This window comes from Rufibacter sp. LB8, assembly GCF_014876185.1.
Taxonomy (GTDB): Bacteria; Bacteroidota; Bacteroidia; order Cytophagales; family Hymenobacteraceae; genus Nibribacter.
The window spans coordinates 3902672-3960342 of record NZ_JADALJ010000001.1 but is presented as its reverse complement, the minus strand read 5'-3'; the positions used below and the strand labels follow the sequence as shown (position 1 = coordinate 3960342).

Sequence of the window (57671 nt, the reverse complement as noted above, 5' to 3'; positions counted from 1 at the left end):
TCTCAGTTATGGTGCCAGTTCCAAGTTCCCTGGAGTATCAAAACGCTACTCCATCTGTGGGCACCTATGATTTCAACACCGGAATCTGGACCATTGGTACCTTAGCAGGAAATCAAACCGCCGCCTTGGAGTTCTCATTGGTAGCTAAAGAAGTGGGCAATACTTTAGTAACCGCTTCTATCTCTACCATTACCTTTGATGCCTTTGAGGAAAATAATGCAGCTACTGCCTTTATCACTGTTATTGATAACCCTGCTTTCTATACAATAGCTGTGGCGCAGCACTTCTACAACTATAGGAATGCGGATGAGATGGCGACAGTTACGGACCCTGATGGCGCTATTGTCAGCGCAACTCTTACAGATGGCACTTTGCCTGCAGGAACACGTTTGACCGCACAAGGTACCATAGTAGTAGAAGACTTCAGATTATTGCGCCCAGGGGTGTATAACTTGACAATATCTACCACAGACATCAATGGAAATGTTACAGAGAATCAATTGGTAGCTCTAAACATCTTGGGGGATTGGGACGGCGACGGAATCAGCTACCTGGAAGACATTGATGACAACAACGACGGAATCACAGATGTTATTTCTGGTGCTGGTGTTGATCCGTTTGGCACCACAGATGGTAGTCCATTCTTAAACTACACCAATCCAAGTTTTGTGCATCCGGTGTATGGAGCCTTCAGAGACAAAAACGAAGATGGCATCAATGACTGGTTTGATTTAGACCTAGACGGTATCATCAACAGTTTAGACCTTGACATGGACGGTGATGGCATTGCCAACGTAACAGAGGCCAATGGTGGTGTAAGCCCTAGCAATGATATCTACAATGCCCTGACTGCAACCATGCGTGGCATTATCAACGCACAAGGTATGCCGCTCAGCGCCTTGTCAGTATCAGGTGAAGCTTCTATCTTCTCAATGCCAGACACAGACCAAGATGGCCGTAAAGACTTCTTAGACTTAGATGCCGACAATGACGGAATCAAGGACTTAATAGAGGCACAAACTGCTTCAGTGGGCAAAACAGGCTACAGGGCTCCTTCTGGTTTTGATGTTAACAGAAACGGAATAGATGATGCCTTTGATGCTACCCAAGGAGGCGGATTTACCTTGGAGCCAGTAAATAGAGATGCTGAGTTTGCCTTATCTGACGCTATTCCTGACTATCTGGATTTGGACACAGACAATGACTTTGGCCAAGATTATTTTGAAGGTCATGACTTTAACTTTAATGGAAGAGCCATTGATGACCTAATCTTAGCCGGATCTATTTACAATACCCAAGCCGGTAATGGGTTTAACCTTTATGGAAACACAGACGCTAACAGGAACGGTATACCAGACTGGCTGGACAATAGCAACAGAGGCATTCCTAACTTTCTGGATTCAAACACCACTTTCTACTTAGATACTGACCAAGATGGCCTGGTGAACTTGTTTGATGCTGATAACTTTGGAGTGGAAACTGTACCAGCTCAACCAGAGGGAGCACTGTTACCGCTCTTCAGAGACAACGCAGTAAGCACGCCGCTACCTGTAACCATGATCAGCTTTACCGGCAAGTTGCAAACCAATGGAGTATTGCTGAACTGGAAAACAGCCTCTGAGAAAGACAATGACTTCTTTGAGGTGGAACGCAGCACAGACGGCAAGAACTTCCAAATGATTGGCAAGGTGAAAGGAAACGGCACCACCACCATTGAGATGGACTACAGTTTCTTAGATGCAGCTTCGGTCAACGGCACGGTGTACTACAGATTGCGCCAGGTGGACTTTGATGGTAAGTTTGAGTACACCAAGATCATCTCTGTCAAGTCAAAAGCGGTGGCCATTCAAGTGGAAGCCAAAGTATACCCTAACCCAGCTACCGATGTGTTGAACCTAACCATTACTGGCACTACCGGTAAAGCAACTGTTCAAATCTATGGGGCAGACGGCAAGTTGGCTTCTACCCAAGAGGTTGAGATTTCAACCGGACAGGTGTTAGATATCAGCACGCTGCCAGTAGGGATGTATATCCTGAAGGTGAAAGGCGAGCAGTTTGAAAAGACCTTGCGCTTTATCAAACAATAACTACTAAAGTACATCTCATCAAAGAGGCACAGCACCTAACAAGGCGCTGTGCCTCTTTCTTTTACAAGAGCTTTCCGACCAGCCTAAAATATTTATTCAGATGAATCCAATTGCACTGGAATTACTTTTTATACCCTTATAACCGAGTTTTATAAATTCCTAATTATTAAAAAGCGACGCATTCATTGCGAAATATATTTTAGCTATTAAATCTTACGAAATCCTGTTTGAGAGGGAGGTAACCCACAGACGCCCCAAGCTTTATAAGCACAACTTGATTAATATATTTATATATATTTATTATATGAACTTAAGTAAGTATAAATACGTATTCCTGTCGAGTTGAACGGGCGCTTGCAAGAGGACTTCGCTTTTAGGTCAACCTTTACTTGCTTGCTGTTCCTCCCCAATATGATTCCACGGTTACTCTTATTGCTCTTAGCTTTCTTTTCTCTTTCTACCGCTAGTCAGGCAAACAAAAGCAGCTCTACCATGGCTCCTGAAAAGGGAGCACACTCCACTATACCTTTAGCTCCATCAGGTGTGTTTACAAAGGGTTCCCTATTCGGTGGAACGGATATCACCATTACCAACACAGCGACTGATCTGGCGCACTACAACAACACGAACACTACGTTTACCATTCTCATAACTAACCAGAATACAGGAAGCACGGCTATGGGGTTTGCTGTGGACATAGCAATTTCAGCTGGTCTCCAGTTTGTAAAAGCTACTCCTTCTAGCGGCACATATGATCCCTTGACTAACAGATGGTCACCTGACGATTTGGGTCCCCAAGCTACAGCAACCTTAATTTTAGAAGTAAAACCCATAGCCACCGGCGAGCAATTCACTACCTCAACCGTCATCAACACAGAATCTAACCCAGGGACAACAGGGAATTCAGCCACTGAGACAATTACAATAGAAGAAGCGGCTGATATTGAGCTTACCAGCCAAATATTGCCTAATGCTGGGCCATATTATTTAGGAGACGTTGTCTCCTTAACCGTAAATGCGGCTAACGTTGGTCCAAACAATGCCACTGATGTGGTGATACTGGAGTCTTTACCAGCTGGGGCAACGCTAATCAGCGCTACACCTTCATTGGGTACTACCTATGTCAACGGCATCTGGACCATTGGCGCGTTGGCCTCTAATACAAGCGCCTCTTTGGTGCTTACGGTGAGACTTACCTCATTTGGTGACCAAACCAATGTAGCCTCTAAAACTAATTCGGCTCCTTTTGACCCTAACGGTGCAAACACCGCAGGCGGCAACAACACCACTACCCTTACCTTCACTGTAGAAGACCGTGAGGCGGAGTATACCATTGAAATCCCCAGCCAACATTTCTATAAATTCAATAACAATGATATTATAGGCCAAGCCATAGACGGAGACGGCACCATTGTATCTGCATCTTTAGTCAACGGCGACGTTTTACCGGCGGGCACCAGTTTGCAAGCCAATGGTAACTTGGTGGTGAGCAATAAATTCCTGCTTCGCCCCGAGACGTATGCCATTGATATTCAAACCACTGACAATGCAGGTGGCACTACTACCTCCACATTAGAGTTCGCCATCACTAGAGACTGGGATAATGATGGGGTGGTAGATTATACAGATGAAAACGACCCTGAGGGTGCAATAGCTGACTTGGATGATAATAATGACGGCATCACAGATTTCATTGCTAATCTTGGAGCGGCAGATGCTTTCTCAACTCAACCCGGCAGTAGCAATTTCACTTATGCTGACCAAACTTATACCCATCCAAGCTACGGTGCCTTCAGAGATAATAACAATGACGGCATCAATGACTGGTATGATATTGACCTAGACGGCATTGTCAACAGCTTAGACGTAGACATGGACGGCGACGGCATTACCAATGTTACCGAAGCCAATGGCGGCAAAAATCCTGATGCTACGCTCTATACGCATGCTTCAGGCACCATGGTAGTCTCCAATGATTACCCTGTGACAGACGATGGAATCCCAACCAGTGCCCTGAAAGCAGGTGCTACCCCAGAAGATGACCTGATTTCTATCTTCGCCATTATTACAACATCTGGAACTGGTCCGACTCAAACCCAGACCCAGACCAGTGGCTTAGAATACGTCCATTATATAAACACAGACAAAGACAAGTTCGCTGATTTCCATGACCTAGACACCGACAATGACGGTCTGCTAGACTTAATTGAAGCGCAGGCACCTTCGGTAAATACCGCTGGGTACAGGCCTGTGCTATTAACGGAAGAGGGCGAGAATGTTGACGCCGACCAGAACGGGTTGAATGATGAATTTGACACCGAAGAAGGGGGCGGACTTCCTTTGATCCCGGTGAACACAGACGCGGCCTATCTGAACCCAGATGCCATTCCAGATTACCTGGAACTTGACTCAGACGGTGACCTGGCACCAGATTATTACGAAGGCTTTGACTACAACCACAACGGCACGGCCATAGCTGAACTGATTGCTTTAGGTCAGGCTTTCAATGACCGTACTGGCACCACTTATTATGGCAGCTCAGATTTAGGTGGCCAAGTGACTACGACTGACGGAGTGACTACAAACAACCCAAATACTATTCCTGACTGGTTAGATCAGAGCGCCAATGGCTTACCCAACTTCCTTGACCCTGTATTCGGGGGCCAATATTACCGTGACACTGACCAAGACGGCTTGGTGGACTTATATGACACTGATAACGGCGGTATTACACCTATTCCTGCACAGATAATAGACGCTCCTTTACCAGACTTCAGAGACCAGACCGTGAACAACGGAACAGGCCCAGGCGGAGTGACATTGCCGGTAACCCTGAAAAGCTTTACAGGCCAGGCACAACCCAACGGCGTATTGCTCACATGGGTAACCGCCTCAGAGAAAGACAATGACTTCTTTGAAGTGCAACGCAGCGTAGACGGCAAGACCTTCCAGGTGATTGGGAACGTGAAAGGCAGCGGCACTACTACTATTGAAGCTCGTTACAGTCTATTAGATGTAAACCAAGCCGCTGGCACGGTGTATTACCGCCTGCGCCAGGTAGACTTTGATGGCAAAGACGAACTCAGCAAGATAGTAGTGGTGAAAGGCACTCAACTGCCGGTGACGGCCAACGCCTACCCTAACCCCACCACCGGCTTGGTGCAGCTCACCTTTACCGGAACTTCCGGCAGTAAGGCTACGGCAACCATACAAGGCATCACTGGGAAAGTATACGCCGCCCAGGCAGTCACCCTTGGGTCAGGTCAGACACTGGATTTAAGCAATCTGCCTGCCGGAACGTATATCGTGAAAATCACTGGCGAAGGTTTCTCCACAGTTCTGAGAATCATTAAGCAGTAACTGATTTATTTACGGGCAAAAAGAAAGGCACCCAAATGGGTGCCTTTCTTTTTGCCAACTGCTCAAGCTTACATTCCATTTTGTAAAGAGACATTAAACTACCACACGGCAATTACCTTTAAAAAAAATTTCCGTTTTCGGGCTCATTTCTGGAAATGAGCCCGAAAACGGAAATTTTGGTTTTACCTTCCTCTATGGCATCCACCTTTTTGGCAATACCAGGAAGCACAAAGGTGAGATTGTTAAAGCTCGTCTTCCAGATAATAGTCACCCACGTGGCCTTCTGCTTTCTCATCACTGAAACGGGCAATGTCTTTCATGAAGTTGTCATGGATCTCCTTTACTTTGGGTGATGCGCTGACGTGCTTCTTAAGGACTTTGGCAATGAGGCTGGCTTCTTCCAGGTAGAAAATCTCATCTACCGCGCCCTGTTTGTCTGAGTCTATCTGCAGCAGCTCGGCCTGCAGGTCCATCAAGGTGGGGTCATCTTCGCCGTACATGATCAGGGTACCGTGCAGTTTGCTCAGCATCTCATTGAAGAGCTCGCCTTCATACGGCAGGTTCACTTCCTCGTCATCATCTGGCCCAAAACCTCCTTTCCCGCCACCTAGCAGGTCATCGTCATCATCGTCCAGAGAAAATTCGTCGTCTAGGTGGTTGCTGTTGAAGTCGTCTTCATCATAGCCATACTCATCATCATAATTGCTGCGTGGTGCCATGTCTGTTCTGTTTAATTCACGGTAGATAAATGCTTTCCTCCTTACCAAAAATAGTTTCCTTCTTACGCAAATGCCCTTAAGGGAGGTAGTCAAATCTGCGTAAACTTCGCGGTTTTTTTCAGGCTTCTGGTAGGTTCAGCAAAAATAGACTAAAAACAATTTGCTTCCCCGTTTGGGGCAAAAAAACAAAAAATGTCCCCTAACCCTTCTGCATAGTGATCTGCCTGGCTTTCGGCTGCGTACAGGATACTATCTTGCCTATCAACAATTATCCATTATGACAAATCAGGTTGATCTTACCACGCTGGTCATGCGGCAGAAGACCTTTTTTCGGCAGGGCTACACCCGTACCTACGCCTTCAGAAAAGAGATGCTACTGCGGCTGCAGCAGGCCATACAAACTGAAGAAAAGAACATCATCTCTGCCTTGGCGGAGGACTTCGGCAAGCCTGCCTTTGAAACTTACGCCACTGAGATTGCCATACTGCTGGCCGAAATCAAATTCACTCTTAAGCATCTCCATAAATGGATGAAGCCCAAACGAGTGCGCCCTAGCCTTCTCAATTTCCCTTCAAAAGATGCGGTCTACTCAGAACCTTTGGGCGTTTCCTTGATCATTGGTGCCTGGAACTACCCTTTTCAGCTTACCCTGGCCCCGGTGATAGGTGCTATTGCCGCCGGCTGCTGCTCAATTTTGAAACCATCAGAACTCACCCCTGCCACCAGCGCAGTGACCGCTGCCTTGCTGCAATCCCACTTTCCGGCAGAGTATATCACGGTGGTGGAAGGTGGGGCCGAAACAAGCCAAGCTTTATTGCAACTACCTTTTGACAAAATATTTTTCACCGGAAGCGTACCAGTAGGCAAGCTGGTGGCCCAGGCCGCAGCGCAACAGCTTATACCCGTAACGTTGGAACTGGGTGGCAAAAGCCCTTGCCTCATTGATGAAACCGCTGATTTGCAGGTGGCGGCCCGCCGCATTGTCTGGGGGAAATTCATCAATGCCGGTCAAACGTGCGTAGCCCCAGATTATCTGCTTGTGCAGGAAACCGTCATGCCCTCTTTTCTAGAACAGTTAAAAAAAACAATTGCTCAATTTTACGGGCAAGACCCGGCCCAAAGCCCAGATTATGCCCGTATTATCAATGACCGGCACTTTACCCGCCTTACTGAGATCCTGAAAACCTGCGTTGTTTTTACTGGGGGAGAAACAGATGCGGCCAAACGCTACATTGCCCCTACGGTGGTAACGGAGGTGACTTGGCAACACCCTATCATGCAGGAAGAAATCTTTGGTCCAATTCTGCCGGTAATGCCTTTCCAAAACCTGACAGAAGCCATTGCCCAGGTAAACGCTCAGCCTAAACCGCTGGCGCTGTATTTCTTCTCCAATTCTACACAGGCGCAGGAACAGGTGTTGGCGCAGACATCTTCTGGTGGAGCTTGCATCAATGAGACCGTGTCTCACCTGGCTAATCCACGCCTTCCCTTTGGCGGAGTTGGTACCAGCGGGCAGGGCAGCTACCATGGCAAATACAGTTTTGATGCGTTTTCGCACCAGAAAAGTGTGCTCCACAAAACATTCTGGCCAGACGTACCTTTGCGTTACCCGCCCTACCTTAACAAAATGAATTGGATGAAAAAGGTGTTCAGGTGGCTCTAAGCTGTTTGCCCATCCTAGTATTAGGCTGTCCCTTTTTTTTTATGCTGAATGAGTAGCTTTCTTCTCTGACGGTGGTGCCACCAATTTTGCCAGGGTTTCATCATACCTGGCATGAGTGGTTCCCAGCCATTCATCCCAGCACCTGAAATATAGCCCGTAATTCCCTTTGAAGAATTTGTGGTGCATGTTGTGGTTGGTAGACGTGTTAAACCAGCGGCCCAAGCGGCTATTCACCAGCCAGGCCGGATAAATTTCATAGCCCAAGTGCCCATACACATTATACACCGTCATAAAAAACAGGAATGCCACAATGGCCAGCGGGTGCATGGGAATCAGGAACGCGACCACAAAGATAATCCCGCCCTCCACCACGGCTTCCAGCGGGCTGAAAGAAAACGCCGCCCACGGCGAAGGGTTCACTGATTGGTGGTGCGTGAGATGAAAGGCCCTGAACAGTTTAGGGTGGTGCATCAGCCGGTGTGTCCAATAAAAATAGGTGTCATGGATCACCAAGGCCAACACCACACTCAGCCCAAAATAAGCCCACCCGTATTTGGAAACCTCTGTATAGATCTGGGTGTAGGGCTGCACAGCCTCAGAGGACAGTACCACGCCATAGAAGGCAAAGACCAAAAACGTGAAGAGGGAGTGTCCCACCTCGCGCAAATAGTCTTTCTGTTTAGGGAGTAAAGGCTGAATTTTACGCCGGGCCAGTTTCTTGTGAAGGCAAACATACACTAGCAGGAACGCCCCACCTGCAATAACCAGGTATCTGATTGCCAGAACCGCATAGAAAAGCCAGAACTGCGCCTGCATGCTTTAAACTTTTAGAGTTAAATAGTACCTTCTTACCTGGCAACAGGGTCCAGATAGGGCTTGGCCAGCCATGCCTGGGCGGCCTGCAAATCTTGGAAGACTTCGGCTTTGAACGACACCAGTTTTTTGCTGAAGTCCCCTGCGGTGGTATCTGCTAAGCTTTCTGGGGCGGCCACCATGGCAAAATACCTGAGGCCCGCCTGCGCCGCTTTAGGTGCCCACTCGTTCAACACCCAGTCAATGGAATGGTCCCAAGACCCGATCACCGCTCTGGTGTCATTGAGTACCCGGTTGAAATTGGCCTGCTGCAACACCTCTACGTACGCCTTGGCGCCGGTGCGCAAATTTTCTGGGGTAAGATACCCTTTCCAACTCACCTGCACCCATTTGTTTACTGCGTCTGTTTTAATGGTTAAATATACTTTCCCAAACGAGTTGGTGAGTTCCTGAATCATAAAATGAATGCTGCTTGTGATTGTTAAATCTAAAAAATTGGAAAGCCTTTTTTGCAAGCCGATAACACAGAATTTTCGCCAGAAATTTCATCATTTGCAGATTTCCACTGGATTTTTTTCACCCATCATTGGCAATATAAACGGTCAACAAACATTAGGCAAAACAAGATCGCTAAACCATTCTGCTCGTAAGCCAAGGCCCCTCCCCAACGCCCTTTCTGGTGACACTAGCTAGAAGAAAATTCCAGAAGAAGCCTTTAGTTTTCGTTTCACTTGCTATATTTGTCATTATTTTGAATTAGTCTAAATAATCAAAGCGCCTAAGCGTTACCTTGGTAGCCCTTGGCCATGACCACAACTTCTACTACCATTATGAAAAAATTTCTGCTGCTCACGTTTCTGCTGGCCACGTTTGGGGTGAAGGCCCAACAGGCGAATACGCTGCTTGACCAGGCTTTCTGGAAAGCGAAACCAGACGTAGCCGCCGTACAGGCAGAGATAGCCAGAGGCAACAGCGCCTCCGCTTTCAACCCGGGCCTGTTTGACGCCACCGTGCTGGCCATCAACAATGACGCCCCCAACGCCACCATTAAATTCCTGCTGGCGCAACCGGGCAACCCTGTCAAGAAACTCACCCATGACGGCCGCATCTACCTGCACTGGGCCGCCAACAGAGGAAACGTGGAAATAGTGGAGCACCTGCTCTCCAAAGGCGCCGACATAAACCTGGGAGATAGTAACGGCAACACGCCCCTGGCTTTCGCGGCTAACGGGGGGCAAAGCAACCCAGCTATCTATGAAGCCTTTTTCAAGGCCGGGCTAGACGTTAAAAAGAAGTACAAAGACGGCGCTAACCTGTTACTCTTAGGCATTGCCAATGACAGTGACTTCAAACTCACCAATTACCTTGTCTCCAAAGGCTTGTCTTTAACAGATGTAGACGATGACGGCAACACCGCTTTCAACTACGCAGCCAGAACCGCTAATGTAACTTTCTTGAAGAACCTGGTGCAAAAAGGCGTAAAATATACTGATAACGCTGTAGTGATGGCGGCTCAGGGTAGTCGGCGTGGCGCTAACACGTTGCCTGTTTTCAAGTACTTGGTAGAGGACCTGAAACTGAAACCTACGTTTGCGGACAAAGACGGCGAAACTGCTTTACATGCTCTGGCGCGCAGACCCAACCAAACCGAGTTAGTCTCTTATTTTCTGACCAGGGGCGCAGATGTGAACAAACCTAACAAAGCTGGAATTACTCCATTTATGAACGCCGCGGCGGGTAAAGACTTAGCGTTAGTAGAACTTCTATTGCCCAAAGTGCAGAACATCAACGCCGTGAACGCCAAAAATGAATCTGCCTTGACCATGGCCGTAAAAAGCAGCTCACCCGAGGTTGTTTCTTTTCTGCTCAGCAAAGGCGCAGACTCCAAAGTGCAGGACAAAGACGGAAACAACCTGGCCTACTATTTGATACAGTCATACGCAGTGCCTAGAGGCGGAGCCCCGGCAGGCGCACCAGATGAATTTGGAGCCAAGATGCAGGCCCTGCAAGAGAAAGGCGTCAATTTGGTGGCCCCTCAGAAAGACGGCAGCACCTTGTACCATGCGGCCATCATTAAAAATGACCTGGCCTTGCTCAAGCGCCTGGCTCCTTTGAACATTGATGTGAACGCCAAAAACAAAGAAGGTATTACGGTGCTGCACAAAGCGGCCATGCTATCCAAAGACGACACCATTTTGAAATACCTGGTATCTATTGGCGCCAAGAAAGACATTGCCACAGAGTTTGATGAAACGGCTTATTCCCTGGCCAAGGAAAACGAGCTCCTGAGCAAAAACAACGTATCTATTGATTTTTTAAAATAACAGAATGACTTCATTTCTTAGATTTGGCTTAGTAGTGTTGCTGGCAGGCCTTTTTTCATTCCAAGCTTCGGCACAAACGTCTAAGTACAAGTGTCTGCTGCAGATGTCTAACTACGTGGGCGAAGAAGCCTATATAGTAGTGTCGCTCATCAACCCGAAGGGTCAATATGAAAAGACACTGTACGTGATGGGCCCAGACAAGCGCTGGTACAACAGCCTGAAAGAGTGGCACAAGTTCCAGACCAGGAAAAAAGCCAACATCAGTGCCATTACGGGGGCTTCCGTGGCTGGCGGTGACCGCAGCGTAACCGTGTTTGAGATTGAGACGGCCAAAATCAACAAGAATTACAAACTGCGCTTTGAGACCTCTGTGGAAGACAAGGAATACTACGTGAAAGACCTGGAGATTCCCTTGACCACTGAAGCACTTTCTGGCAAGAACGACGGCACTGGTTTTATCCGCTACGTGCGTTTCAGCGCTAATTGACCTGACCCACCCGCATGACCATTTCCATCTGGAGATACAGCCACTTAGCCCTGGCTGTATCTTCTTTTCTTTTTCTAGCCCTGGCAGCCATCACCGGCACTATTCTGGCCCTGGAGCCCGTAGCCGAGAAACTGCAGCCCTACAAGGTAGACGGCACGGAGCAACGCACCTTGGCCCAGACCCTACCGCTTCTCAAGGAAAAACACCCTGGCATTTCTAACCTGTTGGTGAACGTGCACGGATTTGTGCAGGTAAAGGGCAGCAATGAAGAGGGAGAGAACATTGAAGTCTATGTAAACCCAAGTACCGGGGCGATTTTAGGCACGCCTGAAAAACAGAGCGAGTTCTTCCAGTGGACCACCAACCTGCACCGCTCTCTGTTCTTTAAAGAGACCGGCCGGTTTATCATCGGGCTTACTTCTTTTTTGTTGTTGCTGATTACTGTATCGGGCACCATGCTCATTCTTCAGCGGCAGCGGGGCTTCAAGTGCTTTTTTACCAGAATAGTCAAAGACAGCTTCGCGCAGTACTACCACGTGGTGCTGGGCCGGTTGTCATTGATTCCCATCTTTATCATCGCGCTGAGCGGCACCTATCTTTCCCTGGCTCGGTTTGAGCTAATTCCTGCCGAGAAAACTTCTATGCAGGTGGACTATGATGCCATTAAAACCCAGCCTGCTAAATCATATTCAGACTTTCCTATCTTCCAGGAAACATCTTTGAGCGAGGTTCTGGAAGTTGAATTCCCGTTCTCTGAGGACCCGGAAGATTATTTTACGCTCAAGCTAAAAGACCGCGAAGTGGCGGTTAACCAAATCACCGGCGACATTCTCAGCGAAGCCAAGTACCCCACCGCCCAACTGCTCACCACCCTGAGCCTGGACTGGCACACCGGCCGAACCAGCATAGTATGGGCCCTTATTTTGGCGGTGGCCTGCGGCAATATACTGTTCTTTATTTACTCTGGGTTTGCCATCACGTTAAAACGAAGAGGCAACCGCGTTAAGAACAACTACACGGCAGAGGAAAGTCATTTTGTTATTTTAGTGGGCTCAGAGAACGGCAGCACCTTCCGGTTTGCGCAGGCCATTCACCAGCAATTGCTCAAACAGAGAAAGAAATCATTTATCACTGAACTGAACCAATACCAGGTATTTCCAGCCGCCCAACATTTGCTGGTGCTTACGGCCACCTATGGCCTGGGCGATGCCCCTACCAATGCGCAGAAGTTCGGGGCGCTGCTCCAGAAGTTCCCGCAGGCCAAGCCGGTCCAGTTCTCTGTGCTGGGGTTTGGGTCGCACGCATACCCAGATTTCTGCCAGTATGCTTTTGAAGTGCACCAAGCGTTGACCCAGCAAGAATGGGCCACACCGGCAGTGGACATCCATACCGTGAATGATAGGTCTCCGGAGGAATTCAAGTTGTGGGCCGAGGCCTGGTCCCAGCAGAGCGGGATTCAGCTGACCGTTCTGCCGGAGCTGCTTCAGCCGCATACCAAACGCCTGGAAACGCTTACCGTCACCAGCAACACCGGCACGCCCCAATCTGAGGGCACTTTCTTGCTCAGGCTGAAGCCAACCAGAAAACTGAAAATTACTTCCGGCGATTTGCTGGCTATTTATCCGGCCAATGACCACCGTGAGCGGCTTTACTCGCTGGGCGTGGTGGACCAGGAATTACAGATAAGCGTCAGGTTACACCCCAACGGCATCGGCTCTGAGCTCCTGCACCGTCTAAAGACCGGCGACACGCTACAGGCGCGCATTGTCCAAAACCCCCATTTCCATTTCCCTGAAAAGGCGCCACAGGTGGTCATGATTGCCAACGGCACCGGTATTGGCCCGTTTTTGGGCATGCTTCATCAGAACCGCCAGAAAACCCCAATCCATCTCTACTGCGGTTTCAGGAACAGCGCCTCCTTTGCCCTTTACCAGCCGTTCCTGCAACAATACCAGGCTAGTCAACACTTGACTACCCTACAAGTGGCCCTCTCCCGCGAAGCGGAAAAGCACTACGTGAATGATGTCTTACAGCGAGACGCCGAGAAACTTTCCCAAACCTTGGTAACGGGTGGCATAATTATGATTTGCGGTTCTTTGGCCATGCAGAAAGACGTGTTGGCTCTGCTAGAAACCATTTGCCAGGCGCAGTCCGGCGAAAGCATCAGCCACTACCAAGCCCACGGCCAAATCCTGACGGACTGCTATTAAAGCCCAATTCCCGTTTTCGGCCTCATTTCTCAAAACGAAGCCAAATACAGGAATGGAGCAAGTCAGAAGATGACATGAACGGAAAGGCATTTCTAAGGCCTTGATAAACAACCTTATGAAATCAATTTGACCTGATTGAAGCTTGTGCCGTTTTCGGGCTCATTTCTGGAAATGAAGCCGAAAACGGAAGTCCCATTTCCGCTCTTTCCGTTTTCCCCGAGATTACTACAGAAAGGTTCTCGCTGCTTTCAGTCTGTCAGCGCTCGCTTTTACCGGATAAGTTCATCGAACTTTATTCTGAATTAGATATCGCCCAGCGACTTAAACCCAACCTTTGCTTACAATTTGAACTGACTTAAATCTAGGTTTGGGGAGGTAATGACTTCTCCTTTGTCTGTTATAAGGAGGCAGCGGTAATTGGGGTATTTCTTCAGAAGTTTCAGGCCCTTCTTCTGTCCCAAGACCATGATGGACGTACTGAACCCATTGGCAATCTCGGCGCTGGGCCCAAACACCGTGACGCTGGTGAGCCCTGTCACCGGGTAACCCGTGGCCGGATTGATGATGTGGGAATAGCGCTTTCCGTTGAACTCCACAAACTTTTCGTAGCTGCCCGAGGTCACCACCGCGCCTTCCTTGAGCGGTACCACGGCCAACAGCGTGTCTCTGTCCAGGGGGTTGGTGATACCGATCATCCAGTCGGTGCCGTCTGGCTGTGTGCCCCAGGTGGTCATGTCCCCGGAGCCGTTCACAATACCTGCTTTGATGCCTTTGGCCAGCATCAGGTCACGGCAACGGTCAGTGGCATAGCCTTCGCCCAGCGCCCCGAAGCCAATTTTCATGCCCTTCTTCTTCAGGAAAATAGTAGAGTTCTTCTTGTCTAGGATGATGTTCTTGTAGCCTACTTTCTCCACTGATTTCTTCACCGCTTCTGGGCTGGGCATCGCCTCCATAGATCCATCAAACTTCCAGATAAGGTCCATGGCCGCAAAACTGATGTCAAAGCCACCCTTCGTTATTTTGGAGAGACAAAGCGCCCGTTCCGTCAAAGCGAACACTTCTGCGTCTACCTGCACCGGTGCAATGCCCGCCATTCTGTTCACTTCAGAAATCTGCGTCTCTGGAATCCAGTCAGAAATCAAGTGCTCGATTCTGGTCACCTCGGCCACCACTTCGTCAATGCTCTTTTCTGCGGTAGCCTTGTCAGCGGCCACAATGGAAATATCAAACCGGCTCCCCATGAGTTTTACCGTGCGCTTACGGAGGACTTGGGCTTGGGTGGTGAAGGTTAGGAGAAGGAAAAGCAGGAGGAGATGGGAATGTTTTGCGCGCATTACTATTAAAATTTTCTGTAAGCTTCAGAAAAATAGCTTCAACTTTACTAACGGCGCCAATTTAAAGATATTCCTCAGTTTAACTTCTTAATTGGCAAAAACAAAAGAGCCACTTCTATACTAGAAGCGGCTCTTTTGTTTTGTACCAGGAGCGGGAATCGAACCCGCACTTCCTAATGGAAACAAGATTTTAAGTCTTGCGTGTCTACCAGTTCCACCATCCCGGCGACCTCGTCTTTCTGGCGAAAAACGAAATAGGCAGATAAAGAAAAGACGTCACCGAGGCAACGTCTTTTTTCTTTGAGCGAAAGACGGGGTTCGAACCCGCGACCTCGACCTTGGCAAGGTCGCGCTCTACCAACTGAGCTACTTTCGCGTTTTACTAATCCGCTGTTTGAATTAGTGATACAAAGGTAAACACAAAATCCCTTTTGTCAAGAGCCCAGCCCAAAAAAATCTTCTAAAACCGCTAATCCCGCTGAAAATCAGGCAGAAATTTTTCTGTTCAGCCCTTGTCCGGAGAGTTTTTAGCTCCGTTTCCAGAAATGAGCCCGAAAACGCAGGAGCCCAGTTCCTTCTCCCTTTGGGAGAAGGTTAGGATGAGGGTGCAACTTTCAGGTTGGCCTGATCATGAGCCATTGCTCTTTGAAATCTCCCTCACCCTAGCCCTCTCCCAGAGGGAGAAGAGATTTCTCGGTTCCCGTTTTTGGCCTCGTTCTTAAAAATGAGCACCAAAACAGAAACCCAAAGTCACCACCTACCTTATTTACTACTCAGGACTCATTTTTTGTCCACCAGCATCTTCAGCTCATTCAGCTTCAAGAGCGCTTCCACGGGGGTGATGGTGTTGATGTCCAGCTTTTCAAACATTTCTTTAATACGGACCAACTGCGGGTCGTTGAGTTCAAACATACTGAGTTGGTACGGCTGCTTGGGAAGGCTCTTCATGACCTCCTGCGGGTCTTGGTGCGGATGGCTTATCTTCTCCTGTTCCAGGTGGTGCATGATCTCGCTGGCGCGAATGACCACGGTGTTAGGCATGCCTGCCATCTGGGCCACCTGAATCCCGAAGCTGTGCGCGCTCCCGCCTTCCACCAGCTTGCGCATGAACAGAATCTTGCCGTTGCTCTCCTTCACGCTCACGTTGAAGTTGCGTACGCGCGGGAAATCTTCGGTGAGTTGGTTCAGTTCATGGTAATGCGTAGCGAACAACGTTTTAGCTCGTCCTTTGGGTGCGTTGTGCAAGTGCTCTACAATGGCCCAGGCAATGGAAATACCGTCATAGGTGCTGGTGCCGCGGCCAATCTCGTCCATCAAGACCAGACTTCTATCTGAGATATTATTGAGAATACTGGCCGTTTCGGTCATCTCCACCATAAAGGTACTTTCGCCCCGGCTAAGGTTATCTGAAGCACCCACGCGGGTGAAAATCTTGTCAATCACGCCAATATGGGCACTCTGCGCCGGCACGAAAGAGCCAATCTGCGCCATCAAGACAATCAAGGCCGTCTGCCGAAGCAAGGCACTTTTACCCGCCATGTTGGGGCCCGTGATGATGATGATTTGCTGCTCCTCGTTGTCCAGTGAGATATCATTGGGCACATACTGCTCGCCCGGCGGCAGCTGCTTTTCTATGACCGGATGCCGACCCTGTTTGATGTTGAGCACCGTGCTTTCGTCCACTTCGGGCTTTACGTAACCATTCTGTCGGGCCAGTTGCGCGAAGTTCGCCAGGCAGTCCAGCACGGCCAGGGCGCGGGCGTTCTGCAGAATTTGAGGCACAAACTCGGCGGCGCTCAGCATTAATTCATTGAAGATGCGCTGCTCAATCACAAACAAACGGTCCTCGGCGTGCAGGATTTTCTCTTCGTAGGTTTTAAGCTCTTCGGTAATGTAGCGCTCAGCATTTACTAGGGTTTGCTTTCTAATCCAGGAACTCGGCACTTTGTCTTTGTGTGCATGCGTGACCTCCAGAAAATACCCGAACACTTTGTTATAAGCAATCTTCAGGCTGGAAATACCGGTATTCTGCACTTCGCGCTGCTGAATCTGCAATAAGTAATCTTTCCCCGAGAACGCGATGGCGCGCAGTTCATCCAGTTCGGCGTCAATGCCGTCGTTGACCATGTTTCCCTGGTGCGTGAGCACAGGCGCGTCTGGCTTCAGGATCTTTTTGATTTCCTCGCGTATGCTTTCGCAGGGCAAGAGTTGGTCGGCTAGTTTCTGCAGGGCGGGTACGCCGCTCACGGCCAGAAGTTCCTTAATGGGCAACGTGGCCTCTAGCGCGCGCGACAATTGCAGCAACTCCCTCGGATTCACCCGGCGCACCGCCACCTTGGAGATTAAGCGCTCCAGGTCATGGATTTGTTTTAAATAATGGTTGATGTCCTGCAACAACTCAGGACGGTCCTGCAGCGCCTCCACGGTATCTAACCGTCGTCTTATTTGCGCGGCATCTTTGAGCGGCAACACCAGCCATTTACGGAGTTGCCGTGCGCCCATAGGCGTGATGGTGCGGTCCAGAATGTCAATCAGCGGCACGCCCTCGGGGTGCTGCGGAAAGATCAGCTCCAAGTTGCGCACCGTGAACCGGTCCAGCCACACGTATTTGTCTTCCTCCAGGCGGCTCAGCGCCGAAATGTGCCGAAGGTCATGGTGCTGCGTCTCGGCCATGTAATGCAGAATGGCACCGGCGGCGGTAATGCCTTCGGTCAAGCCTTCCACCCCAAAACCTTTCAAAGATTTTGTGTTCAGCTGTTTGGTGAGCAGGTCATGGCCGAAATCATAGCTGTACACCCATTCATCCAGCGCAAACTGACAAAAATCCGGCCCGAAGTTTTGCGCAAACGCTTCTTTCTGACCCTTGCAAAACAAGACCTCGGCGGGGCCGAAATTCTGGAGTAGTTTGCCCACATACCCAGCATCGCCTTGCGCCAACAGAAACTCGCCCGTAGAGGCATCCAAGAACGCAATGCCCACTTCGGCCTTCCCAAAATGCACCGAGGCCAAATAGTTGTTCCGTTTCTGGTCCAGCACCTGGTCATTAAATGACACGCCAGGCGTCACCAGCTCGGTCACGCCGCGCTTCACAATGCCTTTCACGGTTTTGGGGTCCTCCAACTGGTCGCAGATGGCCACCCTTTCACCGGCCCGCACCAACTTAGGCAGATACGTGTCTAAGCTGTGGTGCGGAAAGCCCGCCAGCGCCGTTTCAGACGCACTGCCGTTGCCTCGCTTGGTGAGCATGATGCCCAGAATTTTGCTGGCCTTGATGGCATCTTCCCCGAAGGTCTCGTAAAAGTCCCCCACCCTAAACAGCAGCAGCGCGCCCGGGTGCTTGGCTTTGATGGCATTGTACTGTTTCATCAGCGGCGTGGCGCTGAACTCGGCGGCTTTACTCAAAATTTAATGTGCTAATATGGTAATGTGCTGATGTGCTACTTTTTGGAAGAAGTCGCTTCAGCAGCTAATTTCTATCTTGGTTTCTGTTTTTGGCCTCAATTCTGAAAATGGAGCCAAAAACGAAACTTCACTTTTATTCTCAAGCCTTCTATGGCGCGGAAGTTTCTTCCGTGACTAATGATATACTAAAGTCACGGAAGAAACTTCCGCGCCATAGAAGGCTTTCTGCCTGCCGCAAGTTTAGCGCAAGCGTAACTTTTGGCTAAACACGTTGTAAGTTTATAACCACAAGTTACGCTTGCGCTAAACTTGCGGCAGTTCCAGGTTATTCAACCGCCGTAGCATTCCCCTACCCCTTCAAAGGGGGACGGAATGCGTGCAGTCAAATTCTGTTTTCGGCTTCATTTTCAGAAACGAGGCCAAAAACGCTGGACTAGCTTGCTTTGTCCTATCTTTGCAGTTGATTCGGCTTCGCCGATTACTCTTTTATTCGCCGATTATTCTTTTATATATGCGCAAGTTAAGCATGGATGACCTTCAACGCGACTCGGTGGAGGACTTCAAAAATAAGCAAAAAAATCCGTTGGTGTTGGTACTGGACAATGTGCGAAGCCTGCACAATGTGGGCTCAGCGTTCAGGACCGCTGATGCGTTTGCCGTGGCCAAAATCTTCCTCTGCGGCATCACGGGCACGCCGCCCAACAAAGAGATCCACAAGACCGCGTTGGGCGCCACGGAGTCGGTGGAGTGGGAACACGTGGGCACAACCTTAGAAGCAGTAGAATGTCTTAAAACCGAAGGCTACACTGTGTGGGCCATTGAACAGACGGAGGGCAGCACCTCGTTGGCTGACTTTCAGCCGGAAGCTGGGCAAAAGCATGCGTTTGTGTTCGGGAATGAGGTGTTTGGCGTGGAGGAAGACGTGATTCAAGCCGCCGATGGCGTACTGGAGATTCCGCAGTTTGGCACCAAGCACAGCCTGAACGTGTCAGTGACGGTAGGCGTGGTGGTCTGGGATGCTTTGAGTAAAATTTTAGTGAAACAGTAAAAGATTCTCTCTGACCGGGCAAAACTGAACGTGCCGCTAAATTTCCTGTGAGGCTTAAGAAGTAATCAGTAACAATTTCCGCTTTTGGGCTCAATTCTATAATTGAGCCCAAAAACGGAAACGGGAGATTTTTCGAAATATAGAATTTGACTTCCTAAACACATATAAAGCAGAAGGGCCAGATGAAAACATCTGGCCCTTCTGCTTTATAGAGTAAGTAGTGTTGCTTAACGCTTGGCTACTTTTTTAGCTAATTGGGTTTTGGCTAACTCCAGGGTGAACAAAGCTTGCTCGTGGTTGGGGTTGCTTGCTAAGAAGGTAGTTAAGTCAGCAATGGCACCTTCGGTTTGTTGCATGTCTAACTTTACCACGGCGCGGTTGAACAGCGCTTTAGAATGGCTGGGAGCAGCGGCCAATACCTGGTTTAAGTCGGCTAGGGCACCTTCATAGTCATCTAGGTGGAACTTGGCCACGGCGCGGTCATAAATCAACTCCAAAGAAGTAGAGTTTAAAAGCGCGGTATTGAAATCAGTTAAGGCTTCTTTGAAGGCCTCTACCATTACAAAGGCATTGCCACGGGCTTGCAAAAACTCAGTGTTGCTTGGAGCAATCTCCACCGCGTTGTTGTAGTCTTTGATGGCGCCAAAGGCATCACCCAATTCCAGCTTGGCGGCCGCGCGCTCTGCGAAGGCTTGTGCGTTCTGTGGGTTTTGCTTAATCACCAAGGAAATTTCTTTGATGCGTACTTTAGACGCAGCCGCTGACTTGGCTACATCTCCTCCACCACCACCGGCCATTACATTCAATGACATAGCTACAAAAAAGAGCAGAGCCAGAACATTCTTTAGATTTTGCATCGCGTTGATATAAAACTTGATTTTTTAAGCAATTCGTCAGTGGGGGAGGTATTCCGCAGGTCCGTTGTCTTTTATGTTTACTTATAAAGAATACAACTTGTTACAAGAATGACACAAATATACGCTCGTAATGATAACAAAAACAAGACTTTGTATAAAAAAAGCATCCTTCTACGGAACTCTTAGGTGAATAGCCTTCCCTGACCGTCAAACAAGCTGTTTCAGACGCTGAATTTCTTCAGAAACACGATGAAATTTCCCAGAAAACCGTGGCAAACCTCAAAGCAGCTCGCAAATCCAGCCTGTTCAATCCAAAAATAAAAAGAAATATTTCTACGATTCTCCAGATGTGACAAATTTATATTTGAAATAGCGCATAATGGAAGTCGTTTTCTACCTGAAGCTACACATCCAAAACCAACTCATTGATAATCAAATGTCTACAATTTAACTTTCCGGACAAAAATTTGGACTACCCTTCCACAGTTACTCAAGCACAAGTTAACTCAGTAAGTTAAAAAAAGAAGGCCCAGCAAATTGCCGGGCCTTCTTTTTGCATTGGTTATGCGAGTTATGACTTCACGGTCACGTCTTTCATGTTGTCCTCGGGATTGCGGTCAATGAGTTTTTGGTATGGGTCCACGCCGGCTTTCAAGGGCTTCTCTTTGACGGTGACTTCCAGCTTGTTCTGCCCGGCTTTAATGAGTTGCTTCTGCAGGTACAGCGGCACGTCTTGCCAGTGGCCGTCTACTTTCTTGCGGGTCATCACGGCCACGTCTACGTAGTCCTGGAGCTTAGCCAGGCTCTCGTTGCCCAGGCTGTCGGCCCTGAATTTCTTGGCATCTACCGTGAACGTCACTTTGTAGGTACCGTCTTTCTGTCTCTGGGCGGTGGCTTCAGTGGCTTTGTTCTCATAGAGCGTGATATGCTCAAACATATCCTCTACCAAATACTGCAGTGAGTCTGGCGTAACTTGCTTGATGTAGGTCATGAACTCCAGGCTGTTGGTGAACGGCGCTTCCTGGAACGCCACTTTCTGTACGTAGGCCTTAAGCGCCGCGTTGAGTTTGTCTTCGCCAATGTAATCTGCCAGCGCGTACATCACCACAGAGCCTTTGCGGTAATGAATGTACTGCTGGTTTTCCACCAAATACAAGGGCAGTTCCTTTTTGCGTTCGCCGGCGCGGCCGGTGAGGTAATTGCGCATCTCATACTGCAGGAACTTCTTCATGCGCTCTGCGCCGTACTCTTTCTTCATCACCATTAAGGCCGAATACTGGCTCATGGTTTCTGACATCAGCGTGGAGCCTTGCACATCGCCACCGATGACTTGGTGCGCCCACCACTGGTGCGCCACCTCATGGGCAGTCACGTAGAACGGATAGTCAATGTCCTCGGGGTCTTTGTCATCTACATCGGCAATAAACCCAATGGACTCTGAGAACGGAATGGTGTTGGGAAACGCCTGCGCAAACGCCGCATACCCCGGAAACTCCAGAATGCGCACCTGCCGGTGCTGGTACGGGCTGAAATTGGCGGTGTAATAGTCCAGTGATTTCTTCACGCCCTTGATCATGCGGTCTATATTGTACTCATGGCCTTTCTGGTAATAGACCTCAATGGCCACATCGTTCCATTTGTCTTTCCTCACCTCATAATCCGCTGACAGAAAGGCATAGAAATTCAGGATTTTGGAATCCATCTTGTAATGGAAATAGCGGCGGCCGTCTTTGATCCATTCTTTCTGCAAATAGCCGGGCGCCAGGGCAATCTGGCCCGGCACGGTGCTCACCACGGTTTCAAAAGTGATCCAGTCGGCGTCATTGCCAATGTAGGTGGTCTGGCGCGCCTTAAGGTCGTCTACCTTGGCCATGCGCTCTTTGGGCTTGAGGCCATGTTCTTTGCGTGTATCATCGTCACCTAGTTCAAAGCCTTCCTGGTACCCAATGTGCGGCAGGTATTGGCTGTTGATGAAGGAGCCGTTGTAGACAATGCCGGTGTTGTAGCTTCGGTCTTTGAAACCTTTGGTCTGGTAGCGCAGGTCCAGGTTCAGTTTGATGGAGTCACCAGGCACCAGTGGCTGGGCCAGCCGGAAGATGTGGTAGCCCATTTTTTTGTCAAACAACACTTCTTTGGCCGGCCGCGCGAAGGCCAGTTGCTTGATTACGGCGTCTTCATCCAGCATGATATGTATGGAGTCAAGGGCCACGTTGGTTTTGTTTTTAAGCCAGAAATAACCTTTGAAATGGAATTCGCGCTCCTGCGGGTACAGGTCGGTTTCCAGGTACACATCCACTACTTTGGGTTGCGGCAGGCCCTGGTATTTCTTGTAGGTTTTCTCAAAGGCGGCCTGCAGTTTCTCGTTGTCATCTGAGTCACGGTACTCATGCAGCATGTTGGTGTTGTAAAAGATGAACCCACCGGAAATCAAGAACACCAATGCCGCCGAACCCAGCACCAGCAAGGTGGATTTTCTCAGCTGCAAACTCGCCAGCTTGAACCGGCCTTTGATACTGGCTTCGGTGCCCCGCACCCACAGCAAATTGGAAAGCAAGGCCAAGATCACCGCAAACGCGCCCCAGTACAGCTTGAACAGCAGAAACGGCTTTACAAAATGCCCGTAGCCGTTCATGGCCGAATACCGCATGCCCGGGTCTGAGCTAAATGAATACAGCAAATGCTCAAAACCCAATTGCCCTTTGAAAATGTTTGCCAGATAATAAATGACCATGATAAAATGGCCCAGGAATTTGTTGTTCACCAGCACCTGCACCAGCATGGCCAGCACGCTCATCAGCAGAAAATCTATCAACTGCACACCAAACAAGCCCTTTACATACAACCCCAGCTCAAAATTATAGTAGCCCTTGGCCACCTGAATAATAATGCCACAGAGCAAAACTACCGCCATCAAGACTACCTGTATGCTCATCAAGGCCACTACTTTAGACGTGAACGGCACCCAGTTGGGAATTGGCAGCGCATCATAGAGTTGGTTCATGCGGGCATCGCGCTCTCGCCAGACCAGTTCGCCGGAGTAAAACGTGATGATGATGAGCATGAACAACGAAAACGTGCCGCCTAACAAAGAGATAACTTCAGACGTGACCGGGAACGTAGTGGTACCGTACAGCTTGCCAATCTGACTTCCGGTGGAAAGCAGAAACACAATGCCCGCCACCACAATAGCAATGAAATACACGCTGCGCACAATGCCCTTGAACTCCAACTTGGCCAGTTTCCAGAATTGCCCGAAGCTGCGGCTAAAGGAGAACTCCTGATGTACTTTGGGTAAGATTAGTTTGTTTGGCACTGCAACACCAAGGTTTTCCTCTTTTCTGACCTTGCGGGCCTTGCCTTCAGAGGCGAAGAACGAAAAACTGAATTTCCAGAAGCAGAAAATCAGCAAAACTAACCCCACACCCATCCAAAGCAGACGGTTCCAGAGTATGTGCTCGTTCAGGGGCAAAAGCAAGGTGTTCTGCTCGGCGGCGGTCCAGTAACGCGTGGTCAAGTTCACGGCCGTGGCTCCGAAGGGATCTAATAAATTCGACAGAAATTCATTGTCCAAATCTGCGGTGAGTGCGCTGGACACGCCGTAGAGCACCAGCACTAGCACGCTGCCAATGTACACGGCCAGCATGTTGCGCGTGAGCGTGCCCAGCGCAAAGAAAATAGCGCCGGTGAACAGCAGATTCGGGATGACGATTAACAAGTAGGGCTGCACGTAATGCATCAAGACAAACGGTCCGAACTTGCTGGCTTCCACTCCTGGGAACAGCGGCGCAATGGCTGAGGCGAAAATATACCCGAACGCCATGCCCGAGAACACGAACAAAGTCACCAGAAAAGAGCCCCAGAACCGGCCGCCCAGGTAACCCCATTTGGAGATAGGCGACGTAAAGAACAGCGCGTGGGTCTTGTGCTCAAAATCGCGGTAAATGGAATTGCCCATCATGGCCGAGGTCACCAGCACGCCAAACCAACTCAGCAGCGTAATGACCCAGTTGATTTGGTAGGGCGCGTTGGCTTTGAGGCTGGCACTGCTTCCGCCGCCAATAATAATGGTGCCGCCAAACACGCCGCTCACGCCAAACACGGCCAGCAGCGCCATCAAAAAGAAAATCAGGAAATAGATATAGGTGGCTGGCCGCTGGAGGCGGTACTTCAGCTCAAAGAGAAAGATTTGCAGGAACATACAGCGTCAGTTTTGGTCTTATTTGAGATTTAGAGCCCGAAAACGGACTAGGCTATCACTTCTTCTGAGGCCTGCATCTGCGCTTTTCCGGTCACGCCGCCAATGGTGGCAAAGTACACGTCTTCCAGGTCTGGCTGCACTTGCTCAAAGTCAATGCTAGGTCTGCCATCGGCGTACACGTGAATCATGGTTCTGCCGGCGAACAATCTGCTGGAGATCACCGCGTATTCCGCCTGGTATTTCGGCAGCTCTTCTTTCTTGATGAATTTACGGAAGATCAAGCCCTGCATCTGCTCAATGGCCTGCAGCGGCTCGCCGGTCACCAGCACTTCGCCTTTGTTAATGATGGCCATGTTGCGGCACAAATCACTCACGTCATCTACAATGTGGGTGGAGAGAATCACAATGATGTTCTCCCCTATCTCGCTCAGTAAATTATGGAAACGGTTGCGCTCCGCGGGGTCCAGTCCGGCGGTGGGTTCGTCTACAATAATAATCCTGGGGTTGCCCAACAAAGCCTGCGCAATGCCAAACCGTTGTTTCATGCCACCCGAGTAGCCACCCAGGTTTTTCTTGCGCACGTCATACAAATTGGTCTGTTGCAGCAGCGCGGCCACGGTTTCTTTGCGCTCTTTGTTGTTATGAATGCCCTTGAGCACCGCAAAATGGTCCAGCAGTTCCTCGGCGCTCACCTTGGGATAAACCCCGAATTCCTGCGGAAGATAACCCAGCACTTTGCGCATCTCGTCCTTCTCCTGAAACACATCCAACTCGCCCAGCCTTATGCTACCGCTGTCGGCTTCCTGCAGGGTGGCAATGGTGCGCATAAGCGACGACTTGCCCGCGCCGTTGGGCCCCAGAAGCCCGAACATGCCCGTGGGAATGGTGAGGTTCACGTTCTTGAGCGCCTGCACACCGTTGGCGTAGGTTTTGGAAAGGTTCTGGATGACGAGTTCCATGTTTGGTAGGGTTTGGGGTGAAAAGGATTGGTTTTTAAGCGATTAGTAGAGAGAAGGTAAGAAAACTTACAACAAGAAAAACCAAGGGGCCTTCAGAATTTTGCCGCCCAAGCCGTTTTCGGGCTCATTTCTGGAAATGAGCCCGAAAACGGCTTGGATGTTCATCAGCAAATTTAGACTTCTGAGATTGCTTCTCACCTTACCTTTACCCAACAAACCTACCTAACCACTGAATATGAGCACGTTACAATTTTGGCAATTATTCAATTTATTCTTACAAGAGTACAAAACGCCAAAATTTAACAATGAATTAATACTGAATTTAACATAAAGTACCTTTCGGCTTTGGTCAAGCGTAGGGAAAATCCTATATTTAAACCACGTCCCCCGTAATTTAACCTTACTTTCCCCTACGTAGAAGTACTAATGAAAAAACAGCGGAGTCCACAACTACAGAGAAGAGTTGACGAGACCATTGCCGGCATTGCCGCCGTAGCCGACCAGATGCCGGGCGTCATCATTATTCATGACATCACGCGTAATTTTGCGGTGGAATACATGTCGCCGCGGGGGCTTAAACTGCTGGGCGTGACCCTGGAAGAGTTAAAATCAGTAGGCCCGGAGTATTACCTGCACTATTTCAACCCAGAGGAAGCGGTGGAATATTTTGGACAGCTGGCCCGCACCCTGTTTGAGCAGAACGACCCCGATGAAGTGATTTCGTTTTTTGAGCAGGTCAAGTTCAGGGGCAACCTGGACTACCACTGGCACCTGACCACCCTTAAAATTCTGCTGCAAGATGATGAGGGTCTGCCTCTGCTCACCATTTCCATTGCCATCTCCGTGGACCCCGTAAAGCACCTCACGCCCAAAGTGGACCGCCTGCTCAAGGAAACCGTTTTTTACCGTGAGAACTATGCCTTGTTTGCACAGCTGGGCAAACGCGAGCAGGAAATCCTGAAAATGGTGGTGCTGGGCAAAAGCTCCCAGGAAATTAGCGATGAGCTCTGCATCTCAGAGAAAACCGTGAACACCCACCGCCGCAACATCAAAGCCAAACTGCACGCCGCCTCCACGTTTGAGCTGTCGCAGTACGCCATGGCTTTTGATCTGGTGTAAAACGCATTGCCGTTTTCGGCTTCATTTCTGAAAACGAGCCCGAAAACAGAAAACCGCCCCAGCAAAACGCCAGGGCGGTTTTTTTATGCCTTTGAATTTAGAAGGACTTAGCCGGCGCGGCGTTTCTCGTCTTCGGCGCCGCCGGTGCGTCTGCGGCTGGGGGCTACCTGCGCGCCGCCAAAACGGTACGTGAAGCTGAGGGTGCCCACGCGGGTGTCGCGGCGTTGGTAGAAGCGCTCTGCGTAATCTGCCAGTTCTGTAACGGCCCGGGTTTTGTTGGAGTAGAACACATCACTCACGCTCAGTTTCAGGTTGGCTTTTTTGTCCAGGAACTGTTTCTGCACCCCCACGGTCAGGAACCGAACGGGCTCCACATCCAAAGGCCCGTATACCTGGCGGGCGCGGTACACGCCAATCACTTCGGCTGACCAGTCACGGGGTAATTTGATGTTGTTGTTGGAGTTGAGGCTGAAGGTTGGTCTTCCGGCCCGCAGGGCGGTCACGCCCAGATTTCCTTTGTACAACCCGTAATACATCTCCAGGTTGTTGGTGCTGGTGAACCAGCGGGCTACTTGCACCGGCACAGAGAAACTGGCGCCGTAATAATGGAACTCGGCCAGGTTCTGGTCTTTCTGCACCACTACCGGTATGGCATCTGGGTTGGGATCTGGCACCGGTCTTGGCTTAGGCGACAGCACGGAGATAATCACGTCTGTGGTGCGGCTGTAGCTGAGCTTGGTCACGTATTTCTGCAGGAAGGTGTGCGTAAACTCAAAGGAATACGTCATCTGGGGCAACAGGTAAGGATTTCCAGCCGACTCAGTGCTGTTGTCAATTAAGAACACAAACGGGTTCAACTGGTTGTAGGTGGGGCGGTCAATGCGGCGGCTCACCGAAAGACCTACATCATGCGTCTTGTTCACCGTGTAGCCCACAAACGCGCTGGGGAAAAACTGGGTGTAGTTGCGGTCAAACGAGCGGTCTCCTTCTACCTTGGCGTACTCAGCCACCTGGTTTCCTTTGGCAATGGTGTTTTCCAGGCGCAGACCCAGCTGCAGACTTACCTTCGCCCATTTCTTGTTCAGGTTCAAATACGCCGCGTTGATGTTCTCTGAATACAGGAAATGGTTGCTGCGGTTGGTGTCAAAGTCATTTCTTCCGCCGGTGCGGTTGTAGAAGCCCAGGCTGTTGTCAGCGTCTACCAAGCTTGATTTCAGGCCGGCTTCCAAGTTCGCTTCCAGGCTTTTTAAACGCTGCGAGTAGTCCACCTTGGCCGATTTAATGGTGAGTTTCCCGTTCAAATCGCCGTAGAGCAGAAAATTGTCTTGGGCGGGTGTCCGGTCAAGGTAGGTGGTATTGAAATTCTGGATGTCACCAGACTGGAAGGCGGCGTAGTCCACATCAGCGCTCAATTCTTTGCCGGTGCTGTCCAGGGTGTGTTTTATGTTGAAGTTCACCGCCTGTGAGTTTCGGTTGGTGCCGCTCAGGGCGTTGGTGGTGGTAGATTCTACGTATTGCCGCTGCGCATTGAAAAACTCTGACACGTTGCTAGTGGTGCGGTTAATGTCCACAAAATTGCCGGTGGCTACCAAGCCCACAATGGTCCTGGGGCTCAGGTTGTAGTCAAAACCCACGCGGCCGTTGTGCCCGTTGATCTGGTGGTGGAACACGTTTTTCTGGTTGTTCACATTGGTGAGGGTGCGGCCTTCGCGGGTAAAGAAATCACGGTACAGGTCCAGTTTATTGAAGTCTTTGCGGTGATTATAGTTGTAGGACCCGAACACATTGAGTTTGTTGGCGCGGTGGTTCAGTTGCAGGCCCTGGCTCAGTTTAGGCAATTCACCGTACCCCAGAGAAGACGTAACGCTGCCGTTGGTGCCCTGGCGGCTGTCTTTCTTGAGCTTGATGTCAATAATACCCGCGTTGCCTGCTGCGTCATATTTAGACGATGGGTTGGTGATCAAATCAATCTTGGCCACGTCATTGGCATTGAGGCTGCGCAGCATGGTGGCCAGTTCTGAGCCCGACATAGGCACGCGCTTGCCGTTGATCATGACCATCACGCCGGTCCGGCCGCGCATACTGATGTTGTCGTTCTGGTCCACGGCCAGGCCGGGCGCTTTCTCCAGCACTTCCAGCACTGTGCTGCCCGCCGCCGAAATGCTGTTTTCCACGTTGAGTACCGTTTTGTCAAAATGCTGCTCTACAAACGGCTTCTGGGCTTCAATCTTTACTTCCTTGAGAGCCACGGCGCGTTCCGGTAACACAATTTCGCCCAGGTTCAGGTTCTGGTTCAACTGTATGGTTTGCGATGTGTACTGCGCATAGTCATAGTGCATGGCCATCAGCTTATACTTTCCGGCCGGAATATTACTGAACACGAAGTCGCCTTTCTCGCCGGTCACTTCCACTTTCACCAGTGTCTGGCTGGAGTCTTTGACCAATTGCAGGTTCGCGGCCAGCAGCGGCTCACCTTTGGCGCCTTTGGCAATGCCTTTGATTTCGAACCGGTCGGTTTGCTGGGCAAAGGCGGCCATCTGCCACAAGAGCAGGAATAAAAGAAGGGTTAGTTTGTGTGGGTGTATCATGGTTTAAAAGGGTTTCTGCGGTAAAGACGAAAGATTTCGTAGATGGCTGCTTGTGAAAAAGAAATTCTCTAAAAAAATTCAAGCGAGTCCCCTGGTACTTTTACAAGTGGCATGCCAACCTTATAAAAGACTGTTTTTCAAAGGATTATGAAAAATTATTCTGAAATAGTTGTTCAAAACCGGACAATCTTGTCTCAAGACTGGACATTAACCGGGCTGATTTTTCAGTTTCCGGACAGATAATTCTGGTTCCTTTTTCGGCTTCATTTCTGGATATGAGCCCGAAAACGCACCGCCGCATCTATTGAAACAATCCTTACCTTTGCAGCTTATTTTCTAAAGAAGAGAGACAATGCTTCGTTCACACACCTGCGGCGACTTGCGCCTGGAACATGTTGGTCAGGAAGTGACCTTGACCGGTTGGGTACAAAAATCACGTGACAAAGGCGGCATGCTGTGGGTTGACCTCAGAGACCGCTACGGCATCACGCAGCTGAGCCTGGAGGAAGGCGTTTCTGCCCCAGAGGCCTTAACCTTGGCACGTACCCTGGGCCGCGAATTCGTGATCAAGGCCACCGGCACCGTGATTGAGCGCGAGTCTAAGAATGACAAAATCGCCACAGGCGACATTGAGATAAAAGTGACCGCGCTGGAAATCCTGAACCCCGCCAAACTTCCTCCTTTCTTAATTGAGGACGACACCGACGGCGGCGACGACCTACGCATGAAATACCGCTACCTGGATCTTCGCCGCTCGCCGGTACGCAAAAGCCTGGAACTGCGCCACCGCATCGGCCAGCAGACCCGCGCGTATTTAGACGGTCAGGGCTTTATTGAGGTAGAGACGCCGGTTCTGATTAAATCTACGCCTGAAGGTGCCCGCGATTTCGTGGTACCCAGCCGCATGAATCCCGGTGAATTCTACGCTCTTCCGCAGTCCCCGCAGACGTTCAAGCAGTTGCTGATGGTGTCGGGTTTTGACAAGTATTTTCAGATTGTGAAGTGCTTTAGAGACGAAGACCTGCGCGCCGACCGCCAACCCGAGTTTACCCAGATTGACTGTGAAATGTCGTTCGTGACGCAGGAAGATATTCTGAACACCTTTGAAGGCCTGGTGAAGCATTTATTTAAAGCCGTGAAAGGCATTGACCTGCCCGACTTTCCGCGCATGGATTACGCCGATGCCATGCGCTTGTACGGGTCAGACAAACCAGACACCCGCTTCGGGATGCAGTTTGTGGAGCTGAATGACGTGGTGAAAAACAAAGGCTTCAAAGTATTTGACGATGCTGAGTTGGTGGTAGGCATCAACGCCAGCGGCAGCGCCCATTTCACCCGCAAGCAACTAGATGAACTGACTGACTTTGTGAAGCGGCCACAGGTTGGTGCTACCGGTCTGGTCTACGCCCGCGTGCAGGAAGACGGCAGCGTGAAGTCCTCTGTTGACAAGTTCTACTCCCCAGAAGATTTACAAGCTTGGGTGCAAGCCTTCAACGCCCAGCCTGGCGACTTGCTGTTGGTACTAGCCGGTGGCACCGATAAAACCCGCAAAGCCTTAAGCGAACTCCGCCTGGAAATGGGCACCCGCTTAGGCATGCGCGACAAAGACACCTTCTCCACGCTGTGGGTGCTGGATTTCCCACTCCTGGAATTTGACGAAGAAGCCGGCCGCTACCACGCCATGCACCACCCGTTCACCTCGCCCAAACCCGAGGACATGGCCCTGATTGACACCAACCCCGGCGCCGTTCGCGCCAACGCCTATGACATGGTGATCAACGGCGTGGAAGTAGGCGGCGGCTCCATCAGAATCCATGACCGTGCCGTGCAGTCTCGCATGTTTGATTTGTTGGGCTTCACGGCCGAGGAAGCGCAAGCGCAGTTCGGGTTTCTGCTGGATGCATTTGAGTACGGTGCGCCGCCACACGGTGGCATCGCCTTCGGGTTTGACCGTCTGTGCTCTTTGTTCGGTGGGGCTGATTCTATCAGAGACTTCATTGCGTTCCCTAAAAACAACTCCGGCCGTGATGTGATGATTGACGCACCTTCGCCCATTGCGCAAGCGCAGTTAGATGAGTTGCAGATTGACACGCGCCTGCGCGGATAGTTGTTCGTTATAAGTAATTAGTTGTTAGAACGGGTGAGGTCTTAAATGACTTCACCCGTTCTGCGTTTCAGGGGCCGTTTTCAGAAAACGAAGCCAGAAACGGGGAAGTAGGGAGTTCCTTCTCCCTCGGGGAGAGGGCTAGGGTGAGGGCGTCATTTTTAAATTCAAAGCTTTTTAGTTTAGAAAGAATCCCCTCATCCTACCCTTCTCCCCGAGGGAGAAGGAACTGCGCTTTTTTATCTTTGAGGCTGTTTTGCATTGAATAAGCTCTTTTACCAGTTAAATCACCTCAGGTGGGCCATGGGTAGTTAAAAGATATTGCCCTAGGCAAAACCCGTGCGCAGCACGAGTGACTCTAGCCCAACAACAGCTGATGTAATGACCAATTCCCACTCCCAGCCATGGCAGCCGACAGAAAGGAACCTTTTCCAGTCCTTCAGCTGAGCGCCTCTAGTTTTCTGGTGCCGCGTCAGCGGCAGGGCCCCACAGGCCCAGGAAAAGTAGCAGTGCGAAGCTGGAGGACGAGGCCTCGCGGCCTTGAGCGCATATCCTACCCATGCAACCAATCAGTTCATTCGCTCCGCGAAAACCGGAAATCCTACAGGAACCACCCTCCTGTTTTCGGCTCCGTTTCCAGAAACGAAGCCAAAAACGCATTCTTGCAAATTCTAAAACCCATCCTTGCCGCCGTTCACCATTTCCAGAAACCGTTCATCATATTTCGCTTCGCAAACGGTCTTTCATGCTGCACCTTTGGAACATCAATCGCATAAAAAACTATTTAAAACCCAAAGAAACCATGAAAGCAAAACTAACCTCCCTCTTCGCGCTGCTGTTGTTCATTACATTAACAGTGCAAGCCAAAGCGCCTTCGTTTAAAGTAGTAAAAACCGGCAAGGGCCCGGCCATGATTCTAATTCCTGGCCTCAACTCAGCCGGCGAGGTGTGGGACGAGACGGTGAAACATTACCAGAAAAACTTCACGTGTTATGTTTTGACCTTGCCGGGCTTCGCTGGTCAGCCTGCGGTAAAAACAGACCATTTCTTAAATTCCGTTCGGGACGAAATCATTACCTACGTGCAGGAAAACAAATTGAAGAAGCCAGTGTTGGTAGGCCACAGCCTGGGCGGTTACCTGGTCTTGGCCTTGAATGTGAAAGCGCCGGAATTGTTCGGGAAGACGGTGGTGGTAGACGGTTTGCCTTTTATCGGCGCAGCCCAGAACCCCACGGCTACGCTTGAGAGCATCAAACCAATGGCAGACCAGATGAAAAAGCAAATGGCTACGCCCAACCCAATCGCGCAGAAGCAGCAGGAAGCCAGCATGGGCACCATGGCCAAAGACTCGATACACATCAAGAAAATCATTGAATGGGGCCGTAAATCTGACTACGCCACCACGGGACAGGCTATGTATGAAATGTACACCTCAGACTTGCGCAAAGACATTGTTGCCATTAAGAGTCCGGTATTGGTACTGGGCGCGTGGTACGGGTACAAAGATTATGGCGTAACGAGGGAGATGACCACCAACACCTTTAAGATGCAATTCGCTAACTTGCCTTCGGCTGACATAAAAGTAGCGGACACCGCCAAGCACTTCATCATGTATGACGAGCCAATCTGGATGTTCGCGCAGATGGATGCATTCCTGAAGAAATAATCACGCTACTCTCCTACATGACCGTTCAACGTCAACAGAAATGGTATTGGGTCTGCCAAGCACTTGGCTGGACCTTTTACCTTTGCATTGGCCTCCTGATGAGTTTCCTGTTCTTTAATAAACAGCCGGGCATGTTTGCCGTGCAGTTTGTGGGCACGGGCATTTTCCTGGGCCTTACGCACTTGCAACGCCACCTGAACCATAAATATAATTGGATTCACTTGCCCGTGGGCAAATTGGCGGTCCTGATTTTAGCCTATAATACCGTGGCATCCATCATCTGCCAGTTATTGGTGTGCCTTTTCATGTTGGCCATGGGCATGTTCACGCTGGGGGAATTCAGCTTCGGTATGTTGATGATGTACTCTGCCAACGGTTTGGTCATGCTCACGTTCTGGTCCACCATTTACTTCGCCTTCCAGGCCATAAAACGCTGGAAAGAAAAGGAAGTGGAAGCCTGGAAACTGCAGTTATCGTTGAAAGAATCTGAATTGCAGGCTATTCGGTCTCAGCTGAATCCGCACTTTCTGTTCAACAGTTTGAACAACATCCGTTCCTTGGTGTTGGAAGACCAGACGAAGGCCCGCGAGATGATTACGCGCCTCTCTGCCATGATGCGGTACGTGATTGGCTACAACCAAAACAATTTAGTGCCGGTAAGCGAGGAACTGGCCTTTCTGGAGAATTACGTGGCGCTGGAGAAAATCCATTTCGAGGACAAACTTACGTTTACCGCCAACGTGGCGCCTGACGTGCAAACCGCCGCTATTCCGCCGCTGGGCATTCAACTGTTGGTGGAGAACGCCATCAAGCACGGCATTGGAACGCAGGCCAAAGGCGGGCAGATTCAGCTCTCTTTGCACCGCCTGAACGGTCATTTACAGATACAGGTGGAGAACACGGGCACCTTGAAACCCTCTTCCGCCCCGGCAGGCATTGGGCTGGAGCGGCTGCTGGAGCGTGTGGCGCATTCCATGGAAAAACCCGGCTCGTTCATGCTTACCCAAACTTCAGAAAACGGCGTGACCGCCACGCTCACGCTTCCTTACAAAGAATATGAAAATCTGCATCGTTGAAGATTCGCGCCTGGCCCGCCTGGAACTGAAGCACCTGTTGACCAAATTCCCGGAGCTGGAACTGGTGGGCGAGGCCGAAAATGCCGAAGAAGGCATTGCCCTGATTGAAGCCCAGCGCCCCGACCTGCTGTTCCTGGACATCCACCTGCCCCAGAAAAACGGGTTTGAGCTGCTGGAAGCCCTGGAATACACGCCGCAGGTCATCTTCACCACCGCCTATGACCAGTATGCGCTGCAGGCCTTCGAACGGAACGCGCTGGATTACTTGATGAAGCCTATTGAGGAAAGTCGGTTGAGACAGGCTGTGGAGAAAGCCCTGGCCAAGCAGGAAACCGCCAAGCCCACCGCTGCGCCTCCCGCCCAGTTGCGCGAGGAAGACCGCGTGTTTGTGAAAGACGGCGAGCGCTGCTGGTTTGTGGCCCTCAAACAAGTGCGCCTGATTGAATCCAATGGCAACTACGCATTCCTGTACTTCGACCAAGAACGGCCCTGCATCTTAAAATCCCTGAACTACCTGGAGAACCGCCTTGACCCGAAAGTCTTTTTCAGGGCCAACCGCCAGCAGATTATCAACGTGCACTACATTGAGCAAATCAACCCCTGGTTCAGCGGCAGCATCAAGCTCCTCCTCAAAGGCGGCGAGGAGGTGGAAGTAAGCCGAAGACAAACCCAGGTGTTCAAAGACCTGATGAGCCTGTAGTTTCCGTTTTTGACCTCGTTTCGGGAAATGAAGCCGAAAACGGAAATTCTGTATCTTACGCCATGAAATACTTTCTCCCGCTCCTCCTTTTTATGTTCGCTTTCTATGCTCAAGGCCAAGCCATTAAAAAACGCACCTTGGCAGAATTGGTTAATACGCAGGAACCCGGTTGGGAGCTAGTGAAAGACTGGATGAAGGTGGCCAAAAATAAAGTCGAAATCCTCCCTAAAACCCAAGCCAATGCCGAAGCAGCTTTACTGCAAGCCCAGGTAACCACGCGCTCTGCTATGGGAGCCATTGTCTATGAAACCGGCGGCATATTGGTAGACCATGGCTGGCTTCGGATTTTAGGTTCTGGGTCAGACCGTATGCCCCGTAGCCTGATGGCCTGGAACAAAGGGAAATCATTTTTGCAAGAGGGCCAGCAGCCCACGTTTCTTTTGATAGCCGATGATGTATTAGGCGGGTTCTTTGCCGTCAATGCGGGCGGACTAGGAAAAGAAGGCATTGGCAAAGTCTTCTACTTCTCACCAGACCGCTTAGAATGGGAATACACTGAGTTAGGCTATTCAGAGTTTCTTCAATTCTGTTTCTCCGGCAATCTTGAATCCTTTTATGAAGGCATGCGCTGGAACGGCTGGCAAAACGAAATCAAAGATTTAGCAGGAGACAAAGGAATTCATTGTTTTCCATATCTCTGGACCTCTGGTGGAAAAGACATCAACAAAGTCAGCAGAAAACCAGTGCCCATGGAAGAGTTATGGTTGTTATACAATGAAACTCAGGAGTAACTTCCCCTATTTTCCGTTTTTGGCTCCATTTTCCAAAACGAGGCCGAAAACGCTATAAACCAGAAGAGGCACCCATGGGCGCCTCTTCTGGTTTATCAAAAAAGTAAAATCTTACAGCAAGTTACTGAACAAGCCAGGCACTACGCCCATAATCACGGTCAAGAACACCAACGCAATCAAGGTGAATGTCGCAAAAGAATCTACTGCCACGCGCTCGCCGGCCGGCTCTTTCATGTACATGGCGATGATAACCCGGAAGTAGTAGTAAATACCAACAGCAGACATCAAGATAGCCACCACAATCAGCCAGAGCATGTCTTTCTCCAAGGCGGCGGAGAACAGGAACAGCTTCCCGAAGAAACCGCCAGTCAACGGAATCCCCGCCAGAGACAGCATGGAAACGGTCATCACAAACGCCAGTAGCGGGTTGGTCTTGCCCAAGCCGTTGAATGCCGAATAATCATCAGACCCACGTTCATCGGCTACGTATTTCAACACCCCGAAGGCGGCGATGGTGGCTACCGAGTAGGCCAGGGAATAGAACAGAATGGCATTTTCAGAGCGGTCATTGAAGGCAGCCAAGGCCATTAGCAGGTAACCGGCGTGCGAGATACTGGAGTAAGCCAGCATCCGTTTCATGCTGGTCTGGGCCACCGCACCAATGTTGCCCACCAGCAAGGTGAGCACGGTAATGGCCACCACGGTCGGGAACCACTCGTCATACACGGCCGGAAACGCCACGTTCATCAGTTTGTAGAAAGCGGCAATACCAGCCGTTTTCACTACCGTAGACATGTAGCCGGTAAACAGCGTAGGTGTGCCCTCGTACACGTCTGGAGTCCAGAAATGGAACGGCGCGGCACCAATCTTAAAAGTAATGCCAATCAGAATCAGGAGAATGCCCATCAAAAGCAATGGTACCATGTTCGGGTCTAGGGTGTTGGCCACGTTGGCGATGTCTACCAAATCAAAGTGCCCGGTGGCGCCGTAAATCAGGGCCATGCCAAACAGAATGATGCCGGTGAAGAACGAGCCCATCAAAAAGTACTTCATGGCCGCCTCGTTAGACAGAATGTTGCGCTTGTCAGAACCGGCCAGCACGTACATGGGAATCGACATGATTTCAATGCCCAGGAACAGCATCAGCAGGTTTTCATAGCCCACCATCATAATGCCACCCACCAGAGAAAACATCATCAAGGTGTAATATTCGGCCAGGTTGGGCTCTTCGTTCACCACGTAGCGGCGCGAGAAGGGCAGAATGAAAATGGTAGACAGAACCATGACCGCCGTAAAGCCCACGGTGAAATTGTCAACGGTGAGCATGTTCTGGAAGAACGATTGGTTCAGGCCCCAGTCATACACCGTCGCGCCCAGCACCACCAGCAGGAACACCAGCACAATGGGCAGCAACGCTTTTTTAGATTTCATGAACCCCAGAAAGAGGTTCACTATCCCGAAAATAGAAAGTAGTATTATAGATGTCATGTGCAGGTGATTTCTCCTGTGTATCTTAAAATCTTAGCGCTTGATTACCTCCAGCAGGTTCAGAACCGCGGGCTCAGAAAGCTTCAGGAACGTGTTGGGGGCCAATCCAATCCAGAACACCATCACCACCAACGGTACCAGCACGGCTTTCTCGGTGAAGGTCAAGTCAGTAAAGCCCTGGGTGATTTCGTTTTTCTCCCCGAACATCACGCGCTGGAACATGCGCAGCATATAGACGGCTCCTAAAATGATGGTGATACCGGCCACCGCGCCCATCCAGGCCTCGTACCGGAACACGCCCATCAAGAGCAGGAACTCACCCACAAACCCGTTGGTCAGCGGCAAGGCCACGGCGCCCAAGAGCAGCACCATAAAGCAAACCGTTAAGAACGGTGCGTTTTGCGTGATTCCACCCAAGGCGGCAATCTCACGGGTGCCGGTGCGTCGCTGAATAATGTCTATGATGAAGAACAAGCCCACCACGTTCACGCCGTGGCTCAACATCTGAATCATGACACCTTGCAAACCCTGCTCGTTCAAGGTAAACAAACCGGCGGCAATCAAACCTACGTGCGAGATGGACGAAAACGCCACCAACCGCTTCATGTCCTGCTGCCGAATGGCGATGATAGCGCCGTAGATAATACCGATAATGGACAGCACCAAGGCCACATCGGCCCATTGGCTCACGCCCAGCGGCACCACCGGCAGTAACCAGCGCAGCACGCCGTACACACCCATCTTCAGCATGATACCAGACAAGAGCATGGTACCAGCGGCCGGAGCCTCGGCATACGTATCAGGTTGCCAGGTATGGAACGGGAACACCGGCATTTTAATAGCGAAGGCAATGAACAGAAACCAGAACAGCCAGCTCTGCGTGCCAGAATCCAGCACCAGCTGGTAGAAGGCCACTTCCTCTGAACTGTGCGTGCCCGGCGTCTGGAAATACAGATACACAAACGCCGCCAGCATGAACAAAGACCCGAAAACCGTATAGATAAAGAACTTGAACGTGACTTTGATTCTGTTGGCCCCGCCCCACAGCGCGGCGATGAAATAAATCGGAATCAAGGCCACTTCCCAGAAGAAATAGAACAGGAACGCGTCTAAAGACGTGAATACGCCAATCAAACCGGTCTGCATGAACAGAATCAGGGCGAAGAATGAAGACGGTTTCTCGTAGTCATTCTTGAACGATGCCAGGATAATCAAGGGCATCAGGAACACGGTCAAAAGAACCATCAACAGACTGATGCCGTCCATGCCCACTTTGAAGGCAATGCCCGCCGATTCTACCCACGGCAGATGCAACAGAAACTGCGGACTGGTTTGGTTGGGGTCAAAATTCACCCAGGCCCAGATGCCGGCCACCAGTTCCACCAACGCCGCCGCAAATGCGACTTTCTTGGCACCCTGTCCTTTTACCAACAGTACCAGCAACGCCGCCAGGGCAGGCCATAAGATTAAAAATGCGGTTAACATGTTTGGCCTATAGTATAATAAAGTTCAGCAATAAGATTAACGCGATGCCCAGCACCATAATCAGGATATAAGAGCCAATGGCTCCGCTCTGCACAAGACGCAACGACCGTCCGCCGCCCAGCACGCCTTTGCCCAGACCGTTTACAATCGGGTCAATAATGCCTTTTTCCACGAAGCGGTACAAGCCCGTTGACAAACCCATAATCGGTTTCACGATGATGGTGTCATACAGTTCATCCACGTAGTATTTGTTGTACACCAGCTTGTGCAGCCCAGAGGTAGTGCCTTCTTCAGCGGGAACAGATTTTTTCTTTCCGTAGATGATGTACGCCAGGATAATGGCCACCAACGCCACCGCCACCGAAACACCCATCAAGATGTACTCCATTTCATGCGAGAGGTGCTCTACCTGGAACGCGCTCGGCACGGCTCTTCTGGCCAGTTCATAGATAGGCGACAGGAAGTTGGCCAGCATGTGGTTTTCGCTGAAGACCGGCGGCAAGCCCATGAACCCACCAACGGTGGAAAGAATGGCCAAAATAATCAACGGAATGGTCATGACCGCCGGAGATTCGTGCAGGTGATGGCGTTGCGCCTCGGTGCCCCTGAAATTTCCGAAGAAGGCCAGATACAGCAACCGGAACATGTAAAAAGCCGTCATGAACGACGTCAACAGACCGAACGCCCACATCACTTTGCTGTGCTGGTACACGTGCGCCAACAGTTCGTCTTTAGAGAAGAAACCAGCAAACGGCGGAATACCGGAGATTGCTAGCGTCCCTATTAAAAAGGTGATGAACGTGATAGGCAAGGCTTTCCGTAAACCACCCATTCGGCGCAAATCCTGCTCACCAGACATGGCGTGAATCACGCTACCGGCACCCAAGAACAGAAGAGCTTTGAAGAATGCGTGCGTCAATACATGGAACAGAGACGAAGAATAAGCCATCACACCCAATGCCAGGAACATATACCCCAACTGGCTCACGGTAGAGTACGCCAATACTTTTTTGATGTCGTTCTGGAAAAGCCCGATGGTAGCAGCGAATAAAGCCGTAGCCAAACCAATCACCGCGACAATTTCCAGAGTATCTGGGGCCAGCGTGTACAATACGTTTGACCTGATGACCATGTAAATACCGGCGGTTACCATGGTAGCGGCGTGAATCAAGGCAGAAACCGGCGTAGGGCCCGCCATCGCGTCTGGTAACCACGTGTAGAGCGGCAGCTGCGCTGATTTACCCATGGCACCTACAAACAGCAACAGCGTGATAGCAACCACTACGCCATCGTTTACTTCGTTCAGCTGTGAGGCTTGGTTGAACACCTCGCCATAGCTCACGCTGCCGTAGGTGATGAAGATTAAGAAGATACCCAGCAAGAAGCCTAGGTCACCAATACGGTTGATGATGAAAGCTTTCTTGGCGGCGTTGTTATACGGTGTGACTTTGTTCCAGAAGCCAATCAAAAGGTAAGAGCAAAGCCCCACGCCTTCCCAGCCCACAAACATCATCACGTAGTTAGAGCCCATCACCAGCAGCAGCATGGAGAACACGAACAGGTTCAGGAAAGCGAAAAACTTCCCGAAGTTCTCGTCATCATGCATGTAGCCAGCGCTGTAAATGTGAATCACCGAACCCACGCCCGTCACCAGCAGCAGCATTATCAGAGACAGTTGATCAATCTGGAACGAGAACGGAATCTGAAGGGCCGCTACATTAATCCAGTCGAAGATATCTGTGGTGTACGGGCGGTTGCCGTAGCCCTCAAACCCGAAGAACAGGAACAAAGACAGCGCAAACGACCCAATGACGGTGGCACAACCCACCAACCCGGCCAAACCTTTCGGCAATTTCCGGTTCCCCAGCCCGTTAATCAGAAACCCGATCAGCGGCAGGAGCGGAATCAGCAAACAGACCCAAGTCATCTCAGCGTTGTTTGCCGGCAAAATAAATTCTTGCATTTGTTAAAGCGTAAATGGAACGGTATTCTTTCTAGAGCAGCGCAGCAGGAAACCCCGCTTTACCATTTCAGTTTGTTCAGGATGTTGATATCGGTGGTGCGCACGTTGCGGTAAATCATCACAATAATGGCCAAGCCCACGGCTACTTCGGCGGCGGCCACGGCCATGATGAAGAACACGAAAATCTGCCCGTTGGGGTCAGAACGGTACGCTGAAAAAGCGGTCAGCAGCAGATTCACCGAGTTGAGCATCAGCTCCACACTCATGAAGATGATGATGGCGTTCCGCCGAATCAGAACCCCAATGATTCCAATCACGAACAAGGCGGTGCTGAAATACAGGTACAGATTCAGCGGAATGGTCCTAATGACCTCTGGAATTTCGTTCATGTTTACTATTCGTTCTTAGAAACGGCCTTGGCCTTGCCTTGAAACAGGGCCAAAGTTATTTCCATTTTTTGGTAAATCCACAATAAATAAGACCTCACCCCCGGCCCCTCTCCCATAGAGAGGGGAGTACTCGTTTGCTTTTTTGGCCTCTTTTCGCCAAAACAGGCCAAAAAAGCAAAGGCTTCAAAGTCCCTCTCAGTGGGAGAGGGGCCGGGGGTGAGGTGTTTTTCTGTTTTCGGCCTCGTTTTCAAAAATGTGGCCAAAAATGGCAGTTACTATTCTATACCACCAAAAGCGGCATGAAAAAAAGGACAACGGAATGGCTGTCCTTTCTCGGGCTCCGGAGAACCCTTAGAATCTATTTCTTTCGCCCGGCTCGCGCTTGCCTAACAGTACTGCCCCGGCCATGGCCGCCAGCAACAAGATAGACGCTAACTCAAACGGTAACAGGTAATCTCTGAACAAGACAATGCCCAGGTTCTCCACCAGACCAATCTGTGAGTCGAACACCGCCGGGTGGTACACGTTGGTATCCACATCTTTGAGAGCGGCAATCATAATCACAAACAGCAAGCCGCCGGCAATGGCAGCGGCAATCTTGCTTAGGGCCGGTTTGTGCTGCTCGGTGTCTTCGCGCAGGTTCAGGAACATAATCACGAACAGGAACAACACCATGATGGCGCCCATGTACACAATAAAGTTCACCGCCGCCACAAACTGAGCGTTGAGCAGAATGTAATGCCCGGTGAGCGAGAAGAACGTCAAAATCATGAACAGCACGCTGTACACGGGGTTTTTAGACACCACCACGCCAATGGCGGCAAACAAGGTCAGGAACGTGAGAAAGTAAAACAGATTACCCGTCATAGTTTTGTAGGAGATTAGCGCTGGGCGGCGTAAGAAGTTAAGTCAATGGGCATGGGTTCTACCAGGCGGTCTTTGCCGTAGATGAACTCGTCACGCTCGTAACGGGCCGGGGCGGTTTTATCGTTCTGCAGGAAGATGGCCGCTTTGGGGCAGGCTTCCTCGCACAGACCGCAGAAAATGCAGCGCAGCATGTTAATCTCGTAACTCACCGCGTATTTCTCCTCACGGTACAGATGCTCCTCGCCGCGCTTGCGCTCACCGGAGACCATGGTAATGGCCTCGGCCGGACAGGCCACCGCGCACAGCCCGCAGGCCGTGCAACGCTCTCTGCCTTTTTCGTCGCGCTTGAGCACGTGCAGACCGCGCCATACGGTGCTCATGGGGCGGGTTTCCTCTGGATATCTAATGGTGGCTTTCTTCTTGAAGAAGTGCCGCATGGTGATACTCAAGCCCGAGAAGATTGCCGGGAGATACATTCTCTCCGAGAAAGTCATGGGCTTTTTCTCCAGTTTCTTCGCTCTATTACTTAATGATTGCATCTCGTTCAGTCGTTAAATTGTCTGTGGGATTTTCACAAAACCCGCAAGCTGCTATCTGAAATATTCTTCTTTCAGCAGAATAACCGCAGCCGTAATCACCACATTGGCGATAGAAAGCGGAATCAAGATTTTCCAGCCCAAGTTCATCAATTGGTCATACCGGAAACGCGGCAAGGTCCAGCGCACCCACATGAAGAAGAAAATGAACATCAGAATTTTTATAAACAGCACCACCGTACCCAAAATGGTCACCACGTTGTGCGGCAAGCCCAGGTCATACATGAACGGGAAGTTGTAGCCGCCAAAGTACAGCGTCGCCATCACGGCCGAGGCCACGAAGATGTTCACATATTCGGCAAACAAATATAAGCCCATACCCATAGAGCTATACTCGGTGTGATAACCTCCTACCAGCTCCGTCTCGCACTCAGGTAAGTCAAAGGGCACGCGGTTGGTTTCGGCGAAGGCACACACCAGGAAAATTAAAAAGCCTACCGGCTGATAGAAAATGTTCCAGTTCATGCCGGAGATACCGAACAGCGTTTCGCCCTGCTGCCTTGCAATCACGCCCAAAGAAAGAGAGCCGGTCAAGACTAACAGCGCGATGATGGACATACCCATGGCCAACTCGTAACTGATGTTCTGTGACGCCGCGCGAATGGCTCCCAACAACGAGAATTTGTTGTTAGACGCCCAGCCGCCAATCATGATGCCGTACACACCCAACGCCACTACGCCAAAGATGTAGAGAATCCCGATGTTCACCTCAATGGCCTGCACCGCAATGTACTGACCGTCAATCAACAAGGTATTGCCAAACGGAATCACCGCGCTGGACATACAGGCCGTTAACATAGCCAAAGACGGTCCCGCAATGAACAGGAATTTGTTGGCATTGGCCGGCACGAATTCTTCTTTGAAGAACAGTTTCACGGCATCGGCCAATGGCTGAAACAAGCCCAGCGGACCGGCCCGGTTAGGACCCACGCGGTCTTGAATGAAGGCCGCCACTTTGCGTTCAGCGTAGGTAGAATACGTGGCAATCAGCAACGTAATCCCAAATACCCCGAAGATGATAAGCGCTTTAACTACTAATACAGATAACTCCATTATACGTGTCTTCCTAGGTTAAAAGGAGTGGATTCTAAGTCTTGTTCAGTAGAGCCCGGCAAGTTAGAGATAACGTCTACATTGAGCACCGGCAACTCGTAATGATTGGCAGAAATCACCGAACTGCGGTCAATCTTGCGCGGTCCTTCAATGGTCCAGTCGTTGGGGTCTTTCTTGTCAAAGCGGCAGGTGTTGCAGATGAACTCCTGTACTTCGTTGTATTGGTCTTTGCGGGCGGTCACACGCAACACATCATTGCCACGCATCCAGAGCACCGTTTTGCCGGAGCAGGTGGGGCAATCGCGGTGCGCATCTACGGGCTTGGTGAACCACACGCGGTTTTTAAAGCGGAACGTCTTGTCGGTCAAAGCGCCTACCGGACACACGTCAATCACGTTTCCGGAGAAATCATTGTCGATGACGTTCTCAATGTAGGTTCCTATCTCGGCGGCATCGCCCCGGCCCAACACACCGTGCACGCGCTTCTCGGTGATTTGGTCAGCGGTGTACACGCAGCGGTAGCACAGAATGCAACGCGTCATGTGCAGCTGAATCAATGGCCCGATGTCTATTTTATCAAAGGTGCGACGCTCTTCCTCGTAACGGGTACCCGAAGTACCGTGTTCGTAGGCGAAGTTCTGCAAATCGCACTCCCCGGCCTGGTCGCAGACCGGGCAATCCAACGGGTGGTTAATCAAGAGCATCTCAACCACGCCTTTGCGAGCGGCCAATACATCTGGGTTGGTCGTATTTTCTACCACCATTCCATCCTGTACCGGCGTCACGCAGCTGGCCACCAACTTAGGCATAGGGCGCGGGTCTTTGGCAGAACCGGCCGCCACCTTCACCAAACAGGCGCGGCATTTACCGCCGCTGCCCTTCAAAGGCGTATAGTAACACATGGCAGGGGGCACCACCTCGCCGCCAATCTTGCGGGCCGCGTTGAGGATGGTAGTTCCTTCCTCTACCTCCACCTCTATGCCATCAAACGTAATTTTTACCATTTCAAATTATTGTTGATTGCTGGTTGTCAATTGCTTGCCGCGCAACAAATGGCTGTTTATTTGTATTTCTGTTTTTGGCTCTGTTTCGGAAAACGAGGCCAAAAACGGCTTTTTATATTTTTATCCCTGATGAAAAAGCTTCCTCACATTTTCAGTTAAGACAAGTCTTTCCGTGGCTGCACTTCCAAAAATTCTTTGCCAAAATGACTTTGACTTTTGGTCAATCTGAATTATTTCAAACATCTCCTGTCCCGCTAAGGACACAGGGTACAACACCTTAGTTGCCCATTGTGTTGAAGCAGCTAAAGTTGGACCAACTTCACAATTTAGCTTTTCGCTTAACTGTGTCCAAAACCCCATTTCCTTCACAGCCTCGTTAGGAGCTTGCCACCATTCATTTTCTTTTTCTGCAAAGACAAAAAAATAATCTGGCTCCCAAGGGCCATTCGCCGTGGTATCCTCCCCAATGAATTTAATCTTGCCTATATCCATAACCCACTTATTCCTAGGGTCCATTTCATATATGACTTGATTTGCTTCAATGGTTAACTTCATTCAGCAAGAAGTTTATGTTCACAATCACCTCAGAAACGATACCTCTAAGTTTCTGTTTTTGGCTTCATTTCTGAAAACGAGGCCGAAAACGCAATTCAATTAAGCCAGCACCGATGCTTCTTTGCGGAACACCGCGCCTGGAGCCGTGGCTTCTTGCGGATATTTCACATGCCACTCAAATTCATCTCTGAAGTGCAACACAGCGGCAGAAACCGGCCAAGCTGCAGCGTCTCCCAACGGACAGATGGTATTTCCTTCTATCTGCTTAGCAACGCTCACGAGCAGGTCAATGTCATGCATGTGGCCATGACCGTGTTCAATGCGGTGCAAGACTTTCTCCATCCAGCCGGTTCCCTCACGGCAAGGGCTGCATTGGCCGCAGGACTCGTGGTGGTAGAAACGGGCGAGGGTCCAGGTATGGCGCACAATACAGGCATGGTCATCCAGCACGAAGAATCCGCCGGAGCCCAGCATGGTACCCGTGGCAAAACCTCCGTCCGACAACGACTCGTAAGTCATTAATCTGTCTTCGTCGGCAGCGGTTTTCAGGATTAAATCTTTGGGCAGAATTGGAACCGAGGAACCTCCGGCAATCACCGCTTTCATGTCACGGCCTTTCCAGATACCACCGCAGTACTCGTCTGAATAAATGAATTCATCAACGGTTACGCCTAGTTCAATCTCGTACACACCGGGCTTGTTGATGTTCCCGCCCGCCGAAATCAGTTTGGTGCCCGCGCTGCGCCCAACGCCAATCTTGGCATATTCAGCGGCGGTGTTGTTCACAATCCACGGCACGGTGGCAATGGACTCCACGTTGTTTACCACGGTTGGGCAACCGTAAAGGCCCCACACCGCCGGGAACGGAGGTTTGTTACGCGGGTTTCCGCGCTTGCCTTCCAGAGATTCCAGCAGGGCTGTTTCCTCGCCGCAAATGTACGCGCCCCCACCGGGGTGCACGTGCAAATCCAAAGAATAACCGCTGCCCAGGATGTTTTCACCTAAGAAACCGTTGGCGTAGGCTTCCGCAATGGCTTTCTCCAAAATGCGAAGCACGTACAACAACTCGCCTCTTATATAAATATAAGACGTGCGGGCACCCAGCGCGAACGAAGACGTGATCATGCCTTCAATCAAAAGGTGCGGCAGTTTCTCCATCAGGTACCGGTCTTTGAACGTTCCGGGCTCTGATTCATCGGCGTTGCAGACTAAATAGCGGGGCTTTCCTTCAGGCTTGGCCAAAAAGCTCCACTTCATACCGGTCGGGAAACCAGCACCACCCCGGCCACGCAGGCCAGAGGCTTTCACTTCTTCCACCACTTCCTCGGGGGTCATGGTTTTCAAAGCCTTCTCTACCGAGGCGTAGCCGCCGTGCTTGCGGTACACGTCAAAGGTATGGATGCCCTCAACGTTGATATGTTCAGTTAGTAATTTTCTTCCCATGGTTTCCTTACGGTTAAGGCTTTCAGGTCTTCCAGCAGTTGGTCAGCGCTAGCGGGGTCCAGGTTTTCGTAGAATTGCTCGCGTACTTGCAGCATAGGGCCAGTTCCGCAAGAAGCCAGGCATTCCACGGTTTTCAGGGTGAAGTTGCCGTCGGCGGAGGTCTCCCCTACTTTGCAGCCTAGGCGGTTCTCCAGGTGCTCAATCAGTTGGTCAGAGCCACGCAGCATGCAAGGGCCCGTGCGGCAAACCTCCAGCACGTGCTTGCCTACCGGCTTCAAGTTGAACATGGTATAGAAGGTAGCCACCTCGTACACCTCAATAGGCTGTATGTTCAGGATTTCAGCCACCTTATCCATTACCTCTGGGCTCACCCACCCCCCAAACTCCGCTTGCGCGATGTGCAGGATAGGCAAAATAGCCGACTTCTGACGGTCAGCCGGATAATGGGACAAGTAGCGCCGGATTTCGGCCATGGCCCCTTCAGAGAACTCTACTTTGTTGATACTTGCTGTTTGCTCCATGTACTTATTTGCTCCTAATGCCCTTTCCAGGGAACATTATGCTGGATTATTCTTCAATGCTGTTATTGCTTGGGCAATTACTTGCTTCAATTCCGGCAGGTTGTTCTCAATGATTTGCCACACCAACCGGTCACTTACTTTATAATATTCATGCACCATCAGATTCCGGAACGCTTTCACGTTGCGCCAATCAATGGATGCGTGTTCTGCTTTCACCTCTTCAGAAAGATGGCCAACTGCCTCTCCAATTATCTCAAAGCACTTCACGCAGGCCAACACCATCATGCGGTTCTCTGAGAAAGTTTCAAAGGTAGTTCCTTTGGTGAAATCCTCAATCTCAGAGATAGCATCTGTTATATGTTGAAGCCGTTGTAAGTCTCCCAGCTTATTTCGCATAAATAAGCTTTTTGTCTTTTTCTATAAAAGGCTGCAGATGGCGTGACACTCCGTCTGAGGGCACTACATCTACTTTTCGTTTCAATATCTTCTGCAAATCCTGGTGCATTCCGAAGAACTGGTACCCAATCTTTGCCGAATAATCTAAATCAACCAATAAATCAATGTCACTATCGGCATCTGCCTCGCCCCGCGCATAAGACCCGAACAAGTAGGCATTCAACACGGGCTGACTTTTAAAGTACTCCCGAATCTCTTGCAGTTCCTGTTCTGTCAATTGCATGGCTACAACTTAAGCGTCTAGTTCCCCTGCAATCACGTTCATGCTGGACAGAATCACGATGGCATCTGACAACTGCGTGCCTACCACCATTTCTGGATAGGCCTGGTAATAAATGAAGCAAGGTCTCCGGAAGTGCAGACGGTACGGCGTACGGCCACCGTCAGATACTAGGTAGAAACCAAGCTCGCCGTTTCCGCCTTCCACCGCATGGTACACCTCACCTACCGGCGCGTCAATCTCACCCATCACAATCTTGAAGTGGTAGATAAGCGCTTCCATGTTGCGGTACACCTCTTGCTTTGGTGGCAAGTAAAACTCTGGCGCATCCGCGTGGAAAGGGCCTTCGGGAAGGTTGTCCATGGCTTGCTGAATGATTCGCAAGCTCTGCCAGATTTCCTCGTTACGGACCATGAAGCGGTCATACGTATCGCCCTTGGTGCCTACCGGAATCTCAAAATCGAAGTCTTGGTAAGAAGAATAAGGGTTCATTACGCGTACGTCATAGTCCACCCCGGCGGCTCTAAGGTTAGGGCCGGTGAAACCGTAGTTCAAGGCACGCTCGGCGGTGATAGGGCCTACGTTCTCCACGCGGTCAATGAAGATGCGGTTGCGGTTGAACATGGCCTCAAATTCACGCATTACCTTGGGGAAGTCACGCAGGAAATCTCTGATTTTCTGAATGGCAATAGGAGACAAATCACGCTCCATGCCACCTACGCGGCCCATGTTGGTAGTTAAGCGGGCACCGCAAATTTCCTCGTAGATTTCGTAGATTTTCTCTCTTTCTTGGAACACATACAAGAAGCCGGTAAAAGCACCGGTATCTACCCCAAGAATAGAGTTACAGATCAAGTGGTCGGCAATACGGGCCAGTTCCATCACAATCACCCTGATGTATTCAGCACGTTTTGGCACCGTCACACCCAGCAATTTCTCTACCGTCATCCACCAGCCCATGTTGTTGATGGGCGAGGAGCAGTAGTTCATGCGGTCGGTGAGCGGGGTGATTTGGTAGAAGTTGCGGCGCTCGGCAATTTTCTCAAACGCGCGGTGAATGTACCCAATGGTGGGCACGCCCGACACAATCTTCTCGCCATCCATTTGCAGGATGTTCTGGAAGATGCCGTGCGTGGCCGGGTGCGTAGGTCCTAGATTCAGGGTGGTGAGCTCCTGCATGTAGGAATCTGGGGTCACTATCTGCGTATTCTGTTTGGCTAACTCCATGGTGGCTGTTAGTAGTATAAGCAGAAACCCCGGCGGCTGGTTTAGCGCCAGCCGTGGGGGTTTCCCTGTTTTTTATCTTCCGAAGAAGGTGTTAATCTTGTCTTCGCGGGTTTGGTCTTCCAGCGGGAACTCCTTGCGCATCGGGAACGCCTCCATCTCCTCCACATTCAGAATGCGAATCAAGTTAGGGTGCCCCTCAAACCGGATGCCGTAGAAATCAAAGGTCTCGCGCTCCATCCAGTTGGCGGTTTGGTACAGTTCGGTGGCCGTCGGCACCACGGCATCATCTTCAGGGAAGAAAATTTTGATCCGCAGCCGAAGGTTGTTCTGCAAGCTGTGCACGTGGTACACCACGCCCAATTCCTGTCCTTTGTTGTCTGGGAAGTGCATGCCGCAAAGAGTGGTCAGAAACTGCATCTGCAGCAGATCATCTTCATACAGCGCCTGCAGCATAGGAATGATGTTCTCCCGCGTGGTGGTAACGGTGACTAGCCCGTACGGCTCCTGAATATCAAACACCTGCTCGCCAAACTTCTCCTGAAGCCTGGCAACCAGCTGCTCATTAGTTATCTCGGCCATGCCTTATTTAATGTTGTAAGAACTTAAAAGCGCTTCGTATTCTGGGGAGTTGCGGCGGCGCAAAGACTCGTTTTCGGCCAAATCCTGAATCCGCATAAGGCCGTCCAGAATCTGCTCAGGACGTGGCGGGCAACCGGGCACATACACGTCAACCGGAATAATGCGGTCAATACCCTGCAACACGCTGTACGAGTCAAAAATACCACCAGAAGTGGCACAGGCGCCTACGGCAATCACCCAGCGCGGCTCGGCCATCTGCTCGTACACCTGCTTCACCACCGGACCCATTTTCTTGGCGATAGTACCCATCACCATCAGCAAATCTGCCTGACGTGGCGAGAAGCTGGGGCGCTCAGACCCGAAACGGGAGATGTCATAGTGCGCACCCATAGTGGCCATGTACTCAATACCGCAGCAAGAGGTAGCAAACGGCAAGGGCCAAAGCGAGTGCTTGCGGGCCAGACCTACTACTTTCTCCAGGGAAGTGGCAAAGAAACCAGACCCCTCCACCCCTTCTGGGGCATTCACCGTGGTTATATCAGTTTTGTTATCGGTCATGTTCGTTTTCGCTTGTATTTCAGAAATAGAGGCCAAAATCGCCTTTTTCCTGAACAAACCTCAGCCTATAAAAGTTTGCCGCCTTCTGCGGAAAAATCTAATTCTACTCCCACTTCAAAACACCCTTTTTAATCACGTAATAGAACCCGATTAAAAGGGTGGCCATGAACAGCAGCATCCAGATAAAGCCGTCTAAACCCATTGCCCTGAAGTTTACCGCCCAAGGGTACAGGAAGATAATCTCCACATCAAAAAGTACAAACAGAATGGCAATCAGGAAGTATTTGATGGAAATAGGCACGCGGGCATCGCCTTTAGATTCAATCCCGCATTCCCAGGAGGCGTTTTTCACGGCACTCTTGCGTTTGGGGCCAATCAAGTGGGTCACGGTCATGGCGAAAATCACAAAGCCCAGGGCCGCCGCGAACTGAATCACGATGGGCAGCCAATCTGCGGGCACATATTGAGGGGTTACGGTAGGTTCCATAGTAGTAACTATACAAATTCGTGCAAAATTAGACAACTCTGCCTAAGATTCAAAGGTAAAAAACAGGTAATAGCGGCAATTGGTTAGAACCGCCTGAGAAACGAGCAGGTCAGTTGCCATTTTATTATTTTAACTAACAGACCACGATGTAGTTTAAAAAAAACTAAAAAATAGTAGCATTTAAGATAATTATTAATAAAATTTAGGCAACTAATGCACTAAGTGCTTTTACTACTAACGCCCACAGGCCGCGCCTGTTGCCTATAACATTTAATAGTAAGTTTTCTTCAACCCTAGATAAAAGCCCGGTTACCTTAGCCGGGCTTTTTCTACGCCCGTGGTTTGCTTGCGCCAGACCCGCCTAAACCCGTACCTTTGCCGCTTACCGTTCATTCTGGCTTAGTATTTGCCTTGGCTGGCGGGTACCTGTTTGCTAATTATCCTTATGAAAAGTAAATTCCTTTTAGTAGTGCTGCTGTTGCTTCCGGGCTTTATGGCTTTTGCCCCGCCCAAACTCAAAAAAGTGACGGTGGCCAAGAACATCACGCTTTCCATTCCGCAGACCTTTGAGATCATGCCCGACGATGGCATTGCCCGCGAATACCCGGCCGCCCGCAAACCGCTGGGCGTGTACACCAGCCCAGACGGCCAGGTGGACATCAGCGTGAACCAGCGCCCCAGCACCTTCCCCACCAACGACATTGCCGTACTCAAAGACTTTTACAAGGCTTCTATTCAGCGCATGTTCACCGAAGTGCAGTTCTTAACTGAAGGAAAACAAACCATCAACGGGCGGGAGTACTTGGTCTATGAATTTGTGTCTACCGTGCGTGATGAGCGCAAATCCCGCAATCTGGCCCCGGTACGCAAATACACCATGATCCAGTACACGTTTCTGAAAGACCAGATGGTGATCTTCAGTTTCAACGCCCCAGTGGCCTTGCAGAAAGAATGGCAAGCCACCGCCCAGGCCGTAATGGCCAGCGCGAATGTGAAATAGACACCTCACCCCCGGCCCCTCTCCCACGGAGAGGGGAGCTCTGTCTTTCCGTTTTCGGCCTGTTTGAGTAAAACAGCCTGAAAACACATCTGCTTTAAAGTCCCTCTCCGCGGGAGAGGGATTTAGGGTGAGGTAATTCCGTTTTCGGGCTCATTTTCAGAAATGAAGCCGAAAACGTATTTTGTAACATTGCAGCACGGGTGGCAGTTATATATTGCTACCCGTTTTCTATTTAACCCAAACCAACCGTGCTCAGCATTCATTCAGACGAACATTTCATGCGCGAAGCCTACAAACAGGCCTTGTACGCCCAGGAAGAAGGCGAAATCCCGATTGGGGCCGTGGTGGTGTGCAACAACAAAATCATCGCGCGCGCCTACAACCAAACCGAAAAACTGAATGACGTAACGGCGCACGCCGAAATGCTGGCCTTCACCGCCGCCGCCAACCACTTGGGCAACAAATACCTGCATGATTGCACCTTGTACGTGACCGTGGAACCCTGCGTAATGTGCGCCGGCGCGAGTTATTGGTCTCAATTAAAACGCGTAGTATACGCCACCGCCGACGAGAAACGCGGCTACCGCAGAACCGGCGTGAACCTGCTCCATCCTAAGACGGAGTTGGTCACCGGCATTCTGGCGCACGAGTGCGGGCAATTGATGACCGAGTTTTTTCGCTCCAAAAGAATTTAGTTTATCTTTGGCCCGTTCCGTATATAAAACAGAACCTAGTATTTTCTAACCTAAAACACATAAAAACTATGGCATTTGAACTTCCGCAACTTCCGTATGCGTATGATGCGCTTGAGCCGCACATTGACCGTCAGACCATGGAAATCCACCATACCAAGCACCACCAGGCCTACACGACCAACTTGAACAACGCCATTGCCGGCACTGAGAAAGAAGGTCAGTCTATTGAGGAAATCCTGCGTGACGCGGCTAAAACCCCGGCCATCAGAAACAACGGCGGCGGCTTTTACAACCACAACCTGTTCTGGACTATCTTGGCCCCCAACGGCGGCGGCAACCCCACCGGCCCCGTGGCCGATGCCATTGAAAGAGCCTTCGGTTCTTATGAAGGCTTCAAAGAGGAATTCACCAAGGCCGCTACCACCCGATTCGGGTCTGGCTGGGCCTGGCTGTGCGCCGTGGAAGGTGGTTCTGTGCAGATCTGCTCTACCGCCAACCAAGACAACCCTTTGATGGAAGGCGTTGATTCATGCGGTGGTGTTCCCATCTTGGGTCTTGACGTATGGGAGCACGCATATTACCTCAACTACCAGAACCGCAGACCAGAATACATCACCGCGTTTTTCAACCTGATTAACTGGGATGAAGTAAACCGTCGCTTCGCGGAAGCCAACGGATAATCTGACTTAATCTTATTTATGGGAAAGGCCTCACTGTTATGGTGAGGCCTTTTTTCGTGCTCTTTTTTTTAAAAAGCCTTCTAAAATATTTTATCAGCGCATATCGTCCCCCTTTGAAGGGGGTAGGGGGATGACAAGGCCGGTTGAAGAACTGATGGCAATGCTCAAGGTGAATGGGAAATGATTCTCGGAAATGCAGATTATCAGCAAAAGTTAATCATCCTCCTACCCCCTTCAAAGGGGGACGATATGCGTGAAATCAATTTCCGTTTTTGCCCTCATTTCTGGAAACGAAGCCAAAAACGGGAATCGCTCTGCACACACGCATGACAACTCCTACCGCCAACCGCACTGTTTTACCAGATAAAATAGTAATATAGGGGCTAGACAATAAAGGCCTCTATGGAAATTTTGCTGCTGTTAGTGTTGGTGGTAGTGGTACTCTGGTTCGGGAGTAGAATCTCAAACCAATTACTGGCGAACCGCGCTGATCTGCGCCACATGCAGGAAGATCTGGTGCGCCTGCGCGAGCAATTAGACAAAGTCCCCGTGCGTCCCGCCCAGGATGCCGCAACTTTGGCCGCCCAGCGAGATGCCCGTGTAGCGCAAAAAATCGCCACAGAAGAAATCCCGGCTCCGCCGAAACCTGCGGCAGCGCCAACGCCCATACCAACTCCTACACCTCCGCCTGTGGCTACGCCGGTTTTTGAACTTCCGAAACCAAAGCCCAGTCCAGTTCCAGAACCAGTCCCGTCCATTGCGGCCTTCAGAGGAATTAAAGAAGAGCCTGTACAAACCGGGCCAGAACCAGAAAAATCGCCTTCGTTCTTCTCACAAAAACTGGACTGGGAGAAGTTCATAGGGGAGAACCTGATCAACAAGTTGGGGATCGCCATTCTGGTACTGGGCATTGGGTTCTTCGTGAAATACGCCATTGACCAAGATTGGATCAACGAAATTGGACGCGTGGCCATTGGCTTGCTGGCCGGTGGCGCGCTGATGGGCGTGGCGCATTACCTCCGGAAAAACTACGCGGCGTTCAGTTCGGTGCTGGTGGGCGGCGGCTTGGCGGTGCTGTATTTTACCATCGCCATTGCGTTTCATGAATACCAGATTTTCAGTCAGACGGTGGCGTTCCTGATTATGGTGGTCATTACAGGCTTCACCATCTTTCTGAGCATTGCCTATGATAGGATTGAGCTGGCGGTACTGGCCTTGATAGGTGGCTTCGGGAGCCCGTTCATGGTGAGCACCGGCGAAGGAAATTACGTAGTGCTCTTCGTCTTTATTTTGGTCTTGAACGTGGGCATTCTAGTGCTGGCGTATTTCAAGAAGTGGCCGCTGCTCAACTTCATTGCCTACGTTTTCACCATTATTTTATTTGGCGGATGGCTGTATAGCCGCGTGCTGGATGCTCCCAATCCGCCGTATTTGGGTGCGCTGCTGTTCGCCACGCTCTTCTACCTGGTGTTCTTTCTGATGACCATTCTCTACAATGTAAAGGAGCGGCAGCGGTTCACGGCTCCGGAGATTCTGATGCTGCTGAGCAACACGTTTCTGTACTACGCGGCGGGCATGTATGTGCTCCAGCACGTGGCCGAGGGCGCGTACCAAGGTATGTTCACCATAGCGCTGGGCGTGTTCAACTTCGGGTTTGCGTATGCCCTGTACCGCTCTGACCGCGTGGACAAAAACCTGGTGTACCTGCTGATTGGGCTGGTGCTCACGTTCCTGAGTTTGTCGGCGCCGGTGCAGTTGGAGGGCAATTACATCACGCTTTTCTGGGCGTTGGAGGCGGTGCTGTTGCTCTGGCTCTCGCAGAAATCGGGAATTCAATTATTGAAATTCGCGTCTATGTTGGTGCTGTCCTTAATGATGGTGTCCTTAATTATGGACTGGATGGAATACACCATCACCCGTGAAGCCCTCACCCCAGCGCTGAACAAGTTGTTTGTGACGGGCGTGGTGGCGGTGGCTTCTTTGGCGGGCACCTGGTATCTATTGGGCAGAGAAAGTGCACAAGAAGCAGAACCCACTTCCTTTCAAAAAACCTACCGAACCATTGTGGGCATTGTGTTGGTGGCGCTGTTGTACTTGGTGCTTTTGCTGGAATTGCAACACCAGCTGGACCATTCCGCGCTGAGTGAAAACACGCAAACTTTGCTGCTGGGCTTCTACCGCTTTGCCTACCTGTTGGGGTTATTGCTCTGGAGCAGACGCCTCACAGATTTGGGCTATCACAATGTACTATTGGCGCTTTCGCTGGCGGCGGTGCTCCAATACGCGTTCCACTTGAATCCGGCGGCCACCTTCCTGAGAGATAGTTACCTGTTTGACCGCACCGAGACCTTTGGGGCTTTCGCAACGCATTACCTGCCCTTGCTGGCTTTGCTGGGGGTGCTGGCCGTGGTGGTGAGCCAGGTGCAACAGCGGTTTGGTTGGGGAGGCAAGATGGGCACCGTCACACTTTGGTTGGTGAGCGCGGCACTTGTGTTTCTGGCCAGCGCCGAACTGGAACATACCTGGCTCTTGAAATCACAGCCGTTGGAAAAGGATTTGTACCGGTCCCTGCGCCACATCCGCAACATCGGGTTTCCTATCCTCTGGGGGCTGAGCTCGTTTGTGTTAATGCTGCTGGGCATGTCTAAGAAACTGAAGACGCTGCGCATCATTTCGCTCACGCTGTTTTTTCTCACGCTGCTCAAGCTCTTTATTTTTGACATCAGAGACATGTCTGAAGGCGGAAAGATTGCGGCTTTCATTTGCCTGGGTGTGCTGTTGCTGGTGATTTCGTTTATGTACCAGAAGCTGAAAAACCTTATCTTGGTAGATGATGCCGCCCCCAAAGAAGATACGTTGCCGCTTTCTGATGAAAAATAAACTACTGCTCTTTCTCGGATTGCTGCTGGTCGCTGCTACCGTACAGGCGCAGGACTTCGGTTGGCAAGCGCAATTGGCCCCGGTGGCGCAGCCGGGGTATCATCGCATTTTGCTTTCGCCAGAGGTGACGGGCCGTTTACAAGCCACCCTAGCCGATGTGCGTTTGCTGGATGCCAAGGGTCAGACGGTGCCGTATCTGCAGCGCGCCGAGCAGCCCGTGAATTACAAAACGCTGTTCAAACCCTACCAAATGCTGCGCTACACCCGGCAGCCGGGAGGCACGTCAGAACTGATTATCCATAACCCAGAGCAGCGCGCCATCAACAACATCAGCCTTTTAATTGGCAACGCCGAAGCCCGGAAAATGGTCTCCCTCAGTGGCTCAGATGACCAGCAGAATTGGTTTGTACTCAAGGAACAGGACGTGCTCTATGCCATCCAGAACACCCAGCGCACCGCCGAGGTCAAGCTCCTGGACTTCCCGCTCAGCAATTACCGTTATTTCCGGCTACAGCTCAACGACTCCAGCAGCGCCCCACTCAACATTCTCAAAGCCGGCTATTATGACACGTATTCTGAAGTCGGGAAATACACCCGCATTCCGGTTCAATCCTTCACCCGCACTGACAGCGCCAAAACCACGCACCTGACCCTTGCGTTCGCGCAGCCCGTGTACCCAGAGCAACTGGTGTTTTATGTGAGTGCACCTCATCTTTACCATAGAACCGGCAAAATTGTGCTGGGCCAGAAGAAAGTGTACGTCCGCAAAAAGCGCAAGCGTCGCAGAAGATCACACTTGGAGGAAATCTCCACCCCGCTCCTGCTCAGTTCCAACGCACCCGGCACCATCAATTTGCTGCGCACGCAGGTGACCAAACTACAAATCCAAATAGACAACGCCGACAACCCGCCGCTGCGCTTGGATTCTGTGCACATTCTCCAACTGAACCGCTACCTGGTGGCTGAACTGTCGCCTAACCAAACTTACACCTTAAAATTTGGCGATAAAGACGCCGATGCCCCAGACTTTGACTTAACTTATTTTCAGGATAGCATTCCGGCCAACATCCCAGTGGTGGGAATTCAGAAAGTCACCGCCTTGCGCGCACCTAAGGAAAAGGCCAACGGCACGGGTAGTAAGTTGTTGATCTGGGCCGCGCTGGCGGTTTTGGCGGTAGGTTTGGGCTTTATGACGTTCCGGTTACTGCGGGATATGGATAAGAAAAAGTAAGAAGAAGTAGCGTTTCCGGGCTCGTTTTTGGAAATGGGCCTGAAAACGATTTCCATTTTTTAACGCATTGAAGATAAACGTACGGACAGGTCGCGACCTGTCCAGAAAGCTGGCCACTTCTGGCAAACAAACTACGCGCAGATTCCTCACTTAAAGTGGGCGAAGGGGGATGTTCACACAGGTGAGCACGCATTTTGATTTTGTAGGGGCGTATCGCATACGCCCTTGCGGTGGCCTTGGCAATACCATTTCCACCATGTAAGAAACGGCTGCACCACAATGAAATGTTTAACCAGCAATGCGTGCGGGCGTATGCGATACGCCCCTACAACCAGCAGCGTTTGCTCGAATGTGTAAAAACCCTCTTCGCTCCCCTCAAAGAAAGAATCCGCATTGAATAAAGTCTTTCATAGCTAGAAACGAACAATTCCGTTTTCGGCCTCATTTTCAGAAATGAAGCCAAAAACAGAAACCAACCCAACTCCTAATTTCCAGTTTCGCCGCCATTTCAAAAATAGAGCCCGAAAACGCCCGGCACTTTCTGATTTCTTTCTTAAAATTCAGTAGCTTCCAACCCAGATTCCAACCTCACTACGCAAACAAACCAACCTATGCACTACCCTTTCCCGAAGCGGTTCCTGAAACAGTGGGCACCACTGCTGCTTGGCGGCTTGCTTCTATTGCCAGCCCCAGAAAGCCAGGCCCAGAAGAAAACCACCGCCAAATCCTCTAAAGGCAAAAACACCACGCAGGAAGTCTTCCCTGCCAAACTGTACAACGGCCTTACGT

At 50.6% G+C, this 57671-nt stretch carries 45 protein-coding genes and 2 tRNA genes (2 of these 47 running past the window's edge); 19 read left to right on the top strand and 28 right to left on the bottom strand.

The window, feature by feature from the left end:
* Positions 1-2087, top strand: partial view of a T9SS type A sorting domain-containing protein gene (locus IMY23_RS16490; protein WP_192823136.1) — the 3' end only. It extends 7216 nt beyond the left edge of the window; 2087 of the gene's 9303 nt are visible here — the last part of the coding sequence; its start codon lies beyond the left edge, outside the window; it ends in the stop codon at positions 2085-2087.
* A 492-nt stretch (positions 2088-2579) separates the two neighbouring features.
* A complete protein-coding gene (locus IMY23_RS16485; protein ID WP_192823135.1) occupies positions 2580-5447 on the top strand; it encodes a T9SS type A sorting domain-containing protein in 2868 nt (955 codons plus the stop codon).
* 242 nt (positions 5448-5689) lie between these two features.
* On the opposite strand, the gene IMY23_RS16480 is transcribed toward IMY23_RS16485, so the two are convergent.
* Positions 5690-6166: a hypothetical protein gene (locus IMY23_RS16480; RefSeq protein WP_192823134.1), complete on the bottom strand. Its 477-nt coding sequence runs from the start codon at positions 6164-6166 to the stop codon at positions 5690-5692.
* Between the two features lie 277 nt (positions 6167-6443).
* On the opposite strand from IMY23_RS16480, the gene IMY23_RS16475 reads away from it, so the two are divergent.
* A complete protein-coding gene (locus tag IMY23_RS16475) occupies positions 6444-7829 on the top strand; it encodes an aldehyde dehydrogenase (RefSeq protein WP_192823133.1) in 1386 nt (461 codons plus the stop codon).
* A 39-nt stretch (positions 7830-7868) separates the two neighbouring features.
* Here IMY23_RS16475 and IMY23_RS16470 read toward each other — a convergent pair whose 3' ends face one another.
* Positions 7869-8645, bottom strand: a complete 777-nt coding sequence (locus IMY23_RS16470) for a sterol desaturase family protein (RefSeq protein ID WP_192823132.1) — start codon at positions 8643-8645, stop codon at positions 7869-7871.
* Between the two features lie 32 nt (positions 8646-8677).
* Complete coding sequence (locus IMY23_RS16465; RefSeq protein WP_192823131.1) at positions 8678-9100, bottom strand: STAS/SEC14 domain-containing protein; 423 nt, start codon at positions 9098-9100, stop codon at positions 8678-8680.
* A 348-nt stretch (positions 9101-9448) separates the two neighbouring features.
* Here IMY23_RS16465 and IMY23_RS16460 point away from each other — a divergent pair, with 348 nt between their 5' ends.
* From IMY23_RS16460 to IMY23_RS16450, 3 genes are read left to right on the top strand one after another with little or no spacing between them, the layout of a single operon-like run.
* Positions 9449-10966: an ankyrin repeat domain-containing protein gene (locus IMY23_RS16460; RefSeq protein WP_225986531.1), complete on the top strand. Its 1518-nt coding sequence runs from the start codon at positions 9449-9451 to the stop codon at positions 10964-10966.
* A 4-nt stretch (positions 10967-10970) separates the two neighbouring features.
* Entirely contained in the window at positions 10971-11453 is a 483-nt protein-coding gene (locus IMY23_RS16455; RefSeq protein WP_192823130.1) for a DUF2271 domain-containing protein, read from the top strand.
* Between the two features lie 14 nt (positions 11454-11467).
* On the top strand, positions 11468-13663 hold the full coding sequence (locus IMY23_RS16450) for a PepSY domain-containing protein (RefSeq protein ID WP_192823129.1): 2196 nt from the start codon (positions 11468-11470) through the stop codon (positions 13661-13663).
* A gap of 338 nt (positions 13664-14001) precedes the next feature.
* Here IMY23_RS16450 and IMY23_RS16445 read toward each other — a convergent pair whose 3' ends face one another.
* The 4 genes from IMY23_RS16445 to mutS form a co-directional block, all read right to left on the bottom strand.
* Positions 14002-14997: an FAD:protein FMN transferase gene (locus IMY23_RS16445; protein ID WP_225986530.1), complete on the bottom strand. Its 996-nt coding sequence runs from the start codon at positions 14995-14997 to the stop codon at positions 14002-14004.
* A gap of 143 nt (positions 14998-15140) precedes the next feature.
* Positions 15141-15224: transfer RNA gene (locus tag IMY23_RS16440), tRNA-Leu, on the bottom strand.
* A 76-nt stretch (positions 15225-15300) separates the two neighbouring features.
* Positions 15301-15373, bottom strand: a tRNA-Gly gene (locus IMY23_RS16435).
* A 404-nt stretch (positions 15374-15777) separates the two neighbouring features.
* Positions 15778-18363, bottom strand: coding sequence for a DNA mismatch repair protein MutS (gene mutS / locus IMY23_RS16430; protein ID WP_192823811.1), 2586 nt, complete (start codon positions 18361-18363; stop codon positions 15778-15780).
* A gap of 562 nt (positions 18364-18925) precedes the next feature.
* On the opposite strand from mutS, the gene IMY23_RS16425 reads away from it, so the two are divergent.
* Positions 18926-19447, top strand: coding sequence for an RNA methyltransferase (locus tag IMY23_RS16425; protein ID WP_225986529.1), 522 nt, complete (start codon positions 18926-18928; stop codon positions 19445-19447).
* Between the two features lie 227 nt (positions 19448-19674).
* On the opposite strand, the gene IMY23_RS16420 is transcribed toward IMY23_RS16425, so the two are convergent.
* The 3 genes from IMY23_RS16420 to IMY23_RS16410 form a co-directional block, all read right to left on the bottom strand.
* Positions 19675-20259 carry a tetratricopeptide repeat protein gene (locus tag IMY23_RS16420; RefSeq protein ID WP_192823127.1) on the bottom strand — a complete coding sequence of 195 codons (585 nt, stop codon included), beginning with the start codon at positions 20257-20259 and terminating at the stop codon, positions 19675-19677.
* A 616-nt stretch (positions 20260-20875) separates the two neighbouring features.
* A complete protein-coding gene (locus IMY23_RS16415; protein ID WP_192823126.1) occupies positions 20876-24502 on the bottom strand; it encodes a M1 family aminopeptidase in 3627 nt (1208 codons plus the stop codon).
* A 47-nt stretch (positions 24503-24549) separates the two neighbouring features.
* Positions 24550-25461, bottom strand: a complete 912-nt coding sequence (locus IMY23_RS16410) for an ABC transporter ATP-binding protein (protein WP_192823125.1) — start codon at positions 25459-25461, stop codon at positions 24550-24552.
* 426 nt (positions 25462-25887) lie between these two features.
* Here IMY23_RS16410 and IMY23_RS16405 point away from each other — a divergent pair, with 426 nt between their 5' ends.
* Complete coding sequence (locus IMY23_RS16405) at positions 25888-26580, top strand: helix-turn-helix transcriptional regulator (protein WP_225986528.1); 693 nt, start codon at positions 25888-25890, stop codon at positions 26578-26580.
* A gap of 107 nt (positions 26581-26687) precedes the next feature.
* On the opposite strand, the gene IMY23_RS16400 is transcribed toward IMY23_RS16405, so the two are convergent.
* Complete coding sequence (locus tag IMY23_RS16400; protein WP_192823124.1) at positions 26688-29168, bottom strand: outer membrane beta-barrel protein; 2481 nt, start codon at positions 29166-29168, stop codon at positions 26688-26690.
* 352 nt (positions 29169-29520) lie between these two features.
* On the opposite strand from IMY23_RS16400, the gene aspS reads away from it, so the two are divergent.
* The 5 genes from aspS (at position 29521) to IMY23_RS16375 (ending at position 35505) form a co-directional block, all read left to right on the top strand.
* The gene (gene aspS / locus IMY23_RS16395) at positions 29521-31275 is read left to right on the top strand and encodes an aspartate--tRNA ligase (RefSeq protein WP_192823123.1); all 1755 of its coding nucleotides are present in this window, start codon (positions 29521-29523) and stop codon (positions 31273-31275) included.
* 799 nt (positions 31276-32074) lie between these two features.
* Positions 32075-32938: an alpha/beta fold hydrolase gene (locus tag IMY23_RS16390; protein ID WP_192823122.1), complete on the top strand. Its 864-nt coding sequence runs from the start codon at positions 32075-32077 to the stop codon at positions 32936-32938.
* 17 nt (positions 32939-32955) lie between these two features.
* Complete coding sequence (locus tag IMY23_RS16385) at positions 32956-34014, top strand: sensor histidine kinase (RefSeq protein WP_192823121.1); 1059 nt, start codon at positions 32956-32958, stop codon at positions 34012-34014.
* Positions 33995-34714 (top strand): LytTR family DNA-binding domain-containing protein, encoded by a 720-nt coding sequence (locus IMY23_RS16380; protein ID WP_192823120.1) that lies wholly within the window; start codon positions 33995-33997, stop codon positions 34712-34714. Before IMY23_RS16385 ends, IMY23_RS16380 begins: the two co-directional genes overlap by 20 nt.
* A 62-nt stretch (positions 34715-34776) precedes the next feature.
* Complete coding sequence (locus IMY23_RS16375; protein ID WP_192823119.1) at positions 34777-35505, top strand: DUF2625 domain-containing protein; 729 nt, start codon at positions 34777-34779, stop codon at positions 35503-35505.
* A 111-nt stretch (positions 35506-35616) separates the two neighbouring features.
* Here IMY23_RS16375 and IMY23_RS16370 read toward each other — a convergent pair whose 3' ends face one another.
* The 17 genes from IMY23_RS16370 to IMY23_RS16290 all read right to left on the bottom strand — a co-directional run bounded on the left by IMY23_RS16370 (position 35617) and on the right by IMY23_RS16290 (position 50396).
* Positions 35617-36993 (bottom strand): NADH-quinone oxidoreductase subunit N, encoded by a 1377-nt coding sequence (locus tag IMY23_RS16370; protein ID WP_192823118.1) that lies wholly within the window; start codon positions 36991-36993, stop codon positions 35617-35619.
* 33 nt (positions 36994-37026) lie between these two features.
* Positions 37027-38478 carry a NuoM family protein gene (locus IMY23_RS16365; protein ID WP_192823117.1) on the bottom strand — a complete coding sequence of 484 codons (1452 nt, stop codon included), beginning with the start codon at positions 38476-38478 and terminating at the stop codon, positions 37027-37029.
* A gap of 7 nt (positions 38479-38485) precedes the next feature.
* Entirely contained in the window at positions 38486-40441 is a 1956-nt protein-coding gene (gene nuoL, locus IMY23_RS16360; protein ID WP_192823116.1) for an NADH-quinone oxidoreductase subunit L, read from the bottom strand.
* Between the two features lie 59 nt (positions 40442-40500).
* Complete coding sequence (gene nuoK / locus IMY23_RS16355; protein WP_192823115.1) at positions 40501-40830, bottom strand: NADH-quinone oxidoreductase subunit NuoK; 330 nt, start codon at positions 40828-40830, stop codon at positions 40501-40503.
* Between the two features lie 351 nt (positions 40831-41181).
* A complete protein-coding gene (locus IMY23_RS16350) occupies positions 41182-41697 on the bottom strand; it encodes an NADH-quinone oxidoreductase subunit J (RefSeq protein WP_192823114.1) in 516 nt (171 codons plus the stop codon).
* A gap of 14 nt (positions 41698-41711) precedes the next feature.
* Complete coding sequence (locus tag IMY23_RS16345) at positions 41712-42236, bottom strand: NADH-quinone oxidoreductase subunit I (protein WP_192823113.1); 525 nt, start codon at positions 42234-42236, stop codon at positions 41712-41714.
* A 51-nt stretch (positions 42237-42287) separates the two neighbouring features.
* The gene (nuoH, locus tag IMY23_RS16340) at positions 42288-43346 is read right to left on the bottom strand and encodes an NADH-quinone oxidoreductase subunit NuoH (protein WP_192823112.1); all 1059 of its coding nucleotides are present in this window, start codon (positions 43344-43346) and stop codon (positions 42288-42290) included.
* Complete coding sequence (locus tag IMY23_RS16335; RefSeq protein ID WP_192823111.1) at positions 43346-44350, bottom strand: 2Fe-2S iron-sulfur cluster-binding protein; 1005 nt, start codon at positions 44348-44350, stop codon at positions 43346-43348. The genes nuoH and IMY23_RS16335 overlap by 1 nt, the downstream gene beginning before the upstream one ends.
* Before the next feature lie 120 nt (positions 44351-44470).
* Complete coding sequence (locus IMY23_RS16330; RefSeq protein WP_192823110.1) at positions 44471-44905, bottom strand: hypothetical protein; 435 nt, start codon at positions 44903-44905, stop codon at positions 44471-44473.
* A 99-nt stretch (positions 44906-45004) separates the two neighbouring features.
* Positions 45005-46348 carry an NADH-quinone oxidoreductase subunit NuoF gene (nuoF, locus tag IMY23_RS16325; protein ID WP_192823109.1) on the bottom strand — a complete coding sequence of 448 codons (1344 nt, stop codon included), beginning with the start codon at positions 46346-46348 and terminating at the stop codon, positions 45005-45007.
* Positions 46330-46869, bottom strand: coding sequence for an NAD(P)H-dependent oxidoreductase subunit E (nuoE, locus tag IMY23_RS16320; protein ID WP_192823108.1), 540 nt, complete (start codon positions 46867-46869; stop codon positions 46330-46332). Before nuoE ends, nuoF begins: the two co-directional genes overlap by 19 nt.
* A 36-nt stretch (positions 46870-46905) precedes the next feature.
* On the bottom strand, positions 46906-47265 hold the full coding sequence (locus tag IMY23_RS16315) for a DUF86 domain-containing protein (protein WP_192823107.1): 360 nt from the start codon (positions 47263-47265) through the stop codon (positions 46906-46908).
* Positions 47255-47548, bottom strand: coding sequence for a nucleotidyltransferase family protein (locus IMY23_RS16310; RefSeq protein ID WP_192823106.1), 294 nt, complete (start codon positions 47546-47548; stop codon positions 47255-47257). Before IMY23_RS16310 ends, IMY23_RS16315 begins: the two co-directional genes overlap by 11 nt.
* Before the next feature lie 9 nt (positions 47549-47557).
* On the bottom strand, positions 47558-48772 hold the full coding sequence (gene nuoD / locus IMY23_RS16305) for an NADH dehydrogenase (quinone) subunit D (RefSeq protein ID WP_192823105.1): 1215 nt from the start codon (positions 48770-48772) through the stop codon (positions 47558-47560).
* A 72-nt stretch (positions 48773-48844) separates the two neighbouring features.
* Complete coding sequence (locus tag IMY23_RS16300) at positions 48845-49351, bottom strand: NADH-quinone oxidoreductase subunit C (RefSeq protein ID WP_192823104.1); 507 nt, start codon at positions 49349-49351, stop codon at positions 48845-48847.
* Positions 49352-49354: 3 nt separating this feature from the next.
* On the bottom strand, positions 49355-49909 hold the full coding sequence (locus IMY23_RS16295) for an NADH-quinone oxidoreductase subunit B (RefSeq protein WP_192823103.1): 555 nt from the start codon (positions 49907-49909) through the stop codon (positions 49355-49357).
* A 103-nt stretch (positions 49910-50012) separates the two neighbouring features.
* A complete protein-coding gene (locus tag IMY23_RS16290) occupies positions 50013-50396 on the bottom strand; it encodes an NADH-quinone oxidoreductase subunit A (protein ID WP_192823102.1) in 384 nt (127 codons plus the stop codon).
* Between the two features lie 445 nt (positions 50397-50841).
* On the opposite strand from IMY23_RS16290, the gene IMY23_RS16285 reads away from it, so the two are divergent.
* The 6 genes from IMY23_RS16285 to IMY23_RS16260 all read left to right on the top strand — a co-directional run.
* Complete coding sequence (locus IMY23_RS16285; protein WP_192823101.1) at positions 50842-51396, top strand: hypothetical protein; 555 nt, start codon at positions 50842-50844, stop codon at positions 51394-51396.
* A 248-nt stretch (positions 51397-51644) separates the two neighbouring features.
* Entirely contained in the window at positions 51645-52091 is a 447-nt protein-coding gene (locus IMY23_RS16280; protein ID WP_370589881.1) for a nucleoside deaminase, read from the top strand.
* Between the two features lie 68 nt (positions 52092-52159).
* Entirely contained in the window at positions 52160-52771 is a 612-nt protein-coding gene (locus tag IMY23_RS16275; RefSeq protein WP_192823100.1) for a superoxide dismutase, read from the top strand.
* Between the two features lie 402 nt (positions 52772-53173).
* A complete protein-coding gene (locus IMY23_RS16270) occupies positions 53174-55651 on the top strand; it encodes a DUF2339 domain-containing protein (protein ID WP_192823099.1) in 2478 nt (825 codons plus the stop codon).
* Complete coding sequence (locus IMY23_RS16265) at positions 55641-56882, top strand: DUF3999 family protein (RefSeq protein ID WP_192823098.1); 1242 nt, start codon at positions 55641-55643, stop codon at positions 56880-56882. Before IMY23_RS16270 ends, IMY23_RS16265 begins: the two co-directional genes overlap by 11 nt.
* Before the next feature lie 611 nt (positions 56883-57493).
* Positions 57494-57671, top strand: partial view of a glycosyl hydrolase gene (locus IMY23_RS16260; RefSeq protein WP_192823097.1) — the start only. The gene runs 3011 nt beyond the window's last position; the window shows 178 of its 3189 coding nt (coding positions 1-178); the start codon lies at positions 57494-57496; its stop codon lies beyond the right edge, outside the window.

Excerpts from the sequence above, each read along its gene's own strand:
- IMY23_RS16485 (WP_192823135.1), top strand. The coding sequence starts at position 2,580 with ATGGCTCCTGAAAAGGGAGCACACTCCACTATACCTTTAGCTCCATCA.
- IMY23_RS16375 (WP_192823119.1), top strand. The coding sequence starts at position 34,777 with ATGAAATACTTTCTCCCGCTCCTCCTTTTTATGTTCGCTTTCTATGCT.
- IMY23_RS16370 (WP_192823118.1), bottom strand. The coding sequence starts at position 36,993 with ATGACATCTATAATACTACTTTCTATTTTCGGGATAGTGAACCTCTTT.
- IMY23_RS16330 (WP_192823110.1), bottom strand. The coding sequence starts at position 44,905 with ATGAAGTTAACCATTGAAGCAAATCAAGTCATATATGAAATGGACCCT.
- IMY23_RS16275 (WP_192823100.1), top strand. The coding sequence starts at position 52,160 with ATGGCATTTGAACTTCCGCAACTTCCGTATGCGTATGATGCGCTTGAG.
- IMY23_RS16385 (WP_192823121.1), top strand. The coding sequence starts at position 32,956 with ATGACCGTTCAACGTCAACAGAAATGGTATTGGGTCTGCCAAGCACTT.
- IMY23_RS16365 (WP_192823117.1), bottom strand. The coding sequence starts at position 38,478 with ATGTTAACCGCATTTTTAATCTTATGGCCTGCCCTGGCGGCGTTGCTG.
- IMY23_RS16265 (WP_192823098.1), top strand. The coding sequence starts at position 55,641 with ATGAAAAATAAACTACTGCTCTTTCTCGGATTGCTGCTGGTCGCTGCT.
- IMY23_RS16285 (WP_192823101.1), top strand. The coding sequence starts at position 50,842 with ATGAAAAGTAAATTCCTTTTAGTAGTGCTGCTGTTGCTTCCGGGCTTT.
- IMY23_RS16480 (WP_192823134.1), bottom strand. The coding sequence starts at position 6,166 with ATGGCACCACGCAGCAATTATGATGATGAGTATGGCTATGATGAAGAC.
- aspS (WP_192823123.1), top strand. The coding sequence starts at position 29,521 with ATGCTTCGTTCACACACCTGCGGCGACTTGCGCCTGGAACATGTTGGT.
- IMY23_RS16335 (WP_192823111.1), bottom strand. The coding sequence starts at position 44,350 with ATGGTAAAAATTACGTTTGATGGCATAGAGGTGGAGGTAGAGGAAGGA.
- IMY23_RS16405 (WP_225986528.1), top strand. The coding sequence starts at position 25,888 with ATGAAAAAACAGCGGAGTCCACAACTACAGAGAAGAGTTGACGAGACC.
- IMY23_RS16390 (WP_192823122.1), top strand. The coding sequence starts at position 32,075 with ATGAAAGCAAAACTAACCTCCCTCTTCGCGCTGCTGTTGTTCATTACA.
- IMY23_RS16295 (WP_192823103.1), bottom strand. The coding sequence starts at position 49,909 with ATGACCGATAACAAAACTGATATAACCACGGTGAATGCCCCAGAAGGG.
- IMY23_RS16310 (WP_192823106.1), bottom strand. The coding sequence starts at position 47,548 with ATGCAATTGACAGAACAGGAACTGCAAGAGATTCGGGAGTACTTTAAA.
- IMY23_RS16470 (WP_192823132.1), bottom strand. The coding sequence starts at position 8,645 with ATGCAGGCGCAGTTCTGGCTTTTCTATGCGGTTCTGGCAATCAGATAC.
- mutS (WP_192823811.1), bottom strand. The coding sequence starts at position 18,363 with ATGAAACAGTACAATGCCATCAAAGCCAAGCACCCGGGCGCGCTGCTG.
- IMY23_RS16425 (WP_225986529.1), top strand. The coding sequence starts at position 18,926 with ATGGATGACCTTCAACGCGACTCGGTGGAGGACTTCAAAAATAAGCAA.
- nuoD (WP_192823105.1), bottom strand. The coding sequence starts at position 48,772 with ATGGAGTTAGCCAAACAGAATACGCAGATAGTGACCCCAGATTCCTAC.
- IMY23_RS16465 (WP_192823131.1), bottom strand. The coding sequence starts at position 9,100 with ATGATTCAGGAACTCACCAACTCGTTTGGGAAAGTATATTTAACCATT.
- IMY23_RS16460 (WP_225986531.1), top strand. The coding sequence starts at position 9,449 with ATGACCACAACTTCTACTACCATTATGAAAAAATTTCTGCTGCTCACG.
- IMY23_RS16300 (WP_192823104.1), bottom strand. The coding sequence starts at position 49,351 with ATGGCCGAGATAACTAATGAGCAGCTGGTTGCCAGGCTTCAGGAGAAG.
- IMY23_RS16380 (WP_192823120.1), top strand. The coding sequence starts at position 33,995 with ATGAAAATCTGCATCGTTGAAGATTCGCGCCTGGCCCGCCTGGAACTG.
- IMY23_RS16420 (WP_192823127.1), bottom strand. The coding sequence starts at position 20,259 with ATGTCATTGAATGTAATGGCCGGTGGTGGTGGAGGAGATGTAGCCAAG.
- nuoH (WP_192823112.1), bottom strand. The coding sequence starts at position 43,346 with ATGGAGTTATCTGTATTAGTAGTTAAAGCGCTTATCATCTTCGGGGTA.
- nuoE (WP_192823108.1), bottom strand. The coding sequence starts at position 46,869 with ATGGAGCAAACAGCAAGTATCAACAAAGTAGAGTTCTCTGAAGGGGCC.
- IMY23_RS16290 (WP_192823102.1), bottom strand. The coding sequence starts at position 50,396 with ATGGAACCTACCGTAACCCCTCAATATGTGCCCGCAGATTGGCTGCCC.
- IMY23_RS16455 (WP_192823130.1), top strand. The coding sequence starts at position 10,971 with ATGACTTCATTTCTTAGATTTGGCTTAGTAGTGTTGCTGGCAGGCCTT.
- IMY23_RS16475 (WP_192823133.1), top strand. The coding sequence starts at position 6,444 with ATGACAAATCAGGTTGATCTTACCACGCTGGTCATGCGGCAGAAGACC.
- IMY23_RS16350 (WP_192823114.1), bottom strand. The coding sequence starts at position 41,697 with ATGACGGGTAATCTGTTTTACTTTCTCACGTTCCTGACCTTGTTTGCC.
- nuoF (WP_192823109.1), bottom strand. The coding sequence starts at position 46,348 with ATGGGAAGAAAATTACTAACTGAACATATCAACGTTGAGGGCATCCAT.
- IMY23_RS16345 (WP_192823113.1), bottom strand. The coding sequence starts at position 42,236 with ATGCAATCATTAAGTAATAGAGCGAAGAAACTGGAGAAAAAGCCCATG.
- IMY23_RS16270 (WP_192823099.1), top strand. The coding sequence starts at position 53,174 with ATGGAAATTTTGCTGCTGTTAGTGTTGGTGGTAGTGGTACTCTGGTTC.
- IMY23_RS16445 (WP_225986530.1), bottom strand. The coding sequence starts at position 14,997 with ATGCGCGCAAAACATTCCCATCTCCTCCTGCTTTTCCTTCTCCTAACC.
- IMY23_RS16410 (WP_192823125.1), bottom strand. The coding sequence starts at position 25,461 with ATGGAACTCGTCATCCAGAACCTTTCCAAAACCTACGCCAACGGTGTG.
- IMY23_RS16415 (WP_192823126.1), bottom strand. The coding sequence starts at position 24,502 with ATGTTCCTGCAAATCTTTCTCTTTGAGCTGAAGTACCGCCTCCAGCGG.
- IMY23_RS16400 (WP_192823124.1), bottom strand. The coding sequence starts at position 29,168 with ATGATACACCCACACAAACTAACCCTTCTTTTATTCCTGCTCTTGTGG.
- IMY23_RS16450 (WP_192823129.1), top strand. The coding sequence starts at position 11,468 with ATGACCATTTCCATCTGGAGATACAGCCACTTAGCCCTGGCTGTATCT.
- nuoL (WP_192823116.1), bottom strand. The coding sequence starts at position 40,441 with ATGCAAGAATTTATTTTGCCGGCAAACAACGCTGAGATGACTTGGGTC.
- nuoK (WP_192823115.1), bottom strand. The coding sequence starts at position 40,830 with ATGAACGAAATTCCAGAGGTCATTAGGACCATTCCGCTGAATCTGTAC.
- IMY23_RS16315 (WP_192823107.1), bottom strand. The coding sequence starts at position 47,265 with ATGCGAAATAAGCTGGGAGACTTACAACGGCTTCAACATATAACAGAT.